Consider the following 57,671-nt stretch of genomic DNA (forward strand, 5'->3'; position numbering starts at 1 on the left):
AACAAACTACGTCACGGATTCAGGTATATGATCAGCAAATGATCGAAGAAATTACGCCGAGCTTCATCAGTTTGCTGGAAAAAGGGAACCAATGGATTTATAAACGAATGCGGCGGAATGATTATTCAAATAAAGTGATATTGGAAACAAATGTAGAGACATATGTATTCCCGCCCAAGCTTCTATATTCCCTATCTCCGAGCGCACTTTACGTGTTTTGCGGAAATACGGTGGAGATGCTGAGGAAATTAAAAAGGAAGATTGAACACTTCAATCCTGATTTGAACGTCATTTATATTGTGAACAGCCAGTTGGATCTGCCGTTCAAGCATCAATCAATCGATGTTGTCATTGATGTCTTATCTTTCAATGATTTTTCGTTGTTTAATAATGAGCTGCCGCTGGAAAAATTGGCTCCGTATTTTAAGCGGGATACCGAGATTTTCGGCTATACTGCCTTTTACGATGCGCACGGCCAATCTTATAAAAGGCTGCGGGAGCTTTATCCCAATGGACACCCAGAAAATCTTCAATCAAGCTTTCTCAGAAACAATCTTTCAAGCGGCGGATTTACTTTGATTGAAAATGAAATGATCGGATATACGGAAAATCCGGGGGATTATATCGATTATCATTATGAAAATGAAAAGCTGCGTTGTGTAGCGTATGCAGCTGAAAAAATAATAGGCTGAAGTGCAAATAAGGTGTCGATTATGACCAGGAATGATCAAACATAAGTTTATCCCATTATTGTGTCATTAAAATGTAAAAAGAGAAAAAAGGGTTTTTTCATCAATAGATTGAACTTATTAAAAAAAGTATATGGAACAGGGAGGAGTGATGAAAAATCAATGAATAGCATCATTTATGAAAAAAGAACTTATTCAAATGTCAAAAACACACATAGCCATGATTATTTCCAACTGCTATTGCCGCTCCAAGGTTCTATGCATATTGAAACAGAGAAAATGAAAACTATCTTAAAACCAGATCATCTATTTTTCTTAACACCTTCCAGTACACATACTTTTTACGCAGATGACAGGAATGAAATTTTTGTATTAGACATTCCTAAATCAAGAATCCCTGTAAAATTTCAAGGATATGGCCTGCATGACCAATATTTGCCGATAAATAAAAAGTGGGAGTCCATTCGTTTTTTACTGCTGGATGAAATGAAAGATAATGACAGCAGTGATTATAGAGTAGAGAGATTAATACAATATGCGTCAGATTTTCTATTTCCAAAAAGCCATGAATACGACTCCCTAAATTATATACATCAGTATTACTGCGATAAGATTGAACTAACGGAACTTGCTGAGATTGAAAACTTCCATCCATCTTATTATTCCGAGTGGTTCAAGGATAAGTTTGGCATGCTGCCAAGCAAATATATCCAACAGCTTCGACTTGCGAAGGCAAAGACACTGCTTAAGGAGACAGATTTTTCAATTTTGGAAATCGCAGTGGAAGTGGGTTATAATCATGCAAGCTCGCTTAATAGATTATTTATCAATCACTTTAACATGACTCCAAAGGAATATCGGCAAAAGCATAAAAATGGCTAAAAACACCTTGAAAATAGAAAAGAAGCCTCTTTCATTTGCCTCTATACTTAAAAAGTGTAGAGGTCTTTGCTGTATTTACCGCACAGCGGAAAAAACTTATAAAAGACAAGGAGGAATTTTAATGACTGCACCAAAAGCTGTAACTTTTGACTGCTTCGGAACTTTAATTGATTGGGAGGGTGAAATTCAGAAAGTATTTAAAAGTATTTTATTAAAGAACGGTATAAACAATGCGGATGTAGTTGCCCTCCAGCGGCATTGGGAAAACATTCAATTTGAGTATATTCAGGAAAAATACCGGCCTTATAAAGAGGTTCTTAGAAATACTTTACCAATGGCGTTCAGAGATTATGGGTATCCTTTCAGTACGGAAGATGTAATAAACTTTTCAGAGTCAATGGGGAGCTGGAAACCATTCCCGGATACTGTAGAGGCTTTAAAAGAATTAAAGAAATATACAAAGATTGCACTCATTACAAATACGGATGACGCCATTATCGATGAAACAGTCAAGCATCTGGGTGTTGAATTCGACGCAATCGTTACTGCCGAACAGGCAGGTGCCTATAAACCAAATCATGACGGTTTTCATTTAGCCCTTGAAAAACTGGGTCTTGATAAATCAGAAATCCTGCATGCAGGTTTCGGTTTTAAATATGATGTGATTCCTGCTTCCGAGCTCGGCATTAAATCTTGTTGGATTAATCGGTATGGAGAAGTACGTCCTGCCAATGTGAAAGAAACTTACTTGGTAGGAGATATGGCAACCTTTGCTCTGCTGGTAAAAGGATTGGTCCACTCCTATGCGAATGTATGATTGTAATTTTCCTAAACACTATGTGCCCTTTTAGGGGCGCTTTTTTTTACCCTTGGAGCGGCCCCTCAATCGTCCATATCAACATGGTCGATTTTGCCTCTATATATCTATTCAACTTAGTTTTCAATTCAAATGGCCCCCCCTGCGTGGTTCACTCTGATCGCCGGGGGGATTGTCATATACCGACAGAATCACCCTATTTTTTGCCGCTTTCGCCATGCTGGCCAATCTAGTATTATAGACTAGTAAATGGGTAATTTTATAGAAAAGGGGAGTGGGGAAAATAGGAAAAAGATATTTCAAAATTTCTTTTTTGTTTATCCTTTTTTTGTTGATACAAGGGACATCCGTATACTCTCCCGCGGCATTTGCCGATAAAAAAACCTATAAAATTGCCGGAGAATGGGCGCTTCCTCCTTTTTCCTATATGAAAGAAGACAGGGCATTGGCCGGAATGAGCATTGATATAATGGAAAAAATATCGGAAGAGAATGGGCTGGAGTTTGAATATATCCCGATGAGTATAGAAGATGCAAAAAAAGCCCTGAAGGATGGAAAAATCGATGCAATCGCCGGGATTTCTTATAATGCGGAAAATGAAAGCTGGTTTGATTTTTCTGACCCATATTTTATGATGTCATATTCCCTGATCATTCCAAAAGAGAAGAAAGAAAGCATCAAAAAAATCTCTGATATTCGTGATTCCCATATCGTAATTGAGAATAATTCGCCGGTGCTCGCCACTCTGCAAAACATGCGAAACACAGATCTGACAATTGTGACAAACCAATATGCCGGTCTCCTTACTCTCGTCAATGAAAAAGCAGATGTTTTCATCGGTAATAAATGGACGGCCAGTTTTTATCTGAAGCATATTGAACAGGAAGACGGTTTTGTTATCCTTGATGAAGTTATTGAACCTGCCGACTATTCTATTGCTGTAAAAAAAGGCAATGAAGATCTGCTTCGGCAAATAAATCAGACACTCACGACCTTAAAAGCGAGAGATGAATTGAACCCGTTGGTCGATGGATGGTTAAGGCCGAAATCTGAAGCGGAAATTATCAGGTTAAAGCAATTTGTTTTTTTTCTTTCCATCGTACTATCAGTAGTGGCCCTTGTCCTTCTGATTATCTATATATGGAACCAGAGGCTGAAAAAAGCTGTCAGTAAACAGACCCATGCACTTAGGCTATTAAATGAGAATCTGAAAAAACAGCGGCAAGAAATTGCCGATAGCAATGTTTTTAAAGATCAGATATTAAATAATATTGATACAGGTATTGTTACATTCGGGCTTGATTTTACGATTAAAAGTTGGAACTCTAGGGCTTTGGACATCCTTAGCCAAGCTGATGGTGAATTGAATGATATTCAGCATTCTTCCTCGCTTTTAAACAAACTTCTCCGGGTATATGATGTAAAAGATACGCTGCAGGAAGAGACAGCTGAAACGATTGAAGTTGAAACAGGAAGAAACGGCCAAAAGAAGGTCATTTACTACCGCATACTGCGGATGTATGATTCCCAAATGAAACTGACTGGTTATATTCTCGCAATGAATGATGAAACGGAGAAAATGAAGCTTCAGCAAAAGCTGATTACACAAGAAAAGCTGCATGCCCTTGGACAGTTGGTTGCCGGTGTGGCCCATGAAATCCGAAATCCGCTCACATCCATAAAAACGTTTATAGATATGCTGCCAAAGAAATATGATCGGCCGGAATTCAGGGATTTGATTGTTGAGCATCTTCCGGCGGAAGTGAACAGGCTCAATACGATTGTAACCGATCTGGTCGAATATGCACGTCCGCGACCCTCTAATAAACAGCGTTATACAGCACCCGAACTGGCCTCATTGATAAAGTTTCTTCAGGTCACAGTGGATAAAAAGGGGATTATTCTTGAAAAGTCGATTGACGAAAAACTTGTATTTTATATTGACCCTCAACAAATTCGCCAGGTGATACTCAACCTGATATTAAATGCAATCGATGCGGTAGAGGAGTCTACTGAAAAAAGGATCGTCATTGGGATGGAAATGGAAGATGCGAATTACGGGAAGATCACTATCAGTGATACAGGAAAAGGAATCAATGAGGAAGATTTGACGCGGATTTTCGAGCCTTTCTATACAAGCAAGGAAAAAGGAGTAGGCTTGGGACTCACCTTATCCTATAACCTTATAAAAGAGAATAATGGAGATATTCATGTAGAAAGCCAGCCTTCTCAGGGAACGGTGTTTACGATCTTATTACCATTGTACGAAACCGGAGGAGATAAAAGTTGAAACCGCATGTTTTGGTTATTGATGATGAGCAGGCGATTTGCGCGTCCTTAACCTTTGCACTCGAGGATGATTATCGCATTACAACGACTACGGATCCCGAAAAAGGCCTTCAAATCGTTAAGAAGGAGCCAATAGATATCGTCTTGCTCGATATGCGCATTGGAAGTGTAAATGGGTTGGACGTTTTATTGAACATAAAAAAAGAAGCTCCTTCGCTTACAGTCATCATGATGACTGCGTATGCCTCGATAGAATCTTCCATTGAGGCAATCAAGAGGGGGGCGTATTACTATATTGAAAAGCCGATCAATATGGATGAGCTTTATCTTCTATTGATGAGAGCGGTTGAATTTACAAAAATGTCTTCCAAGCTGGAGACGCTTCATAAAGAATTGGAACAGAGAATCGGCTTTGAGAATTTTATTGGCAAGAGCAAAGCGATGAGTCATGTCTTCTCCATGATTAAACGCATAAAAAATATAGATTCAAATGTTCTTATTTTAGGTGAAAGCGGAACAGGAAAAGAGTTAGTGGCCAGAAGTATCCATAATTCCGGAAAAAGGAAAAATGGCCCGCTGCAAATTGTAAACTGTGCAGCAATACCGGAAACGTTACTGGAGTCGGAGCTGTTCGGATACGAAAAAGGAGCTTTTACGGGGGCAACAGAGAGAAAGGAAGGAAAATGGGTAGCAGCTAATGGCGGGACACTGTTTTTGGATGAAGTGAGTGAAATGCCGCTATCCCTCCAGGCGAAATTGCTGCGCGTTTTACAGGAGCGCGAGGTTACCCCGCTGGGATCGAATACAAAAATATCACTCGATGTGCGTATTGTTTGTGCTACAAATAAAAAATTGGAACAGATGGTGAAGGAAGGGAAGTTCAGGGAAGATTTGTACTTCAGGCTGAATGTCATACCTATTGTCATGCCGGCATTAAGGGACAGGAAAGAAGATTTGCCGCTTTTGATCAACCATTTTATCGAAAAATACTGTCAGGAAATGAGCCTGGAAAAGAAATCGTTATCTGCATCTGCCCGCCGCATCCTTCAAGAGTACAGCTACCCTGGAAATGTGCGTGAACTTGAAAACATTATTGAGTATGCAGTTGCGTTATCTTCCGGAGACGTGATTAATGATACGGATTTACCAAGGAACGTACAGGAACAGCAGCCAATCCTATCTTCATCTGAAATGGATGGCAACGGAAATTTTCTGAAAGTACCTGTAGGCGTTCCAATGTCGGAAGTGGAAAAGAAAGTCATTGCAGCAACACTCGATCATTTTGGATGGCATCGCCAAAAAACAGCTCAGGCTCTAAAGATTTCTGAGAGAAGTCTGAGGGATAAAATAAAATCATTCGGTATAGAAAAAGATAAAGTGGAAGTATGAAAATTTTTTATAGAATGAAAAGACTAATGAATCGACCTTTTAATGGACAAAATCTCCGAAAAGGCTTTAAAAAACAACAAAGCGGCAAAAATAGCCGGTCTACCGGCGAATTTTGCCGCTTTATTTATCGAAAAAAATAAAAATATGCTGTAAGTGCTTACATTTAGCTGTTGGCATACAAATTGCATTAATTTTTTGCAAGGAAGGAGACTTACAATGGAAAAACGACTACTCTTCACAGGATTCCTGTTTATATTCTTGATATTAGCAGGATGCACAGCTGTGGAAGAGAAGCAGGAAATTCCTTCTCCTGCTCTGGTCCATCCGCTCTCGGAATATCCATCCAACCAAGGTAAGGATGTTCTGGTCATAGCTACAGGAGATATGTCAGGAGTCTACTATTCGCTTGGGCAGGCAATCGCCGCTATTTATGAAAAACACGATGGGGTGGCTACGGCCGCACAGGTGACAAATGCTTCTTTCCAAAATATAGAGCTGATTAGTAAGAAAGAGGCTGATCTTGGTTTTGCTACTGTGGATGTACTCAGTGAAATGGAAGAAGATGATTCTATTCAAAACCTAAAGGTGCTAACTGAACTTTATTCTAATTATATCCATATCGTTACCCTGAAGCACAGTGGTATCACTTCATTTAAAGATCTCGAAGGCAAGCGGATCAGTGTAGGTCCGGATGGAAGCGGAACAAAACTCACTGCAGAGCGGACCCTTTCCATTTTTGGGTTGGACGGCAATAAAGTGGAAAAACAATTTCTCACGTTTACGCAATCGGCAGACGCACTAAGGAATGGGACAATTGATGCTGCATTCTTTTCTTCAGGCTTACCCAATCCGGAGATTACCACGCTTGCTTCGCAGATGCCGATATCGCTTATTCCGATTCCTGAGGCCATGGTGTCCAACCTAAATAAGGAGTTTGGCATTTATACAATCAAAGAGATACCATTGGGCACGTATGAAGGCATGGACGAAAGTATACAAACGATTTCTGTCAAAAATGTTCTTTTGACACATAAAGATTTGTCGGAGAAACAGGCCTATCAACTTGTAAGCAGTCTGGATACTCATTTGCCTGAATTGCAAAAAACTCACTCGGCTGCTCAAGACATCCCAGTGGCAGAGGCGAAAGTGGAATTTCCGGTTGATTATCATCCTGGCGCCAAAAAGTATTTTCAGAAAAAAGAAACTACTGAAAGTGAAAGTAAACAAGGAGGCCAATAAAAAATGAGAAAGCTATTTACTGTATTTATTGTATTGATGTTAGTCGCACTTGCAGGCTGCGCTTCCGCACCTACTCCACAAAAACCGGGAGAAGGGGCGAAGTCGAAGGGCAAAGGTGGAGCTAAAGAATTAACAGTTGCGGGAAATGGGGGCGTAATTGAACGAACTGTACGTGATGTCATTGCCCCTAAATATGAAAAAGAAACTGGCATTAAAATTAATTATGTTGCAGGACTTTCTGGTGAGATTTTGTCAAAAGTAGAATTACAGAAAGATGCTCCCCAAATTGACATAGCCATCTATGTGCCGGTCGATGTTCAGCGGGCATTGGATAAAGGACTGTCAGAGACTATTGATGAGTCAAATGTACCTAATATGAAAAATATTAATCCCGATTTCATTGCAGTGGATAAAGCAGCAGCTCCTGTCTTTGGACTTGTAATTACTCCGGCTTATAATACCGAGACTTTTGAAAAAAACGGGCTGGAACCGATTGAATCATGGAACGATCTAATTCGTCCTGAGTATAAAGGGAAAACTGCATTTTCTGATATCAATAATGACTGGGGATTCAATACTCTTAACGCGTTGGCCATGGCAAATGGAGGCAGTACGGACAATATGGAACCAGGATTGGAAAAAGCCAAAGAACTTGCGGGCTATTCCAGCACATTCTATAAAAACTCCACTCAAATGATGCCGGCAATCCAGCAGGGGGCGGCTGATGTAACGGTTATGGGAAGTTATGCTGTGGGAGAACTGGCCCTATCCGGTGTTCCGATTAAAATAGCAGTGCCGAAAGAAGGAGTGCCGCTTCAAGCCTTTAGTGCCTCTTTAGTAAAAAACACTCCTCGTGAGAAGGAGGCAATTGATTTTATCAATTATTTAATTAGTGAGGAATCACAAGAATTAATTTCCGACAAAGGATTCTATCCGGTAGTCAATGGCATGAAACTTCCTGAAAAATATGAGGAATCCATAGGCCTTAAAGAAACAGATAAAACGTTCAAGCCTGATTTTGCGAAATTTGCCGAAATTCGCGCTGAATGGACGGATAGATGGTCAAAAGAAGTAACTCCTGAACTTGGAAAACTTCTTAAATAAACATCGTAAGAAGGGAGTCTCAGCTGATGCAAACTAAAAATGACGTAGAGATTAAAGGTGCTGTTAAGAGATTTGGTTCTAATACTGTACTGGATAATATTAATCTTGAAGTGAAAAAAGGGGAATTGCTCACACTGCTTGGGCCTTCCGGCTGCGGAAAGTCAACCACCTTAAATCTTATCGCCGGCTTTCTGGATGCAGATGAAGGCGATGTCTATATAAAAGGTAAAAAAGTCACAAATGTACCGCCATACAAGCGTGATTTGGGCATGGTGTTCCAAACCTATTCATTGTTTCCTCATATGACAGTCTATGACAATCTTGATTTCGGTCTAAAACTGCGCAAAGTTGAAAAATCAAAAAAGAAAGAGAAAATTTCGCAAGCCCTTGAACTTGTAAAAATGTCTGGCCTCGAAGACCGTTACCCCCGGGAATTATCCGGGGGGCAGCGCCAGCGCGTTGCCATTGCCCGCGCACTTGTAGTAGAGCCCGAACTTCTCTTGCTGGATGAGCCCCTTTCCAACTTGGATGCAAAATTGCGCCATGAACTGCGTGCCGAGATCAAACGCTTGCAAAATGAAATCGGAGTTACGACTATTTTCGTAACACATGATCAGGAAGAAGCTCTTTCAATGTCAGACAGAGTGGTAGTCATGAATGCAGGGAAAATTGAACAAATCAGTTCACCGACATCCATCTATAATCATCCGAAAACGGAATTTGTCTTCCGGTTCATTGGGAAATCCAATAGTTTTGATGGAAAGGTAGTTTCGATAGACAATCAAAAAATCACAGTAAAAATGGGAGAACAAATAACAAAGGTTGATGTCGATAATATCATGGGCGATGACAAGACTTGCAAGCCTGGCGATGAGGTAAGGCTCTATATCCGGCCGGAAAAAATCCAAGTCGGGTCGTCACAAGATTCTTTTGATCCTTCCCTTAATGTCCATAAAGCGGAAATAACCCAAATAAACTATCTGGGTACAACATGGGAATTAGATGTATCGCTAATGGGCAAGCCATTGCAAATTAATACGGCTGCCTTTGATTCTGCTTGGCAGGCAGGAAGTGAGGTGTTTGTCGGATGGAGCCCAGCAAACTTGATGTTAATCAAGAAATAGAACAGCGCCCTTCTGGTCAGTCGAAACAGCAAAAAGAGCCCAAAAGAAAAAAAAGAAAAAGTTGGACACCGGGAGTTCTCCTCCTTTTGCCAATCCTTTTGTTTATTTTTGGTTTTTTTGTCGTACCTATGCTGTATATTCTTTATTTGAGCTTTATCACCACAGACAGTATAGGAGGAGAAGGTGCCGCCTTCAGTCTGCAGAACTATATACAATTCTTTACGGACAGTTACTATATGTCATCTCTTTGGCTGACGGTAAAAGTAAGCCTGTATACTGTTATAGTATCCTTGCTTTTGGGATATCCGGTTGCATTGATGATGGCGAAAAGCTCGCCGAAAGTCCGCGGGTTCATCGCTTTGCTCGTTGTCTCGCCGCTATTGGTCAGTATAGTGGTCCGGAACTTTGGCTGGTATCTCCTATTATTGCCCAACGGTACAATCAATGAAATGCTGATGACTTTAGGAATTATTAAAGCACCGCTTAAACTCCTGTTTTCAGAACTGGGAGTTGTGATAGGGCTTTCTAATGCCTACTTGCCCTTTATGATTTTATCGATTGCGACAAGCCTTTATAATATTGATCCTTCATTGGAAAAAGCAGGCTCTATCCTGGGAGCAAGTCCGCTTCGCAGCTTTTTTTCCATCACTTTGCCGCTGAGTCTTCCGGGGATTGTGTCCGGATGCGTACTTGTATTCAGTCTATCCATGAGCGCATATGTAACGCCGGCTTTGATGGGCGGCGCGAATGTACCTGTAATGCCGGTGGTGGCGTATGACCAGATCAATAATTTGCTTCGCTGGACGTTTGGTTCCGCCATATCTTATGTTCTTTTGGCAACGACCCTAATTACAGTTACGTTATTTTCACGTGGTTTTGAAGTCAGCAAGTTCAGGGAGGTGTTCCGGTAATGAATATGATCGGAAAACTTCGCACGGGAGTGGCAATATTGGCGATTATCTATATACTGATCCCGTTAATTGTTGTGATACCCGCTTCCTTTACGAGCGCCAGTTATCCAAGCTTTCCGCCGGAGGGATTTTCTTTCCAGTGGTATACAAAGATTTGGGAAAGGCCTGAGTTTATTGAAGCGATGGCAAACAGTTTTCAGTTTGCCCTGTTGGCTGCCTTTTTTTCAGTCCTGTTCGGTACGCTCGGCGCACTTGCCATTGCCAAGTACGAGATACCCGGAAAGGCTTTTATCACAGCACTTCTGACTGCGCCATTAAGTGTGCCTCAGCTTGTACTCGGGATTGCACTGCTTATTTATTTTACTCCGATGATGCTGGCGGGGACACCGACAGGGTTTTTGATATCCCATATCATCATTTGTATCCCTTATGTCATCAGGCTTGTGCTGACGGGGCTAAGTGGATTCGAATACAATCTCGAGCGGGCTGCGGCCATTTTGGGGGCAAATCCCTTTACTGTTTTCTGGAAAATCACCTTGCCGCTTATCCGCCCTGCGATTATTTCAGGAGGATTATTTGCATTCCTGACATCTTTTGATAACGTAACCGTATCTTTATTTATGGTTTCACCAGACATGCGAACTTTGCCAATCGAGATTTTTTCACACATGCAGGATGCATACAATCCAATCGTAGCGTCTGTTTCCAGTGTAGTTATTTTCATCTCAGTGATTCTGATATTGATCATTGAAAAAATACATGGAGTTGGAAAAGTTTTCGGCGGCACTCATTCATAAGGTGAAGAGAGACTTAGGTTCTTCCTTTCAACGGAAGAACCGTTCTTTATATAAACGTGAAAGGAGTTTTCTTCAATGGACCTCGGATTAAAGGGAAAGGTCGCGTTAATAACGGGAGGAAGCAAAGGCATAGGATTGGAAACAGCATTGCAGTTAGCATACGAAGGGGTGAAGGTTTCCATTTGTGCAAGAAATGAGAAACATTTGGAAGCATCTGCAAATTTTATCAGAAAGGAAACGGGGACCGAAGTGCTGCCTATCCAAGCGGATGTTACAAAACAAGAAGATTGTAAGCGGATAGTGAAACAAACAGTCAAACATTTTGGTAAGTTGGATATTTTGGTGAATAATGCCGGTACTTCCTCTGCTGCACCGTTCGAACACGTGGAGCCTAAGAGTTGGCAGCAGGATCTTGATTTAAAGCTGTTTGGCGCAATCCACTGTTCACGGCAAGCCGTCCCTTATATGAAAAAAAGCGGAGGGTCCATCATTAATGTGACGGCAGCCATTGGAAAAACGCCGCCTGAATCTTCTTTGCCAACCAGCGTGAGCCGGGCTGCAGGCCTGGCACTTACGAAAGCTATGAGCAAAGACCTTGGAGAAGATAACATACGGGTAAACACGGTATGTATTGGATTGATCAGAAGTCATCAAATTGAGAAAAGGTGGAAAAGGGAAGCACCGGAACTTAACTGGGAACAATATGAAAAAGACCCGCGTCACCAAATCCCACTCGGAAGAATAGGGAAAGCGGAGGAAGCTGCAAAGGTCATAACATTTTTAGTTTCAGAAGCGGCTTCTTATGTAACGGGAACGGCTGTTAATATCGATGGCGGAAAATCGGGCGTTTTATAGGAAAGATGATTAGGTTAAGTACTAATTCTATATTCAAAAGGGGGCTGTCCGAAAAGTGGAAATCCCCTAATACTTTAAAAATGCTGATATATCAAGGTTTTAGAACATGAAAGGGGGTGTCCAAAAGTCAAAAAAATGACTTTCTGGACAGCCCCTTCAGACCGTTCTTATACTTTTTTATAAAACGAACCGTCCGATTAACCCTGCAATAACTCCTACTACAGCAACGCTGGCAGCAAGAAAAGCAATAACACGCCAAGTTAAGCTGCGTCCGACCATCAGCATGGAAGGAAGGCTGATCACAGGCAGAGTTATCAGTAGCGCGGCTGCCGGGCCGCCGCCAAGACCAAAAGACATCATGGTTTGAATAATCGGTATTTCCGCCGCTGTGGGGATGACAAATAATGTTCCAACTATTGCAAAGCCGATAATCACCAATAGGCTGTTGCCCCACTGGTCGCCAATGGCGGGAAACAACCAGGCCCGAAAAGCGCCAAGAGTCAAAACGGTTAAAATGTATGCAGGGATCAAGCTAACAGACATTGTTCCCAGGCTTTTCACCCAACGTGTCCATAAGCTACCTTCCTGAACGGGAAGTGGTTCCACGACATTTTTGTCGAATGCCGCCGCATTTGCATTTTCCTTGACAAAACGATTGGCTAGATAGCTAACGCCAAACACCAAAATAATTCCGAACAATAGACGCAAGACGGTAAACTTCCACCCCAGAACAAAAAACATAAAAATCAGTACGGCAGGATTTAATGCTGTATTACCGAACCAAAACGCGACAGCAGCACCGACCGAACTAGACTGGTTGCGAAGTCCAACTACCACTGGAGCGGCACAACATGTACACATCATGCCTGGAAGGGAGGATAAGCCCGCTATTAGTGTACTGCCGTAAGAAGTTTTGCCCAATACACGCCGAATCCAGTCGCGGGGCACCAAAACTTGTACCAGCGAAGCCAAAATAATGCCTACGATGAAGGCTTTCCAAATCGCTTTAAAATAAACGAGGCAATATTCCCATGCAGTATGCCATGAAGGGGCGGCTGCTGTTGCCGCTTCCCCGGAAATAATCGAGGCACCGATACTGTGCTCGTTTGCGGCGGTAAATGCCTTGTGATAATAAGGGTTCCATTTGGACCAGTACAAACCAATCGCCGCTACAACGAAAAAAACAACAACGCCCCATAACAACCGGGAATGGTTGACTGTGGCTGATTTGTTTAACATCGTCTGTCCTTCCACAGGAATCGCCTCTTTTCTACAAATGATATTACATATTCTTATCAATTGTATAACCAATTCTAATAATTTGCAACATGTTAATTGGCCGTATTGTAACTATTAACAAATTAATGAGACCCCCCAAAACTTTCTAAGTCGCTTGCGCTTTTCTTAAATTTAAAGTTTAATAACTAAAGTAAAATTTCTGAATATTTTATTGAAGTGTGAATATACTTTTGATATACTATATTCTAATAAAACTTTCTATAACTCAAGATAGTTAACATTCAAACTATAAAAGTACATAAATTATCTTTTTTATGAATAACTTGAAAGCGGTATCAATTGATTGGAAATATATAAAGTTGTTTGAAGGGGGAATATGGATGTTTATACGAAAAAAGTTTGCCTTCATGGCGGTCTTATTTTTGTTCGCTTCTGTGCTCGCGGCATGCAGCGGCGGAACAAGCGGAGATGGCGGCGGTGGCAGTGGAGGAAAGAAAAAAATAGCAATCGGCCCGCCGGCGAGTGAAACGAATTCAGTTTCAAAGCTGATCTTGGATGCTTACGGTATTGAAGAAGGGGATTATGAGGACTATCAGGAAGGTTTTGGAGATGCCGCTGACGGTGTCCAAGATGGGAATATTGAAGTTTCTATAGGGGTACTTGGCTTGCCGGCCGGAAGCATTGAGAGCTTACAGGCTTCTGCGGGCGATGTGAAAATGCTAGGGCTTTCAGATGAAGCTATTAAGCATATCGAAGAAAACAGTGGATATAAACGCTATACGATCCCGCAAGATACGTATGATTTTCTTGATTCCGACGTCGAGACAGTCACCGCGTACGCTGTTTTGATGGGGAACACGGATACAATCGATGAAGAACTTGGATATGAACTTGCCAAGATCATGATTGAAAATGCGAGCGAAAACACGCATGACCAAGCAAAACAAATGACACTTGAAAATGCATTGAATGGAGCGGAAGGGCTTCCTATCCATCCAGGTGCTAAAAAATATTATGAAGAGCAGGGCCTTACTGTCGATAATCCCGTAGCAGAACTTAAGGCTGATAAGAAAGATCGAAAAAGTGAGTTGATCCTTGGTACGGGAAGCCAGGGCGGAACTTATTATCCGCTTGGGGGAGAAATGGCCAATATTTGGAATAAGCATATTGACGGCGTTAACGTAACGAACACAGAAACCGGGGCTTCCATTGAAAACCTTGCAAGTATCCGGGATGGCAACATGGACCTCGGAATGTCCGTTCACGTGCCGGCGCTTGCTGCTCTTAATGGCGAAGGGGATTTTGAAGGTGCTGAAGTAAAGAATGCGGCATTTATCGGTCACATATACCCGGAAGTAATCCAAATCGTTACGCGTGAAAAAACAGGAATCAAGAGTTTGGATGACCTGAAATAAAAATGATGGAGAAAGGGATGATTGTACAGGCCGTCATCCCTTTCTCCTCTTTAAACGGAAGACTCGAAGAGAGGTGTCTATATGAAGGAGAAAGAACATCTGGATGCACAGGAAATACTTGAGAAGTATGACAGAGAGAATCAGTTCAGGACTTCAATCGGAAAATGGGCATGGGTCGTTACGCTTTTAGGAGTCTCCTTGACGGTATTCCATTTATATACGGGTTATTTTGGAACATTGCCCTCTCAAAAGCAGGGGGCGATCCATCTCGGCACAGCTTTAGGAATTATTTTTTTGCTTTTTCCGGCGAAAAAAGGATGGTATAAAATCCAAAAGAAAGTTCCCTGGTATGATGTCGTACTGGCCTTCACCGCGATGTACGTAACCTACCATAAAATTTTCTTCTTTGACTCGATCCTTAAAAGCAGGATCACTGGATATAGCACGATTGATATCATCATATCCATCGTAGGGATCCTGCTCGTTTTAGAAGCGACCCGCAGAACAGTAGGGGTTCCGATTGTTGTTGTGGCGAGCATCACGATCGTATACGCCATTTTTGGAAAGCATATCCCAACGACTATCTTGTCGCATCCCGGTTTTTCTGTTGACAGGATCGCTCCGAACCTCTGGTATCAGGAAAGTGGCGTCTTCGGCACGCCAGTCCAGATTTCCGCTAAATTTATATTTCTGTTCCTGTTTTTTGGTGTCATGCTTGTTCACACGAAAATTGGACAGTTTTTCAATGACTTGGCCTTTTCACTCACTGGGCGTTTTACTGGAGGTACGGCAAAGACGGCAGTTGTTGCGAGCGCGTTGCAAGGCATGGTTTCGGGAAGTTCCGTAGGAAATACGGTCGCTTCAGGGTCGTTCACCATTCCGATGATGAAAAAGTCCGGATTCAGGCCGGAATTTGCGGGAGCCACAGAAGCCTCCGCTTCAACAGGTGGCCAAATTATGCCGCCGATCATGGGAGCAGCCGCTTTTATTATGATGGAATATTTAGGGGTGCCATACTCTACTATCATGTTGGCTGCCGCTATCCCTGCTGTTTTATATTTTACGGGAATCTTTATCGGCACCCATTATGAAGCAAAAAGGCTGGGAATTTTCGGCCTGCCCAAAGCCCAGCTTCCTGTTTTCAAGGACCTGATGCTGAAGAACGGCTTCATGCTTCTTCCTGTCGTCATAATGATTGGTACAATCCTTTCAGGGTTCACTCCACAGCGTGCTGCGCTATTGGGGATTGTTTCGGTATTTATTGTAAGCCTGGTCAGAAAGGACACCCGTTTGTCCTTTAGGCAACTTATCGATGTGTTGGAGCAAGGGGCAAGAGTGGCACTTCCTGTTATCGCCGCGGTAGCCACTGCCGGGATCATCGCCGGGGTTGTCAGTATTACAGGGCTGGGGGCGAAGTTTGCTTCCGGGATTATCGCTTTGTCCGGCGGCTACCTGATATTGGCACTTATTTTTACAATGATCGCCTGTCTCATCCTTGGAATGGGTCTGCCGACTACGGCGAACTATGTGGTAACAGCAACAGTTGCAGCCCCTGCGCTTATCAATGAGTTTGGCCTGGCGCCGATTGCAGTTCATATGTTTGTTTTCTATTTTGGAATTGTAGCGGATATCACTCCGCCTGTTTGCTTGGCAGCTTATGCGGGGGCGGGAATTGCCCGGGCCAATCCGTTCAAGACAGGTGTTATCGCAGTAAAACTTGCCATAGCGGCTTTCATCGTTCCGTACATTTTTATTTACAATCCAATTTTGGTTCTGGTGGATGTAACGCCTTTGGCTCTTATTTTTGCGATCGTAACCTCCCTGATCGGCATGGCAGGTGTCAGCAGTGCAGTCGTTGGGTTTTACGCCCGAAATTCATTCATGTGGGAGCGGATTGCCCTTTTTGCCGGCGGGCTCATGATGATTTTCCCCGAAACGATAAGCGACTTTGTCGGCGCGGCTATCCTGGTTGGCATTTGGTTTATCCAAAAACAGCGTAAAGAAGACAGCGGCCATATGAATACACAAGTAACGATGTGATCGTTCCAACTTGATTGAAATCCTCCTCCAACTATTATTGGTGGAGGATTTTTCAATTAAAGTGTATTGGGCAACTGCCTGCTATTGGAAGGTAACACCTTGAATTATATCGGGGCTTCATACATTCTGGTCAAGAGTTATATGGACACCTCTTAGTTAAGTCTTTACAATCAAATTTAGAAGGTGATGTGTCCGATGGGAGATAAAATAATCCATTTAATCGTATCCATAATTGCATTTGGTGTGTTGTCCTCATGCACGGCGTCAATCGTAGATGATTATCGGGACAGCTATAGTGTATTTGATGCGAACAAAGCCAAGGGAATCATTGTTTCAAAACGTGCTGAGAAAGGACTTTATTCATCCCCTGCATATTTTGCAGAAGTGCTCATGTATGAAGGAAAATCGAATCCAGAAGCGACAACGACTGAGGCGCGTGTAACGAACAGGCAGATGAAAAAGATTGATCTTGGTGAGGAAATTTCCGGATATACAGTTAATGGAAGACAATTCCATACTGTCCTCGATATGCTCCACGATGGCTTCTTTTATCTATTATTTACAGTACTCGGCATATTTTTTATGGTTGGTATTATTTTATGGTGGCTCTGTCATATAAAATCTTTACGAACATTTATTTCGATGTTAATTGATAAATTTTTTGAACTGCCTATTTTTAAACATGAAGCAATTAGTTTCAGTAAACTTATTATTATAACCCTGGGACTGGCATACCTAGTTTTCGCATCCTCTTATACGCTGAATTTATATCATAAGGTAAAACCATTTGGGAAAGTGGCAACTGAAGCTGAGATCACGGATCAGTCAGTTGATTATCGCATTTCGCATGATTATCTTGATGATTCACGATATTACCTGACACTGGCCTATTTTGATGAAAATAAGGAGTATATTGAAGTTACAAAGGAAGTGTCGCTTCGAACATTCAACAAATATAAGTATGACGATCCCATCTCTGTTTCATATTTAAAACAAAATCCATATCAAGTATTTATCCAACGACTGTCATTTCTTGAAATAATCAGCAGCGCCACAACAATTCGGTCAATTTTTTATGGATTTCCAATCCTCATTATTGTTTTTATTCTTTATTTGGAATGGAGGAAAAGGCGAAAAAATAAAATGAAAGCAAACGGCTCTGTTTTGTAATAATACAATACCAGGTAATATTTCAATCCAAACCCTAGTGTGGCAAGGGGTTAACGTATTCTTTTATATCGAAACTTGAGTAAATAAGTAAGACTCTCCTAAAACAACGACATTATCATGTTTTAGGGGAGTCCTTTGTTATTTTTTCCATGGAATATGGTATGTTATTATATCCGCCAAATAGAGGGCAGGGTAATCCCGTCAACTTTCCGGCATTTTACGCGGGCATTATCACTCACGAACCAAATAATGAAAAGCATCCATTATTCAAAAGAATAAACCATGAAACTAGTCCTGTACGTTATCAGCCTGCAATTAAGATGATGACAAAACAGATGACCATAAAAATCAATCCGATCGGAAAAGCGAACCGTGCATATTCCAAGCTGGTAATTTTTAGTTTGCCAGCTGCGATGATATTCGGAATATTACCCGGAATCAGCATTCCTCCGCTTATCAGCAAACCAAGCAGTAAGTCGCGAATCGTTTCCTCTTGCATGAGCGGACTTACTTCCGCGGCGGCCAGTGTTGCGTTATCTAGAACGGCAGAGAGCATATTGATCCAATATAGTATAAGTGGATTCAGGTCAAGCAAGAATCTCTCGATGAAAGGCTGGAACCCGGCACCAAGGAATGTCAATGCCATTACGAACAGGTAGATTTTAAAACTGCGGAAAATGATTTCTCCATACGATTCCGTTTCCGCGACCTTGAAAGGTTGATCATTTTCTCCATTGCCATTGTCAGCTGTTACGGCGGAAAAATCATCATGTTTTTTCGGTTTGATTGCCAAAGCAGACAGAATGCCAAATATGATGACTCCCGGGATCACATATATGCCCAACAGACGCAGTAAGTAGAAAAAGTCTTCATTCAGCTTGCTGACAACAATCGTCGACAGCGGTTCGCCAATCGGAGTCAAAGCCGCCCCAAGACCAATTGCATAGCTTGCCAATACAACCAGGCGGATTTCCGATTTGCGGTCCATCTGCAGCACACTGATCACAGCCACAAGAATGATGGCAGCGATGATAGCCGTAATCACACTGGAAACGAGACCAAGAATGATGACAAATAATGCAATGAACAACTGATATGGCATAGCTTTGCTGATACCGAGGATTACTTTTTCCAACGGAGCTTGAAGCCAGCGGAATAATAAACCTGCAAACAAGACAGCCAATGTAATGTTTATCGGATGCACCAGTGCTTCTTTTAATAAATCCGCACTCCATACCTGGCTGACAAACACTGCCAGCAGTCCCATGATGAACAGAAATATTTCCAGGTTCTTTTCCACCGGTTTAGTAAACGGTAAAAATAAAACAAGCAGTAAAATGATCGTTAAACCTATAATCATAGACATTTCCTCCTTATTTTCATTTTTTCAATTGCCAATTTTCCGTGAGATGAAAATGCGAACAAGCTTCATTCCCACAAATGCCCAGCCCAGTGCAAACGAAAAAGGAGCCTGTTACCTCAGGACACACTTGTCCCTTGGTGACAGACTCCTCCAATAGCAAATTGATTATTCGATTTTCATCATCAGCATTACTATAGCATGGGCGATTGGATATTTGCAATGTTTTTTTGATTTCAGTAATCAATAACATAAAGCCATCCAATTTTAATAGGGTTAGAGTTTTTTGCAATGGAGATATAGTTTTCCATGACTTTCTATCATATGGGATCACTTTTTCAATCTCGGGCCTTTTTTATAGCTTACGACATGTCCGTGACACTCAATGCCGGCTCATCCATGGAAAAGAGCTTCAATATGTACAGCGCATTTTCCAGGGATGTTCTTTTTTGTTCACCTGACATGACACTCACCTTTTAAATCCTGCTCCCTATTTATTTTTATGTCTTAATTTTCGTATCCACCTTTATTGCATCGTTGTATTAAAACAAAACAAAACAAAACAAATTCCCGCAAAAACGAATGATGAGCAAAGTGATTTCCTGAAGTATTCCTTATCGCATTAACTTTATGTTAGTTGCCAATATGCGGATTCTTATTTTTGCACATTTGAAAAGTTATTTGCAATCATGCAAAATAGAAAGGACACAAATTATATTTGAAAATATGAAAACGTTGTCTTTTTGTGGGGAAATGATGATTTATGGGATTGGCATGCATCTTGCAATATTGAAAAGATATAAAGCATGCCGTCAGAATTGAAAGAATGCGAGAATCGGAGGAACACACATGCACTGGGATTGGAAAGGTGTACTGCAACCTATCAGGCTTTTCGTTAATTCTGATATGACGGTGAAAGAGGTTTTTGCACTTCTGAAAGAAAAGGAGGCAGAAATAGGTTTTGTTCAGGAAGACGAAGGGATTGTCGGCTATGTTACCGCTTCATCCCTTTTGGATCAATTAATGGGTGAAGGAGGCGCTCCAAACAGCGAGATTGTTGTGGAAAGGGACTTTTTGTTCGTCCACGAGGAAGATGTTGCCAAGTATATTCATAACTGTGCAGTGGTTATCGGAGCGGATTCATCAAACAGGCCGACAGGCTACATGTTTATGGAGAGGTTGAACCGGTATTTGAGCGAGGTTCAATTAAAAAGCTTTAATGACGCTCTTAACAATGCTGAAATGGGCATCGTCGCGATGGACCCGTCCTTTCATGTCATCTTCATGAATGAAAAGGCGGAGCAGATTTTAGGGATGAAAAAGTCGATCATCCAGGGGCGGGATTATCGGAAGTTGATCCGGATCGAGGCGTCGCTCGATGAAGTGCTCAGGGGCCAAAAATGGTTCGGGATAGAAAACACTTTCAATTTCAAAGTCATATCCGGACAATTTTCCCCCATTTATGAAAACGGCAAAATAACCGGTATCATCCATAACTTTTATTTGAAGGATCAACTGGAAGAGGCTGTGCATGAAATAGATTTCGTACGGGAGATGAATGAGGATCTCCAAGCGATTTATTCATTGTCCAATGAGCAGATTTTAGTTGCGGATTCAAATGGGACGATCACCAGGATTGCAGGGGCATTCTTCAGCAATTTTTGGGGCGGTATCGAACGCGAGGAGCTGATTGGGAGAAATGCAGCCGAACTGGAAAGAAGCGGCATTTTCACTCCAAACATCATTTCAGCCTGCATAGAGAAGAACGGCAGGGTCATGCTGTCCCAAGAGGGTAGAAATGGAACAGTGCTTTCCACGGCAACCCCTGTCATGGAAGAAGGAAAGATTAAAAGAATCATCGTATTGTCCAAGGATGTGTCAACAGAAAAAAAATCTTTCATCACATCTGAAGCCGCTGAAGTTCATAATGAAGCGGTCATTTACAGGTCTTCCGAAATGGCCGCCCTCATGGAAGAGGTGGAATCGGTTGCACCGCTTGATTCAACCGTTTTAATCACAGGCGAATCTGGTGTGGGAAAAGAAGTGATTGCCCGCAGGATCCATCAATTGAGCAATCGTGCTTCCGGCTCATTTGTAGCCATCAATTGTGGAGCCATTCCGGAACATTTGATTGAAAGCGAATTGTTCGGACATGAAAAAGGAGCATTTACAGGGGCAGATTCGAAAAGGGTCGGGCTTTTTGAGCAGGGGCATGATGGAACAGTCTTTCTGGATGAAGTGTCCGAACTTCCCTATGCACTGCAGGTAAAGCTTCTCCGCGTCCTTCAGGAGAGAGAAGTCATCCGCGTCGGGTCCACCGTGCCGGTAAAAATCAATGTAAGAGTCATTGCGGCAACAAATAAAAACTTGCGGCAAATGGTTCAGCGAAAAGAATTCCGTGAAGATTTGTATTACCGCCTTCATGTCGTGCCGATCCAAATTCCGGCTCTGCGCAACAGAAAAGATGACATTTCACCATTAGCAGTAAACTTCCTGGAAGAACTGAATGAGCGTAACGGTTATGAGAAAAAAATTTCGACCAATGCGCTGAATCTGCTTGAAAGCTATCAGTGGCCGGGCAATATAAGAGAATTGAAAAATGTCATTGAAAGATTGATAGTCGTTTCCAGGGGAGAGGAAATTTCGGAAAAGGATGTCTACCGGGTGTTATGGGAGACCGATTCAATGGAACAGGGCTTTTTGACGATCAAAGGGATCATTCCATTGAAGAAGGCGGTCGAAGAGACGGAAAAGCAGCTGATCGAGCTGGCCGTGGAAAAATACGGCACTGCAACGGAGGCTGCAAAAGCGCTCGAAGTCAGTATTTCAACCGTCAGCAGACGGATGAAAAGATTCAATGATGGCCTTGGTTCGGGAGGTGCTGCTCATGATCTTCTTTTCTGAGACAAAGTTCGATTTTTGTGGAGATGAGTATATTTTTGGCGAAATTTCCCGGGAAATGAAGATTGAAAGCACGTTAAAAGCCTTATCGATCACAAAAGAATTAAGCAGAAGAAACATTCCGGGTATCATCGAGATTTATCCGAACAATACATCTTATCTAGTGAGATATGACCCGAACGTAATATCGCCCCATCATTTATTGGATTATTTACGTAATGTCGACAGGATGAAAAACGAGGAAGAAAGCTTGAATGTGGACGCGAAAATTATCGAAATCCCTGTCCTTTACGATGATGAGGAAACAAGGAAAATTTCTTTGCAATACTCCAAACATCATGGGGGAAGCAAGGAATCCAATTTTGACTACGTCATGAAGCTTGGCGGGTTTAAAAGCAGGGAAGAAGTCATCCGGCGCCATTCCGATCCTCTGTATTTGGTGACAGCTATTGGATTTAAGCCAGGGACAGCCTGGTGTTTTCCGTTGACTGGTTCGGAGGCCGACATGATTGAAGTGCCAAAATATAAGAGTCCCAGGCCGTTCACACCTGAAAGGGCGGTCAGTCTCGGAGGCGTCTTTACCGTCGTATATCCGTCAGACTCTCCCGGAAGCTACCAGCTGATAGGGATGTCTGCGGTTCCTGTGTATGATGTCTATCAAAGGTTCGCTCCATTCAAAGAGAGCTACGTCCTTGCCAAGCCGGGAGATCTCTGGAAATATAAGCCCGTTTCAAAAGCGGAATATCAAAACATCCGCGAACAGGTCATCAACGGGACGTACGAATACAAAGTGAAGCCTGTATCCTTTTCGGCCGCGGAATATGACGAGCAGGGAGCAGGGTATATAAAGAAACTGAAAGAGGAGTTCGACCGATGATTGAGCTTATAGAACCAGGCATCCGCACAACGATTCAGGATATGGGAAGGACGGGCTATTACCATCAGGGAGTTCCGCCGGCTGGGGCAGCGGATAAATTCTCTTTCATGTTCGGGAATCTCCTTCTCGGGAATCCGCGTCATGCAGCTGCACTCGAAATGATGGTAAAGGGTGCAAAAATTGAATTTCATAAAAAAACGACTGCCGTCATCACTGGAGCACCTGTACAGTTTTTTTTAAATGGCAAGCAGCAGCCGATGTGGACGGTGTTTGAAGTTCAAAAAGGCGACCTGTTGGAAATCGATTACATTAAAAAGGGGCTGTTCAGCTACTTGTGTGTGTCCGGCGGCCTCGATGTTCCGGAAGTGTTGGGAAGCAAATCGACATGCCTTGCCAGTGTCTTCCCTGGAATAACCGGAAGAATTCTGCTGGCGGGCGATAGAATTCCTCTTTCTGAGCCGCTTCCCGGAGCCGCTCAGCACATTGGAAAGGAACTGATCCGGGAAGCAATCCCTGAATTTGGAAAAACTGAAACAGCACATGTTGTACTGGGAATCACATGTGATTTGATCAGGGATGAAGGGCTTGTGTCTTTCTTGAACAGCCATTGGATCATTGAGCCCCAATCGAATCGGACGGCGTGCAGGATGAAAGGCGGCCATATCGGTTATGCAGATATTGAACCGACATTCGGATCGGGAGGAACCCCCGGAAATATCGTCGATATTCCGTACCCTATCGGTGCAGTCATTGTTCCAAATGAGGAAGAAGTGATCATTTTGCTGAACGACGGCACAGGGGGCGGAGGTTTCGTAACAATAGGAACCATCATATGGTCAGATATCAGCAAGCTGTCGCAAATGAGGCCGCTGTCAAAGGTCAGATTTCAGGCGATTACAGTGGACCAGGCTATTTCGATCAGACGTGAGAAAGAGAGATTGATAGAAAAAGTGGCAGCGAGTATATGAAACTTCATGGCTTAAAGGTGGTGATGCCCTCACAAGGGATAAAGCAGCCATTGGAAAATGAAATAATTTAAACCGATTAAAACGGAGGCGAAAATATGAGCAAGATGACGAAAACAGGCTACCATGTTGCAGTTGACGTTGGCGGAACTTTTACCGATGTGTTTGTTTATGACGAAAATACAGGAGAGATGTTGGTAACGAAAACCTCTTCCACACCGTCTAATCCTGAAAAAGGGATTTTGAACGGTATTCTAAAAGCTGAATTGACAGGCGATAAAATCAAAATGTTCTCACATGGAACAACCGTGGGAACGAACGCATTGATTGAACGCAAACTTCCAAAAGCAGCCCTTGTGACCACAAAAGGTTTCCGTGATGTACCGGAAATCCGCCGCGGAACAAAGCTTGATTTATGGGATGCATACAATGATGTGGCAGAGCCGTATATCAAACGGAGAGACCGCTTTGAACTTGATGAACGTGTAGGGTTTGACGGAACCATGTTGAAAGAGGTCAGTGAAGATGAAATCCGCGAGCTTGCGAGAATTTTAAAACGCCGTGAAGTGGAAGCAATTGCCATCTGTTTCATGAATGCCTATGTAAACGCCGAAAATGAAAGAATCACAAAGGAAATTTTACAGGAAGAGCTGCCTGAGGCATACATATGCACGTCTTCTGATACACTTCCTGAAATCTTTGAACATGAGCGTATGAGTACAACAATTGTAAACGCTGTACTTGGACCGACAGTAAGCAAGTATATCAATACACTGGAAGGGAATATGAAGGAATTGGGATATGATGGCGATATTATCGTCCTTCATTCCGGAGGCGGAGTCATGACATCGCAAACGGTCCCGAAATATGCAGCAAGACTTGCAAGCTCAGGGATTGCCGCAGGAGCGATTGCCAGCAAGCACATTGCCAATCTTTGCGGATTTAAAAATGCGATAGGTCTTGATATGGGTGGTACAAGTACGGATATTTCGTTAATGTATGACAACGAACTTCGGATTACGAAAGACTGGTATATCGAATACGGTTATCCGATTGGGTTTCCAAGCATTGAAATTTTGACGATCGGAGCCGGAGGAGGAAGTATCTCCTGGATTGATGATGGTGGCTCTTTGCGTAACGGGCCTCAAAGTGCAGGGGCAGATCCGGGGCCGGCGTGCTATGGACAAGGCGGAGCGGAGCCGACAAACACGGACGCCAACCTGGTTCTTGGCCGTTTGAACACTAAGCTGATTGACGGGCAAATGGAATTGGACAAGGACCTGTCAGTAAAAGCGATTGAAGAACGTGTGGGCAAACCATTGGGATACGATATCCATGGTGCTGCGAACGCGATGATACAAGTGGCAAACGCAAACATGTGCGATGCGCTTAACCTGATTTCCGTCCGCCGCGGTTATGACCCGCGTGACTTTGCCCTGGTTGCGTTCGGCGGGGCAGGAGCACTTCATGGAGCAGATCTTGCGAGGGAAATGGAAATCCCGACAGTCATCGTTCCGGCACATCCTGGCGTTGCGGCTGCAATGGGCTGCCTGCTTGTTGACGTGAGGCACGATATTTCCAAGACCTATTTTGCGAATGCCGCGGAAGTGACAAAAGAAGAGCTGGAAGCTGAATTTATAGAAATGGAAAAAGAAGCGACAGAACTATTGGCTGAAGAAGGTATTGAAGAGAAGCGGATGCACCTCATCCGTTACATTGATATGCGTTATGTCGGGCAATGGAGAACACTTTCCGTCACAATCGACCGCCCGATCATGTCATTGGATGAAGCGATTGAAAGGTTCCACCTTGAGCACGAGCGTGAATATGCCTTTGCCGACAGGGAAAAAGGAATTGAAATTTACGGAATGCGTGTAGAAGCGATCGGTGCTGTCAATAAGCCGGTCTTTGCCAAAGAAGAACCGAAAGGGAATCTTGAAGATGCGGTCAAAGAAACTCGTGATGTGTATTTTGAAGAAGCCGGCGGAATGGTCGAGTCGAGGATTTACGACCGTACGAAAATCCCTGTGCTGTCAGAATTCAGCGGTCCGGCTGTTATCGAACAGCTTGATTCAACCATCGTTGTACCGCCTGACTATTCAGTCAAAATTGATGAATACCGCAATATCATCATGAGCCGCAAATAAGAAAGCAAACGAATAGTTTTAACAAAGCTGCGAAAAGGGGAGATATGATGTTTAATGTCGATACGAAACTCGATCCGGTTACATTTGAAGTATTGAAGAACGGATTTGTGAATCTGGTTGACCAAATGTCGGAGCAAGTATTGCGTACATGTTATTCATTCGTTATTTATAACCGTGACTTCAGTTCGGCGCTATGTGATGCTGAAGGGAACACGATCATGCAAGGAACTCAAGATATTTCCGTTCATGTCGGGACGCTTCATTTGACGGCGAAGGCGGTCATTGAAGATTTTGGCGACGATATCCATCCTGGAGACGTCTTTATCGTTAACGACCCGTACCGCGGAGGAACTCACTTTAATGATACGCGGATCATCCGGCCTGTATTTTACGATGGAAAATTGATATCCTTTATGCAGGTGAACGGGCACTGGGCGGATATGGGAGGCTCCACTCCGGGTTCGTTTGATGTAAACGCCAAGACTCACTATGGGGAAGGAGTAAGGATTCCTCCGCTCCGCATTTGGAGCAAAGGGGAATATCTGGAAGATGTGGCCACCCTCCTTGTTTCTAACATGCGTGTTCCTGAAGAGCGGCTAGGGGACCTCCGTTCACAGGCAGAGGCAACAAAAACTGGTGAGCGGCAACTGATCACGTTCATTGAAAAATATGGGCTTGATACGGTGCTGACCGCTTTTGAGGAAGTGCAAAACTATGTTGAACGCCTTACCCGCGCGAGGGTAAAAGAGCTCCCGGACGGTGTATGGGAAACGACCGACTACATCGATATGGATCCGGAAGTGGGCGACGGACTGATCCCGATCAAAGTAAAGATGACCATCAAAGATGATGAGATTTCCTATGATCTGTCCGGATCCCACGAATATATCGGCTGTTTCTTGAATTCCGCTTTCGGTTCATCTTTGTCTGCTGCTTATGCCGGAACAAAAACGTTCTTCCCGGATATTCCGTTAAACTCCGGATTCTACCGGGTTGTCCACGTGGATCTTCCGGACGACTCGGTCGTAAATGCTCCATGCCCGGTAGCTGTGACAGGTTTCTGTTCAGGGGCCTATGAAAAAATCATGAATGCCTGCTTTGAGCTCTGGTCCGGCATCATGCCGGAACGCGCTTTGGCCTGCTCTTTCAACCTTGAGTACCTTCTCATCGGAGGAGATGACAAGCGCGAAGGCTACAATAGCTACTTCATGTGGTACGATTGGATGGCGGGCGGTCATGGGGGCCGCAGTATAAAAGACGGAGCAAACGCAACTTCACCTGTATTTGGAGTCGGGCTGAGCATCCAGCCTTGTGAAGGACAGGAGCGGCTATCGCCTGTTGTTACGACGAAGCATGAAATAGTCACTGATTCGGGCGGTCCTGGACAATTCCGTGGAGGCTGCGGTGTTGAAAAAGGCGGAATCCTTACGGAAGCGCATAATGCGGTCATGTCATATTGCTGTGACAGATCCCGTTCGGTCACATGGGGTATTTTTGGAGGGCTGCCTTCCACTCCGCATGGTGTTAAATTGCAAAGAAAAGGAGAGGAAACAGAATTCCTCGGAACGATCTTCTCCAATGTGAAAGTGGGAAAGGACGATTACTTCACACGACCATCTGCCGGTGGAGGCGGACTGGGAGATCCGCTTGAAAGGGATCCGAAAGCTGTTCTGGAAGACGTCATTGATGAGTACGTATCCATTGAACGTGCCGAAAAGGACTACGGTGTCGTCATCAAAGAGATAGATCGTGAGATCGACCTTTTTGAAATTGACGAGGAAGCAACAAAGAATGCCCGTGAATGGATCCGTCTGAATCGCGAAAAATGGATTGAGGAAGATCCGGAAGCTGTCATGGAAAGATTCCGGAACGGGGAAGTGGACCTTCTTGACCTGATTCGGAGATATGGAATCATCATTGACCAGCAAACAGGGGAATACCTCCCGAAAACAACGGCGCAAAACCGTGAGGCAATGAGAAAGCGTTCATTGGCTTACTGGAAATAATGAAATAATAATGAAAGGGGCTGTCCTGAGGACAGCCCCTTTAAGTTTTCAATTAAAGTGATTTTTGAACTTCCAAGACAGCTTCTTTCAAGATGCTTGCAAATTCGTTTACATCCTCTTCAGTCATGCAAAGTGGTGGAGAGTAAACAATTGTGTCTTTCTCCCAGTAAACGACGTTACGAAGGATCAAGCCGCGCTCTCTTGCAGCAGCCACAATTTTTGGAGTGACTTTTTCTGCGAAACGCTCTCCAGTTTCCTGGTTTTTGACGATTTCAACTGCACCAAGCAAACCGAGGTGGCGAACTTCACCAACAATATCAGTTTCTTTTTGAAGCTCAGTCAATTTTTCAGCGAGAAGGTCTCCCATTACTCTGGAGTTCTCAACCATGTTTTCATTTTCCATGATTTCAATGTTTTTCAAACCGACCGCACATGCAGTTGGATGTCCGCTGTAAGTGAATCCATGCATCAATACGCCAGGAGAAAGTTCAATCAGCTCTTTGTGGAGTTTTTCGCGCAATACGACTGCTCCCAATTGAACGTATCCGCTGGAGATACCTTTTGCAAGAAGCAATACATCAGGAACGATATCATAGTGTTCGCAAGCGAACATTTTTCCTGTACGGCCGAATCCGTTGATAACTTCATCAGCGATGAAAAGAATGTCATTTTCATCACAGATTTTGCGGATTTCTTGGAGGTAGCCTTCCTTAGGCAAGTTGACTCCGCCCGCACCTTGGATAGGCTCAGTCAAGAATGCAGCAATTGTGTCTGCGCCTTCTTCTTCGATCAACTTTCTGAAAGCTTCAGGAGAATCCGGATCAACATGGACGAATCCTGGTGCTAAAGAAGTTGTGAAGTCATGGAAAGATTCGATTCCTGTAGCACTTGTGGAACCGGAAGCGACTCCATGGTAAGCTCTTTTACGAGCAACGATTTTTGTTTTTTCAGGCTTGCCTTTCACTTTCCAATAGTGACGGACAAGTTTGTATGCGGAATCATTGGATTCAGATCCGCCGGAAGTGAAGAAAACACCGTTCAAGTCGCCAGGTGTCATTTCAGCAACTTTAGCAGCAAGGCGGATTGCAGGTTCGTTAGAGAATCCTGTAAAGCTGGAAACGTATCCACATTTTTCAAGTTGCTCTTTTGCAACTTCAGCAAGTTCTTTTCTTCCATATCCGATGTTTACGTTCCAAAGGGAAGCCATACCTTCAAGGTATTTCTTGCCGTTCAGATCCCAAACGTGCACTCCCTCGGCTTTGTCAAATATGATAGCAGGACCGTTTGCTTGCTGGTCTTGCAGAGAAGATGTTGGATGGATAAAATATTTTTTGTCCAATTCAACCAATTCTTGTCTTAATGCTTCATTGCTCACTAGAATCGCTCCTTTTCAAAGTTGTGAAAATATTGCTATGAAATTGCTCTGCACAGTTATATATTATATCCCTTTGTTTTTGTAAAAGAAAGGGGAGAGCACACTTTTTTTGGAGAATTTCAGTAAATTCCCTAAAAACTTCTTAAAAACTGATGTTTTTCTTTACTCACAAGTAAAATAATCCCGATACAGGCCGAAAACTCCTGTTTTCGTAAAATTTCAATCTCCTATTCAGCCGTTTCCAATTTCAGCTCAGGCGGACGCTGTTTAAAACCTTTCGTCAAGAAGAACAGATAGACGAGGCCGAGCGAGAACCAAATGCTTCCCAATACTTTTGAATGTATGTCCAAGTTAAGGAGCAGCCAAAAATCGAGTACTGCGCCGATGCCGGGCAGGATCAAATATAGGATGGTCCCTTTCACCGAACGCTCTTTCTTGCGGACGAAATAGTAAACAATGACTCCCACGTTGACGCTTATAAAGGCAATAAACGCTCCGAAATTAATAAATGAAGCAACGAGTGTCAGGCTCAAAACGAGTGAAAGAAGAGACACCGCACTGATTAAAAGAATATTGTTTATCGGTGTTTGGTATTTATGATGGAGCTTTCCGAAGAATTTCGGAAGCTGGCCATCGCGGCCCATCGCAAACAAAACACGGGATGCGCTAGCTTGGGATGACATTGCGGATCCGAAACAAGTGCAAAAATAAACTGCCAGGAAAATGGAGGCCAATGTTTTTCCGCCAACAAAAGTGATGATTTCATGGGCAGCTGAATCCGGATCAGTGAAAGTAGTAAAGTCCGGCCAAATATTATGCGCGAAATATGAGACAGACATGAAAATGACTCCACCTACAAGGGTAATGATAATGACGGCTTTAGGAATCGTCTTTTTCGGGTTGATCGTTTCCTCCGCAAAAGCAGTGGCGGAATCAAAACCAAGAAAAGAGAAGCACAGTAGGGCCGCTCCGGCAACAATATAAGAGAAAGACTGTTCAGGATTATAAAAAGGCTCAAAATTAAAAATGGTTCCGGTTCCTGCTCCACCCATTATATCTTTGGCAGATAATCCGATAAAAATGAGTATGAACAATATAGAGGCTATACTGATAAAGGCGTTTGCCATTGTCGCCAGCCTGATCCCTTTTACATTGACAAATGTTACAAGCGCAAGCAATCCTAAAATCCAAACATAACTTGGGACGGCTGGGAAGGCTGCTGAGAAAAAGATGCCGAACAGCAGGTAGTTGACCATCGGAATAAAGAGATAGTCCATGAGAATGGCCCATCCGACCATGAAGCCGACGTGCGGACTGATCGATTTTTGTGTATAAGCGTAAGCCGAACCTGCAGACGGCACAGCTTTCGCCATTTGTCCGTAGCTGTATGCAGTAAAGAGCATAACGATTAATGCCAATAAATAAGATCCGGTTACCATTCCATGTGAGATTTGCGCTGCAACACCATACGTGCTGAACACGGTTGCAAGCGCCATGAAGGAAAAGCCAAAAAGGACAACCGGGAGAAGGGTGAGTGATCGATTCATTTTTTGTTCCATAAAAATACTCCTTTTATTATGAAAGTTTGGAGCCCCGCTTTCGCGAAGGCTTCCGCTTAGATGATTATAGAGCTGCTGCTTGTGCTGGTTTTTCGTAAACGACTTTACCATCAACAATCGTCAGCTCAGCTTTGGTGTCTAAAATTTCTTTTTCAGGTACGTCGAACAAGTTTCTATCAAGAATGACGATGTCTGCAAGTTTTCCTTCTTCGAGCGTTCCGATTTCACTTTCACGGAAAACACTATAGGCAGAGCCATATGTGTAAGCTTTGAGTGCCTGCGAAAGGGAGATTTTCTCCTGTTCATTCCAAGTGTCTTCCAGTGTATAATCTTTTCGGGTAACGGCATGGTAAAGGCCGAGCATCGGATTCAACGGTATGATTGGATAGTCGCTGCTGTAAGGCATGACATTACCTTCGTTGAAGAAGGTGGCGTTCGGATAAAGGTATGGGAACTTTTCCTCATCCACCCGCTCTGTATGGCTTTCCCTCGGCATTAATGCCATATGGTACGGCTGAACCGACGGCATGACACCCAACTCTTTGAATCTTGGGATATCCTGGGGAGAAACGATCTCAATATGCTCCAGCGTATGGCGGGAATCACGTTTTCCATTGGCCTTTTGGGCATTTTTATATAGGTCCAGCCCAAGCCTTACCGCTCCGTCTCCAATCGTATGGAACTTGATTTGGTAGCCTTCCTTATCCGCAGCGGTCACCCATTCCTGAAGCTGTTCTTCAGGGAATCCGATTTCCCCGCGTGTTTCCGGTTTGTCTTTATAAGGATCGAGCATATAAGCCGTATATCCTGTTACTACTCCGTCGATGAATTGCTTAAGGCCGGCCATTTTCAGTTTCGGGGAAGTAAATGTCTCTTTGAATTCTTTCGCTTTTTCCAAGTCCCCGTTCAATGGAGGATACAGATGAATTCTGACATTCAGTTCGTCTTTTTCATCAAATTCCTTGAACACTGAATACCCTTCCAATTGTTCATGTGCACGGCTTAAATAAAGGTCATTCACGGAAGTTACGCCAAGGCTCGCCGCATGATCAAGAAACAGCTGGACCATGTCCCTTCTTTGTTCCTCGGAAAAATCATAGGCGTATTTTCCGACAAGGGACATGGCGGACTCAATCAGGATACCTGTCGGCTCTCCGTTTTCATCCTTATAGACGATTCCGTAGTCCGGGTTTTCGGTATCTTTCGTAATCCCTGCTGTTTCGATGGCTTTTGAATTGACCCATCCATAATGGCCTTCCGCCTGAATCAGGAATACAGGGCGATCCGGTACAAACCGGTCAAGCACGTACCTGTCCGGGAAATCTTTGTCCCCCCAGGCGGTGTGGTCCCAGCCGACGCCGACGATCCAAGGGGCATCCGGATGCTCATTCGCATACGCTTTCACCTTTTCGCCGGCATCTTCCGCGGAAACCGCTTCACTTAAAGGAACTGCATAAAAGTTAAACAGGCTGCCGGCCATGATATGGATATGGGAATCAAAGAAGCCTGGCATGACCAGTTTGTCTCCGGCATCTATTATGCGTGTGCCGTCTCCGGCATGCTTTTTCATTGTTTCCGGTGTGTCAATATTAATGATCTTGTTTTCTTTAATCGCTATGGCCAATCGTTCCGGCTGATCTTTCAATCCGGTAAAGACCGCATCGCTTTGGATAATGATATCCGCTTTCACTTTTGCCCCCTCCTGAAATGTAAACGCTTTGTAATAATACTACACTAGCAAAATCTGTGCCAACTTTTTTTGCTGGAAAATGAACACAAGGTATGAAAACCCCCTTTTCAGGTAGTTATTTTTGCATAAGCTTAATCAAAATTGGAAGAGGGAATTCAAAACCGGTTCGATTTACGTGCGATTGATTCGAAAGAGACTCAATCTTTTCTTTGACTTTTTACTTTTGATTCGAAAACGAATCAATATAACGTTCCTTCTGCCTGGATGGGGAGAAATTACCGTGAAGAGCGTTGATATGACCGTATTTAATTTAATCAAGTTCTTCGAAATAAAGTAAAGGTGGGAGGGCTAGCTTTTGTATTGCCTTCTACCTAATGTGTTTTCATAAAAAAAGAAAGGGTATATTACCCCTTCCTTTTTCAAGTTGAATCTTTTTTTGCAGCATAGTATCTTAAAGCGCAGCTTTTTCCAGCTGACCTTTTGCATTTTTGGATTGTGTCATCAGTGAAATGGCAACTGTCAAAATGATGGAGATAGGCAGTCCCAAGAATACCGGGTGAATACCGAAAGGATGTCCTGTTAGTTGCCAGCCTACGGCAACGAATAACCCAACCCACATTCCTACAGTACCGCCAATTTTTGTCGTACCTTTCCAAAATAGGCCGAAAGTGACCGGTGCAACCAAAGCTGAAACGAGCATCGCTGTTCCTGTTACCCACAAATCAACAAGATTCGGGATATAAAGAGCCAGTACCAAAGCTAAAAGCGAAACAAGAATTACGGACAACCTGCTGTATTTTAAAAGCTTTCGGTCATCTTGTACTTCCATGCGCGGTCTGATGACATCGTTTACAATCGATGAAGCTCCTGCCATGAAGAATGAGTCAGCTGTAGAGATGACTGTAGCCAATAACGCAATAATCATGACGATAACCATTGGGAAATTGAATACATGTTCTGAAATAGCATAATATGCGAGTGTTGGATTGATTTCTCCCATGTCTAAGCCATATTTTCCTGCAACGCCAATCATAATGACGAAAATTCCAGTTACTAGTGCAAGAATAATGGAAATCCAATAACCGATTGAAGCTGTTTTCACATCTTTTGCTGCCCAGAATCTTTGCCATAGGTCTTGTCTGACAAATTGATATCCTCCAATCGTCAGCAAATAGACCAATACTTCTGTCGTAGAGATGCTAAAAACGCTTAAATTGGCTCCTTCACCTAATGCTGCTGCATTTTCGGAGATTTGACTCCAGCCGCCCGATGCAATAATGACAACAATAAATAAAATGAAAATACCGACTGTTTGAATGGTTCCATGAAAAGCATCTTGCCAGATAACGGATTTCATACCGCCATAGTATGTTTTAATTGATAACATGATCCAGCTTACAATAATACCGGCCGTTATACTAATACCAACAGTCAAGTTTAAAATAGTGGCAATCGCAATGAATTGCATACCAGTAATGGCACAATAGGCAATTAAAATACTGATGACTGTAGGGAAGCGGGCGCCTTCGCCAAACCGCAATGTAGTATAGTCAGCGATTGTAACCATATCGTACTTTTCCCCGTATGCACGAATCTTCTTGAGGAAGAAGAACATCATGAAGACACCTGTAATAAAGATACTGAAATTCAGCCAGTGCTGCCCCATACCGAAGTTATATCCGTTTGTCATAAACCCAAGGAGCGTAGAACCGCCGATTGCCGTTCCAAGGAAAGTCAGTATTAATGGAAACATGGATACGGATCTGCCTGCTACGTTATAGTCATCATACGTTTTAATACTCTTTTTGTTGATATAAAAAGAAATAGCGAAGAGAAATAGGAAGTAAAAGATGACGATTCCACCTAGAATCGATTGTTCTTGCGAGCTAAACATGGTGTTTCCCCCTTATTGTATCATTTTTTTAATTAAGCTTTATTAAGCACAGGCTCAACTTCAAACACTATATCTCCTTCGACCACCGTCTGAATGACCTTCAAATCCTTGATGGTATCCGGGTCTGATTGGAACGGATCTTGGTCCAAAACGATGAAATCAGCATACTTTCCAATAGACAGCGAACCGATTTTGTCTTCGTCGAAGCCGGAATAGGCTGCGTCAAAAGTGTACGCCTTGACGGCATCTTCTATGGAAATCGATTCAGCGGTGCCAATCTGCTGCCCGCCAATTGTTTTGCGTGTAACAGCCGAATAAATACCGTATAGCGGATTTCCATCACATACTGGCAAATCGGAATTTCCAGGAGCAATAATTCCATATTTTTTAAAAGAGGCATGCGGGAAGACATGTTCTGCCCGTTCCGGTCCCAAGTTCGCCAAATAGCTATCTCCAATTGAATATATAAAACCGATAGAAGAGGCTGCGATTATGCCATAGTCTGCAATTTTCTTTAATTGCTCGTCGGTAGGCAGCGCACAATGTTCAATCCTATTACGCATTTTTTTATTTTCTTCCGGGGTTGCCGCTTGTGTCATTGCCTCGAGTGCCATATCTATCGCCCGTTCTCCGATACCGTGTATGGAGACTCGCAAATTATTTTTTACAGCCTGTAATACCAGCTCATTTAAGTGATCTTGTTTCATATATAAAATGCCGCGGGTATTTTCGTTGCCTTCAAAAGGTTCATATAGAGCAGCCGTTTTTCCGCCAACACTTCCGTCCAGCATGTATTTTAATCCTTGTATGTTCAGCCGGTCATTTCCAAACCCGCTTTCTATACCGAGGGAAAGAACTTCTTCTTGAACGCCGGTCCATCCCATCAAATCAATAGCCCATAACCACAAACGTGTTTTCAAGCGGAAGTTTTCCTCTTTTTGAAGCTGTTGGTACACGGTCATTTCTTTTGGCGTCACGGCCATGTCGTGGATAGTGGTAATCCCCCAGCGAAAAAATTGCTCCTGCGCCTGCATCATCGCATCCATCATCTGTTTTGTGGTAAATGGAGGGACTGCAAACTCTTGCATTGCGTTTTCCTGAATCAATCCGCTGGGCTTTCCAGTATCTGGATTGATGTGGAAGTGTCCCCCTTGGGGGTCTTCTGGAATTTCCGGGAGACCGCTTACATCGAAGGCCTTTCGATTGACGACCGCATTGTGCACACAGGTTCTTTTTAAAAATACGGGATGGTCGGGTGCCGCTTCGCTTAATTCTTCTATAGTAGGGAAGCGTTTTTCTTTCATCTTGCTGTCATCCCACCCCATGCCTAAGATCCATTCACCTTTGGGAGTCACTTTTGCCTTCTCTCTTACCGCATGAAGTATGCTTTCGATATCTGGCGTGATTTCTGCCCTCAAGTCAAGTTGAAGCAGGTTTGCCGCGTAATGAAGCGGATGTGCATGACTCTCTATGAATCCCGGTAAAACCGTTTTATTATGCAAGTTTACCAGTTTAGTTGAAGGGCCTTTCAATTGTTGGGCCTGTTGATCAAAAGCGATGACTTTTCCGTCCTTCACAGCCAGTCTTTCAGCCTTAGGATATCGTTCATCCATTGTATAAATATCGGCATTTGTAATGATTAAATCTGCGAACATATTAAAACTCCTCTTCTTGTTGCTTTTTTATTGCTCTTAGTTGGATGCTCCGGCCAATTTGCAAATGGTATGCAGTAATACATTTGCGCCTTTGTCTATTGCAGCTGTGCTCGTAAATTCCTCCTGGCAATGGCTTTTGCCGTCGGCACTTGGAACAAATATCATGGCTGTAGGAGTGATCTCGTTCATATATTTGGAATCATGACCTGCACCACTAATCATCCTTTGGTTACTGTATCCAAGTTCTTCGGCAGTTTCGGAAATAATGTCAATCAGCTCAGCGGAAAAATGACTGGCAGAGGTTTCCCAAATTTTCTTTGTTTCTATCATGACTTGTTCGGCGGCTGCTAAAATACTTAGTTTTTCGATAATCAATTGGGTTAAAAGCTCTTTAACTGCGTTGTCCGAATGTCTGATATCTACTGAAAAGATAACTTCCCCAGGTACGCAATTGATTGAATTCGGTTTAATGGCCATTCTCCCTACAGTTGCTGTTGCCTCGCTGTTTTGGCTTGTAATGGTATCTCTGATAATCTGGATAAGTTTAGCAGCGACATAAAGTGCATCCTTTCTCATGCTCATTGGAGTTGGTCCTGCGTGATCAGATTGTCCAGTAATTTTAACTTCCAGCCAATCCATTCCCTGGATACCTGTCACTGCTCCAATGTCTATTCCTTTATGCTCCAATACGGGTCCCTGCTCAATGTGAAGTTCAATATAACTGTGGCTGTTTTGAACCCGATTGCTCTCCTCTCCCAAATATCCGATTCTTTTAAGTTCTTCTAAAAAGGTTTTTCCATCCCTGTCTTTACGGCTATAAATAAACTCTTTATCAAAATGTCCCGAAACACCGCCTGCGCCTAAAATCGGAGGTTCAAATCTAGATCCTTCTTCGTTAGTGAAATTGACAATCTCAATGGGCTTTTCTGTTTGAACATTGAATTCGTTCAATGTACAGATAACCTCAAGGCCCGCCAGTACTCCCAATATACCGTCAAAGCGTCCGCCTTCCGGCTGTGTATCCAAGTGGGATCCAATCAATACCGGGGAAGCTTCCGGGTTTTGTCCTTCTCTTCGCCCGTAAATGTTTCCAAAATCGTCTACTCTCACCTTGAGTCCACTATTCTTCAACCATTGAATAAAGGTGTCCCTCATTTTTTTATCTTCGTCAGTGAGTGCAAGACGGCATATTCCGCCACCGGAAAGTCTTCCTATACCGGCGCTTTCTTCGATGGTCTTCATAAGACGATTGATATTAATCCGTAATTTTTGTTGAATCATTCGCCAAATCCTCCTTGGTTTTGTATTCCAGTGACTTGTCTATATAATTGCAATTTATATGCCAAACATTTTGAGGGTAAGACGTTCCATTTGTTGAATTTTGTCATCTTTTTGGATCCGTTTACATGATTGTGTTACAAAAACGATTCAAGATTTAGATGGTTTGAGTTGAAATTAACTCAAAATATGCCATTAAAATATTGTAAGGCCTTTTTTTGAATCAATTTTAACTCAAAAGTAATGATATAATATAAACATCGATAATTAGAAAGGAAGAAAAAATTGAAAAAAGTCCAAGAAATTTTGGAACATCCTGTTTTTATAAAGATACTGAATGCTTTATCTGATGGGGTACTGGTTGCTGACGGCAAAGGAATAGTCTTATGGCTTAACCAAGCTTGTGCAAATTTCACAGGAAACCCTATATCTTTTTTTATAGGGAAAGACGTATATTTGCTGGAAGAAATGGGAGTTTTCAATCCATCTGTAACGAAAATGGTCATTGAAAAGCAAGCGGCTGTAAGCACAGTGCAAACAACGACGGGTAAAGACAGCAGGTTCATTGTTTCGGGATATCCTATTAAGAATGAAGCTGGAGAAATAGACTGTATTATCGCCCAAACGAAGGATATTACTGAAATAGTGAAGACAACAAATGAGCTGGAAGAAACACAGTCATTGTTGAAACGTTACAGTGAACAAATTATGCGTATGAACTATGAAAAACAAATAGGTTCATATTATTTTTCCGGACAAAGCCCAGCTTATCTTTCCCTATTGCAAACAATTGATAAAATTGCTCTGGCAGAGTCAACCGTTTTACTGACAGGGGAAACAGGTGTCGGTAAAAATGTTATTGCCCAACGTATACATGATTTAAGTGAAAGAAACCATGGTTCGTTTGTGGAGATCAACTGCGGAGCCATACCAGAGTCCTTAATCGAATCCGAATTATTCGGTTATGCGAAAGGAGCTTTTACTGGTGCCAATAAAACAGGCAAAGCCGGATTGATAAAAACGGCGGACGGCGGTACTTTATTTCTTGATGAGATAGGAGAACTGCCTGTTCACCTGCAAGCCAAGCTCCTACAATTCTTACAGCAAAAGATGTTCCTGCCTGTAGGCTCCACAGAGTATCAAACAGCAAATGTCAGGGTTATTGCAGCAACAAATCTGGACTTGCAGGAGGAAGTAAAAAAGGGCAATTTTCGTTCGGATTTATTTTACAGGCTGAACGTATTGCCGGTTCATGTTCCTTCACTTCGAGAAAGAAAGGAAGATATTGTTGGCTTGGTGTATTTTAACTTGGAAAAATATAATAACAAGCACCAAAGGCAATGTCGGATTTCAGCAGATGCCGTGGAACGTCTTCAAGAGTATGACTGGCCGGGAAATATTAGGGAACTGGAAAATTTAATCGAGCGGCTCGTCATCATTGCCCCTGAAAATGAGATACAGGTTAAAGATCTTCCGTTAAATATGAGGGATCCAGAAGACCCGGTTTTAAATATTGCAGATATTAATGAAGGGGAATCACTAACAGAAATTTTGGAATCAGTTGAAAAGAATATTATCGCCAAGGCATATGCCCGATACAAAACAACAAGGAAAGCGGCGGAGGAGTTGGGTATCACCCAATCATTATTGATGAGACGGTTGAAGAAATACAATTTGACTAGATAAATACAAAGAGAGGGTCTAGGAGGATCAGAATGGACCTTTCTTTTATCCCGCATTAACGGGCAGTAATACTCCCACCTCGAGCCTTTAGATGAATCGGAGTAGTTTAGGCGGGAGATCAACTGCCCGTAAAAGCCTGATTCGTTCAACTAACAATCAGTGGGGGATGAAGAAAACCCCCACTGATTGAAGCTTCACATTATCCCAATATCCGGGCATGATTGTATTTAATTCATAGCCGAAACTCCATGAGGTGAAACTTATTTTCGTAAAAATTTGGAGAAGCGACCTTCCTATATTTCGATCTGAACTTGGATTTCCGCTAGAAATTCATCATTGTTATTGGAAATGAATCGGTCAATGATGGTCCGGATCATGAAATCGCCCTTGACTTTGTAATTGTTCTTTTTGATAAAATCGTTCAGGATTTTAAAATAGGGCGGTGCATCACCGTGACCTCCTCTGAAGAAAATAGACGCGTATGTTCCTTCGTCAAGAGTGGTGAAATCCATTCCTTCTATTAATTTACTTTTTTCCACTTCTTCCAAAATAAGAAAGATGGAGCTGTATTCCAGAAAGCTGTCACGCTGAAAATGGTTTTTGGAGATGGTGAGGCCCACTTTTCCTATGAAGATTGATGCCAAGTGCTGGTATTGCTGTTTCAATTTGCGCAATGAGAGCTCAAGTTCAAAAATGGAGGAAATGGTTTCCTTCAGCTGAATGATTTTTCTTTCAGGAATAGTTTTGACAAATGGAACGGCAATGTCTTTGATCTTCTTTGCTTCTTCAAACTCATGTATCCGAGTATCGATCTTCTTCTTGGCTATTTCAAGTTCCTCAATTTTTTGCTCGGTAATTGTCTTGTGTTCCTGCAGCGTATCGATCAGCCCGTTGATATCCCGGTTGGAAATCTGCTTCTTTATTTCTGCGAGGGGGACTCCAAGCATTTTCAAATAATGGATGATGTCCAGCAACTTGAACTGCTCGATGGAATAATAGCGATAGCCGTTTTCGGGATTCACTTCGATCGGCTTGAACAAGCCGATTTCATCATAGTATCTTAACGTTTTAACCGGAATATTGTGAAGCTTGGACATCTGACCGATTGAAAATTTGTTTCTCATCTATTCCACCACCGATTATCCCGCATTAACGGGCAGTAAGGCTCCCACCTCAAACCTTTAGATGAATCGGAGTAGTTTAGGTGGGAAACTGCCCGTAAAAGCCCGATTCGTTCAACTAACAATCAGTGGGGGATGAAGAAAACCCCCACTGATTGAAGTTTCACTTTATATTTTATCATAAAAAAATGGCGCATCAGCCCGGGCTGATGCGTTCGAAGTCATATTAGACATGTTCTTTTTTCCTGAACGGGACAATCGGAAGAAGTTCGCCTGTATGGATGTCCTCAACGGGAACAGCTTCTTCGACCCAGCTTTTTGGCGGCATGGCGCCCCAGAATGTTGCGCGCTGAGGGTCGGCGAGATCCCATTTGATCGGCTCCCAGTCCGGATCGTTGGTGAAATAATCTCCGGTGTACAGTTCCATGCGGTTTCCGTCCGGATCCCTTACATAAACGAAGAACGCATTGGATGTCCCGTGTCTTCCGGGGGAACGTTCAATATTTGCATAGTAGCCAAGGGAAGCAAGGTGATCGCAGGCATCGAGGATCGATTTGGCGTCATCCATCCAGAAACCTGTGTGGTGGAAACGAGGGCCTGTCTCGCTGATGAGGGCCAAATCATGCACACTCGGCTTTCTGTGCATCCAGGCAGCCCATATATTTTCCTCATTGTTTTCCTTGTCGACTTTTACTGTGTATTCCGAAGTTCTAAAACCAAGATTTTCGCTGTACCACGCATACAAATCATCGATATTTGTGATGAGGCAGTTGGCGTGGTCAATCCTTTTGATTTTTACATTTCCTTGCAAATGATACTTCTGAAGCATCCTGTCGGCTTTTTCCATTTCATAGAAAAACTCAACGGGGATTCCGCCCGGATCCTGGATTCTTAATGCCCGGCCCTGGCCTTTTTCCTCACCGGCTTCAACCCAGCGCTTTTTTACACCCAGTTCAGTGAACAATTCATCCAGCGCATCAAGATCGCTGTCAGCGCTTACACGATAGGCAATATGCTTCAAACTGGCCTGCTTTCCCTTAGTCAAAACGAGGCAATGGTGATTGGCGTCTTCCAAAGCCCTTAAATAAATTTGATTTTCATCTGACTCGGTTTCAATGAGCCCAAGTCCGTCACAGTAAAAATGGCGGGCGCGATCCAGATCCGTAACCGTTATCTCTGCATGGTGCAGGCGTACAATATCAAACTTTCCATTTGACATTACCATCATCCTCCCGGACATTGTTTGATTTAAGTCTAAAGTCTCCAGTTACAGGAGAGTCAATAGTTATTTTAAATTTACTTAAAAAATATTTTTATCCCGCATTAACGGGCAGTAAGACTCCCACCTCAAAACTTTAGATGAATCGTAGTAGTTCAGGTGGGAGATCAACTGCCCGTAAAAGCCCGATTCGTTCAACTAACAATCAGTGGGGGATGAAGAAAACCCCCGCTGATTGAAGTTTCACTTTATCAGAAAGGAAAACGCTTATAAGAAAAGCGCAAGGCGCGCAGCCTTAGGCGACAAGCACAAGGCGAATTGCGAGGAGGCGGCTCTACAGCCACCACAGCAATTTGACTTGATCCTTTCGCCGATGGCGCCTGGCAGACTTAAAGCGCCACGTCCTATGGCGCCGTCTGCACTAGGACGTCCTGTCCGTCGGAGCTAGACAAGACGCTTATTTTTCAAAAGAAAATTTTAGTCAAATTATATACTTTTCTATATCATAAATAAAAAATACTGTTGACAGCTTCCTGGTAAGTCAGTACTATTGATTATAAGGCGTACAAAATTTACTTTCCGGATTAATGACCTTTTTTCGGTTCAGGTAAAATAGTGCGCAATCCTTTAACAACGTTAATAAGAAGACTGCCGAATCTGTCAGCCAGCGGGTTTAACCGCGGGACAAACGCAGAATAGACCAGTCGCGCATCCAGCTTTTTTCCTTATGGAAGGGGGCCGGTGCGCGGCTGGTTTTTTAACGCCGGTTTTCTGATTCAACGGACAAATGATTCTTAGGAGGAAAAGAAACATGTGTCTCGCTAAATCAGGCTGTAAATTATGCGGCAACTGCAAAGGCTCCAAAGCGGCAAAAAACGAAAAGAAGAAGTAAGAAACAAGGAAAGAGAGCAGGGGAAATGTCCTGCTCTCTTTCCTTATGGGGTCAGACCTCGTTATTTTTTAAGGTTTCTGCCTTTTTCTTATCCTGCTCTATGGCAGCGATCGCAAGCTTATGGATCGTCATGTCGTCCATTGGCGGGTTATGGAGGCCGGCCCGCACGTCACGGTAATAACGCTGCAACGGATTGGAACGCTGGAGGCTTTTTGCCCCCGCGACCCGCATCGTCTTGTCAACAATGGAAATGGCCGAATTGGTAACCGTATGCTTAACGGCTCCGAGCTCGTTTGCGATCAGCGGCCGCCGCTCTTCGTCATCATAAGCTTCGGCTACGCTGTAAATGAAATGTCTTGCTCTCATGAGCTCAAGTTCAATCTCACCCAATAGCCGCTGCACATTCGGCAGTTCGCTGATCGGCCCTTTGATGCTGTTGGGCGAATGTTCGTTGGCAAATCGGATCGCGTAATCTCTCGCAGCTTGTGCGATCCCCAAGTAACAAGCCGGAATGTGCAAAACCCAGCCGTTGATTTTATTCCCTCGCGGCCCTTCGTTGATTTCAACAAGCATGGAATCATCGACCTTGACATTATCCAAGACCAAATCGTGGCTTTCTGTGCCTCTCATCGAAATAACATCCCACGTTTCTTCTATTGAAAGGCCCTCCGTGTCCTTATGCAGAAGGAAAAATCCGATTGCCTGTTTTTCTTCAATCCAAGCGGAAGTAAGGAAGTAGGTCAACGCCGGGGACATCGTTGTAAAATTTTTTCTTCCATTAATGACCCAACGGCCATCTTTCTTCACTGCTGCAGTTCCTGGACGGCCTCCCCTTGTAGGGCTCCCTGTTTGGGCTTCGCTCACAGCGCGGTTGACGAGCGCACCGTCAAGCACCTCTTTGGCGAAAAAATTCAACCGGTCATCGGACCACAGTTTTTTCTCATACAGTTCACCGATGGTGCCAATGTGCCAGCCGATTGAAAGCCCAGTTGCTCCATCAAAGCTGGCGATGGTCTCCTGGAAAAGCACCATATCATATACCCTTAATCCTTCTCCGCCGTATTCCTTTGGCAAAGTCAAAGCGGTGTACCCCATCCGGACAAGCTCCAGGATATTTTCTTTTGGAAATTTTGCCAGCTCATCCGTTTCCTGAGACCCGCTTTTAAAATCTGTTTCTTTCTTATATAACTTATCCAGCCATAGCTTTTGGATATCGTTTTTAATAAATAAGTCTTTCATTTCTTCACCCCTGATATTGTATATGCATACGATGCTTAAAAGTAATAATTCCTATTAGTTTTGTTGGTTTTAATATATCGGAGTTGATTTCAAGCGTCAAGTAATAATTCTTATTATACCTTAGCAGAGAAAAAACTAAATTCCAACTTTACAACTATGAATAGTTATGTTAATCTTTGGTTTAATTACAAGAACAATAAAAAGCAGGGATCAATGTGATTAAGTTAAAGAACATCAATAAAAAGTTTAATAAAAACCATGTGTTAAAAGGGATTGATCTCGATGTGGAAAAGGGGGATGTTTTAGTCATTGTCGGTCCGAGCGGATCGGGAAAAACAACATTGCTCAGGTGCATCAACTATTTGGAGCGCCCTGACGAAGGCTCCATTTCGATCGAAGGCTTTACTGTGGAGGGAAAGTACCCATCAAAACGGGATGTCCTTGAATTAAGAAGAAAGACGGCAATGGTTTTCCAGAACTATAATCTTTTTAAAAATAAGACGGTTTTGGAAAACGTGATGGAAGGCCTCATCGTGGCTAAGAAAATGCCCAAAAAAGAGGCGAGGGAAATAAGCGCTTCTTTACTGGAGAAAGTCGGCCTGGCTGAAAAGGTGGATGAGTTTCCTTCGCAGCTTTCGGGAGGACAGCAGCAGCGGGTAGGAATAGCACGGGCACTGGCCCTGAATCCGTCCGTCATATTATTTGATGAACCGACTTCGGCATTGGATCCGGAAATGGTCGGCGAGGTGCTTGCCATCATTAAACAGATTGCCAACGAAGGAATTACGATGGTTGTCGTCACTCATGAGATCGACTTTGCGCGTGAAGTGGCCAATCGTGTCGTGTTCATGGATGGAGGACATATCATTGAGCAGGGTACACCGGAAGAAGTGTTGATTCATCCGAAACATGAACGGACGCAAAGATTTTTAAAAAGACTGGTCAAAGAACCGGATTATGCGATTTAGGGAGGAACATTGGAATGAAAAAGTTTTGGGCAGGAGCAGCGGCATTATTTGGTCTTATTTTTATTATTTCCGGCTGCTCGCAAGGTGCCGGCAATGAAGCGGACGATGGAAAAAAGGTTATTAAAGTAGCAATCAGCGATGAGGTCAACCCTCCATTTTTATATGCAGATGAAAATAATGAGCCGATCGGGTACGACATGGATTATATGAAGGAAATTGAAAAAAAGCTGCCGGATTACAAGTTTGAATATATTTGGGGAGAGGAAGAATCCAACCTGGTCGGGGTCGATACGGGAAAATATGATTTCGCCATCAACTGGTTTTTCAAAAACCCGGAAAGGCAAGAGAAGTTCCTTTATCCGGAACATGAATTTGGATATTCCCTTACATCATTGGTAACAAAAAAAGACAGGGATGACATTAAAACTTTGGATGACATGGTTGGGAAAAAGTTTCCGCCGGTTTCGCCAAGCGGGGGATTGCGTGCCATTTTAAATGCATACAATGATCAGCATCCGGATAATCCTTTGACATTGGAAAGTATGGATTCCCCGTCCAATGCGGAAAACTTGAAAATGGTAGACAAAGGGAAAGCGGACGCTATGTTCATTAATGTAACGACGTTCAACGAAATCCAAAAGGAATTGGACTTGGATTTGAAGGTTGCTGGAATCATATCAAAAGAACCGATTTATGCAGTATACAGCAAGGAAAATAAAGAGCTTGCACAAAAAATCGATCAGGCCACTGTTGAATTGACAGAAGACGGCACGTTATCAAAGCTTGCAGAAAAGTGGTTTGGAGTGGACTTCTTCCAAGATCTTGATTACATCAATGAGAAAGGATTTAATTTTGAGGAATAGTCCAACTTTCCGTATTGGGTTCCCGGTGTCCCAATACGGATTTTAATTAGGTGGTGAATGAATGATGGCTTCCGGACTTGCCGGCTGGGCGGATCTGTTCATAAAGGTGTTGGATAAACTTCCGCTGACGCTTTTAATGCTGGGTCTTTCTTTATTTTTTTCTATTATACTTGGTGTCTTTGTTGCAATTGTCCGGATTCAGAAGCAGCCCGTTCTTTATCAACTGGCGACTTTTTACCTGTCGTTTACTCGCTGTACGCCGCTGCTGGTGCAGCTTTTCCTTGTTTATTTCGGCCTGCCGCAGCTGCTCTTGGCTTTTAATATAGACATAAACAGCTGGGACCGGCTCGTATTCCTGGTCATTGCCTTTTCTTTCCATACGGCGGCCTACTTATCGGAAGTGTTCAGGTCGGCATACTTGGCTGTCGGCCGGGACCAGCTGGAAGCTGCCTATAGTGTCGGCATGAGTTATCCTCAGGCATTGTTCCGGATCATATTGCCGCAGGCTTTTGTCATTTCTCTGCCGAATCTGGGCAATAACATCATTGAACTATTAAAAGATACATCGCTGGCTTTTACGATTGGAATCATCGATATTATGGGGCAGGTCAGAATCATTCTCGGCAACAACCACGGGATGGGAATGTTCCAGATTTATGTTGTCATATCATTGGTTTACTGGGGGACCTGCATATTGATAGAAAGCGCCATCGGCTTTTTGGAAAATATCTTTAAAAAAGGCCGGGTCAGCATATCCAGGCAGTAGAGGGGAGGGGCGACATTGCTTTTGTCAATCATCAATCTGGAATTTGCGCTGGAACAATTTCCGGAAGTATTGAAAGGTGTGCCTGCAACGCTGGCCATTGCAGTTGTGGCGATGATATTCGGATTGATTTTCGGGATTTTGATCTCGCTTTGCAGAATCTATAAAATTCCAGTTCTGAACCGGTTTTTTATCGTTTATATTTCATTTATCAGGGGCACGCCATTGCTCGTTCAATTATATGTATTTTTCTATGGTGTGCCTGTACTTCTTGATTTTCTGAATGAGCAAATTGGAACAAACTTTGATGCAGCACAAATCTCTCCCTTGATCTATGCCTTTATCGCCTATACGCTGAATACTTCAGCATATCAGGCGGAGATTTTCCGTTCGTCCATCAATGCCGTCAGCGCCGGGCAGATGGAGGCGGCACAATCGGTGGGCATGACCACTGCGCAGGGTCTGAGGCGGATCATTTTGCCGCAGGCATTCGTTGTGGCATTGCCGAACTTGGGAAATACATTCATCGGCCTGATTAAAGCCACTTCCCTCGCATTTGCGGTGAAAGTGGTCGAAATAATGGCGATAGCCAAAATCATTGCGAATGACGGCTACAGGTTCCTGGAAATGTATTTGGTCGCTTCCCTCATTTACTGGGTCATTTCATGGGTGTTTGAACTGTTCTTTGCCTGGGCAGAAAATAAATTGGGGCGGCATGAAGAGCGGATTGAAGGAAACGCGGCATGATTGTTAGAAAAGCGGAAGGCGCCCGTTTAGCGACGTATAAACTGGAGCCCTCCGCAATGAGATAAAGGATAAGGAAGTGCGAGAGTGCCTGCTTATCGGCGACAAGCATAAGACGAGCGCTGAAGAAGGCGTAGTTTGCCTTCAGCAGCGATTGGCTTATGACCTCGAGCCGATGGCACTCGCAGCCAGACAACACGGCGAGGTACGCCGCCTCAGATCGCCACATCCTGTGGCTTCGGTGGCACTAGGACGTCCTGTCCGTCGGAGCCGATGTTGACTTATCGTAGTGGAGGAGGGCGAAGTTTGCTAGTCGCTGGGCGCTGAAGGCAGGCTCAGGTAGCGACGTCCTGTCGCTTCGTCTGCACTAGCACATCCTGTGCGTCGCTGGACAAAGAAAGGATTCATTCGAAGAAAATTTTCGTATCACGTTTTACTTTCTTTACTTGTGAAAAAAAAACAAAGGCAAGCGAAAAAAATTCGTTTGCCTTTGTCTTTTTTAGGGAGGGCAATCAAAAACAGGTGACCGGGCAGCCCCTTTGCCGGTATTCCCCCCAAAGCAAGGCGCAGCCCGCTGAAACGGTCGGGCAACGGCGCCTTCCCCTCCCGAAGCAGCTGTCATCCCGTTGAAACGGTCAGGCAATGGCACTTTCCCTTCCCGAAGCAAGAGTCACCCCGCTGAAACGGTCAGTCAACGGCACTTTCCCTTCCCGAAGCAAGAGTCACCCCGCTGAAACGGTCAGTCAACGGCGCCTTTCCCTCCCGAAGCAGCACAGTCCCCGTTCAAACGGTAAGGCACCCAGCTGTCCTCCGGCTGCTACGCCCTTTCATATCAAGTCGTATATTCCCCGTTTATCTTCACGTAATCGTAGGATAAATCGCAGCCCCAGCCGGTTGCTTTTCCGCTTCCTTTTCCAAGGGAGATGGAAATGACAATCTCATCGCCTTCCAGGTAATTTGTCAGTTCCTCCAGGCTTGATTCCGCAGGTTCCCCATTTTTGAATACAGGAAGGTCGCCGAACGCCACCGAAACCTCTTCGGGGTTGATGGGGTATTCCGCATTTCCGATTGTGGAAATAATTCTTCCCCAGTTGGGGTCCGCACCGAAGATCGCTGTTTTTACCAAAGGTGAATTGATGATCGATTTCATCATCAATTTGGCTTCACGATTGTCTTTGGCACCGTCCACACGGACTTCGACAAGCTTGGTTGCCCCCTCCCCGTCTCTTGCGAGGTCCTTGGCGAGACTGATCAACATGTCAGTAAGCACCGTTTCGAATTTCCCCAGGTCAACAGGGCCGGCGAGCCCGTTCGCCATGGCAGCGACGGTGTCGCTTGTGCTCGTGTCCCCGTCTACTGATACCATATTGAAGGATGCGTTCACCGCTCGTTCCAAGATAGCTTTCAGGTTGTCCGGATCAATCTTGGCGTCTGTCATAATATAGCTCAGCATCGTTGCCATGTCAGGCTCGATCATCCCTGATCCTTTGGCGATGGCGCACAATGTAACGCCGTTTATTTTTTCCGAGCGGTATTTTGCAAATGTATCTGTAGTCATGATGGCTTCTGCAGAATCTTTCAATCCATCTTTCTTCAACTCGCTTTTGATACCAGGAATGCCGTTGACAATTTTTTGTACCGGTAACGGAACGCCGATCACCCCGGTTGAAGAGGGGAGGATGTCCTTCGGCTTGACGTTCAATTCTTCAGCAACAGCTTCAATGATTGTGTGCACATCCTGGATTCCTTGTTTTCCTGTCGCCACGTTCGCGTTTTTGCTGTTCACAACGAAGGCCTGCAGAAAGCCGTCTTTAATATGTTCCTTCCCGACTGTAACAGGTGCACCGCAAAATTGGTTTTTCGTAAACATGGCTGCTGCGGCTGCTGGAGTATCGGAAAAAATGACTGTAAAGTCAGGTGTATGATCCTTTATGCCGAGGTTTTTGGCACAAGAGTAAAAGCCCTTCGGAAGCAATATTTGTTCCATTCGAAAAATTCTCCCATCTCAATAGATTATTCATTAATGAATATTATACAGCGGTCTTTGTAAAAAGAAAGGGATATTTGAATAAATATTAGATAAAATGAATAATTATTTAAAAATATATTGACTTTCCACCCCCAATCGGTATGATTAACAATATAATTTGAACTCAAAGGTGATAAAAATGATCCAAGTCCGTAAGGCAGTCCTTAAGGATATTGATAAGGTGTACGAGTTGGTCAACCAATATGCCGACGAGGAGCTGCTGCTTCCAAGAACTCGTGAATCCCTGATCATTAATATACAATCCATATTCGTTGCGGAAGAAAACGAAGAAGTGCTCGGAGTTGCCTGCCTGGCGGTTCTTGGGCAAGATATGGCGGAAATTCGTTCTCTTGCGGTTGACGAAAATGCACAGGGACGCGGGATTGGAAAAATATTAGTATCGAAAATTGTCGAAGAAACAAAAATATTAGGTATTTCCAAGCTGATATCACTAACCTACCAAGTTGCGTTTTTTAAGAAATGCGGGTTTGAGATTATACAAAAAGAAGAGATGCCCCAAAAGGTTTGGACAGATTGCATTCATTGCCCAAAATTTCCTGCATGTGATGAAGTTGCAATGGCAATCACCTTTTAACAGCTTGATAAAAAATTTGTCGAATTCCTGAAAAATTAGATTGACAGTCTCTTGGCGTTGTTGCTATAGTTATATCGTCATAGATAATTCATGACTGCATAATGATTATAAGCAAGACTGTCAAATCTAACCAGACTTTGTTGAGGAAGCAAAGCATAACGTAGATTTAGAGCCAGTTCTACTCGATAAATGACCGTTCTGTACAGCACCACCGTCAAAGGTACATTTATAGTGAAACTGGCTTTTTCTATTGTTCAGGAAAGCGCAAACAATGGTTGCAAAAAGTGCCTTCCGAATGCTTTGCATTTTTTCCATCGAAAAAGGAGGAGGTTTGTGTGGGGGAGGTTTATTCATCAGGCACTAGGGCAACTGAACTGCAAGCGCGGCGCGAAAAAGCTGTCGCGAGAGGTTTGAACAATGTAACGGGCATTTATGCCGATTCTGCAAGCGGTTCAATTGTAAAAGACGTGGATGGAAACGAGTATATTGACTTCGCGGGAGGTATCGGGATCCAAAATACCGGTCATAACCACCCGAAGGTAGTCAAGGCCATTCAGGAACAGCTTTCAAAACTCATACACCCTTGTTTTCACGTAACGCCGTATGAGGTATATATCAAGCTGGCCGAACGGTTGAACGAGCTTACACCCGGGGATTTTTCAAAAAAGACTATGCTTGCAAACAGCGGTGCGGAAGCGAATGAAAACGCAATAAAAATGGCCCGCAAATATACAGGTAAGCCCGGAATCATTGTTTTTGACCGTGCATTTCATGGGCGGACGCTGCTGACCATGTCCTTAACTGGAAAAGTCATGCCTTATAAAAAGGGATTCGGGCCTTTTCCCGGTGACATCTACCGGCTGCCGTACCCTTACTACTACAGAAGCGATGACGGATTGTCCAGGGATGAAGTAGATGAACTGATGTTAAACAGCCTGCACAACTTCTTTCAGTTTGAAGCCGACAAAGACAATATTGCGGCGCTCCTTATCGAGCCGGTTCAAGGCGAAGGGGGATTTGTCGCTCCGACGGCGACATTCATGAAGGGATTGAAAAAATTCTGCACTGATAATGGAATTGTTTTTATCGCAGACGAAATCCAGACCGGATTTTGCCGTACGGGAAAAATGTTCGCCATGGAGCATTTTGGTGTGGAGCCTGACCTTGTGACCATGTCCAAATCAATAGCGGGCGGCATGCCGCTGAGTGCAGTGACGGGCAGAGCCGGGATTGTCGATGCGCCCGAAGCCGGGCAGCTTGGCGGAACGCTGGGCGGAAGTCCGGTCGCATGTGCTGCAGGGCTTGCTGTATTGGATGTTATTGAGGAAGAACACATTCTGGACAGGAGTGTCCGGCTGGGTGAAAAGATCCAAGGCGCCTTTAAGCGGTGGCAAACCCAATATGAGGCGGTCGGCGACGTACGGGGCCTCGGTCCGATGTGCGCCATAGAACTGGTCAAGGATAAAAAAACAAAAGAACCTGCTAAAGAGCTTACTGCCAATATTGTGAAACGGTCATGGCAGCAGGGCCTTATCGTTTTAAGCTCCGGCCTTTATTCAAATGTCTTGAGGTTCCTTCCGCCTTTGACGATGGATGAGAAAACAATTGACAAAGGATTAACTATTCTAGAAAAAGTCATAAAAGAAGAATCGAAGAAAATAATGGAGTTCCAGGGAGAGTGAATATTGTGGCTAATTATTTGAACTTTATCGGAGGAGAATGGGTCAGTGCTTCTTCTGGAGAAAAACATGAGCATTTCAATCCGGCCAAGCCTTCCGAAAGCATTGGATTCACTGAAGTTTCTACAGCAGAAGACGTGGAAAAAGCGGTCGAAGCGGCAAAAGCCGCTGCGGCAGGATGGAAGGCGACGTCTTCTGTCAATCGCGGCGAAATCCTTCGCAAAGCGGCAGATATCTTGGAAGAACGGGCCGACGATATTGCGAAAGCAGCAACCCGGGAAATGGGCAAAAGATTCATCGAAACAAAAGGGGAAGCACTTAGAGGCGCGTCCATATTAAGATACTATGCTCAAGAAGGCTACCGCCAAAAAGGCGAAGTCCTTCCTTCGGCGTCGGACAGGACCACTTTGCTGGCGGTCCGTGTGCCTGTTGGAGTTGTCGCAGCCATTACACCTTGGAACTTCCCGATTGCCATCCCTATATGGAAAATAGCTCCTGCTCTTGTATTTGGAAATCCGGTCGTTTGGAAACCGGGGCAAGAGACAGGCATTACAGCCGCAAAAGTGGCAAAAGTATTTGAAGATGCAGGGCTGCCATCCGGAGTTCTTAACCTTGTATTGGGCAGAGGTTCCGTAATCGGTGATGTCCTTACAACCCATAAAGATGTAGCGGCGGTCACTTTCACTGGATCCAACGCAGTCGGCCAAAACATTGCAAAACTGGCCACTGAACACGGAAAGAAATTCCAGCTTGAACTTGGCGGTAAAAACCCTGCTGTTGTACTTGAGGATGCAAACCTCGATCTGGCTGCGCGTCTTGTAGTGGAAGGGGCCATGAAACAAACCGGCCAGCGCTGTACTGCAACAAGCCGTGCTTATGTCGAAGCTGGCATTTATGACGAGTTTGTGGAAAAAGCGATCGGGTATGCAAAGCAATGGACAGTAGGCAACGGTCTTGAGGATGGAGTCACAATGGGTCCTGTTGCTTCCAAAAAGCAATTTGACACGGTCACCGGCTATATCCAAAAGGGTAAAGATGAAGGAGCCGAGCTTCTATACGGAGGAAACACATTGGATATCGACGGCGGTTATTACATTGAACCAACCATTTTTGGAAATGCTACACATGACATGACAATCGTGAAGGAAGAGATTTTTGGTCCTGTCGTGGCAATCATGAAAGTGGCCGACTATGATGAAGCGTTGGAAAAGGCCAACGACACCATTTACGGATTAAGTGCTGCCGTCTTCACAGACAGTCTTGAAAAGGCGTTCCATTTCATGGAAAACAGTGAAGTGGGAATGGTGCAAATCAACGGTGAAACCGGCGGTGCCGAACCACAGGCTCCTTTCGGAGGAACGAAAGCTTCCGGCCAAGGCCCGAAAGAGCAAGGCCAGGCTGCTGCCGAGTTCTTTACAACAAATAAAACCGTAACGATCAATCCATTTGCAAAATGATATTTTTCATACATCTGCCTGCCGAAAGTGACAGTCTTTCGGCAGGATCCTTCAAAAGATAGCGCGGGCACCTGTCAATCGATAAAGGCTGGATTAACATTATACAGGGGTAACGGAAATCGGATACAAAAGCTGCCGTTATCAAAGAAGTAATCTGGCAGTTCGAGTGACGCAGTAATTTTTGCAAGAAAGAGCGTAAGCGTATTTCATATTAGTCAACAGTCAAAGCGCTTGTTTGGCCGGCAAGTCCGCTTTGGAGAGAAAGCGCTTTTCATAAGAAGGAAGAATATAACAAAGGAGTAAGATAATGGACAACAATAAGCAAGAGGTTCAAAAGGTATTATCCCGTTGGGACGTCCTGTTTTTGGCTTTCGGAGCCATGATTGGATGGGGATGGGTTGTCATGTCCGGAGAGTGGATTCTCGGGGCTGGTACAATCGGTGCAATGATCGCATTCGTTTTAGGTGGAATACTTGTCATTTTTGTTGGTTTGACATACGCTGAGCTTGCCTCTTCCATGCCTACTACAGGTGGAGCACTTATTTATATTTTTAGGGGTGTCGGGCCCAAATCAGCTTTTATAGCGGCATGGATGCTCGCGCTTGGCTATATCTCGGTAGTGGCATTTGAAGCCGTAGCGCTTCCGACAGTAATCGAGTATATTTTCCCGAATTATAAAGTCGGATACATGTATACAGTCAATGATTATGAAGTATATGCCTCATGGGTATTAGTTGGTGTTGGAGCTTCTATTTTTGTTACCATTGTAAACTATCTCGGTGTGAAGTCTGCTGCCTTCCTGCAAATGGTTTTAACCATTGTGATTGGTATTATCGGTTTATTACTTATTTTTGGCGGCGTATTCAACGGAGAAGCAGCCAATGCAGATCCATTGTTTGTCGGCGGTATTGGCGGTATCATGGTTGTTGCAATTATGACTCCATTCATGTTCGTTGGATTTGATGTTATTCCGCAAACTGCTGAAGAAATGAATGTTCCGGCTAAAGCGATTGGAAAAATCCTGATTTTGTCGGTTGTTTTGGCTATTATTTGGTATGTGGCGGTCATTCTGGCTGTTGCTTTGGGATTGGATAAAGATTATATGGCGGTTTCAACACTTCCGACTGCAGATGCTATGGTTGCTCTTTTTGGAAGTGACATTTGGGGAATTGTCTTGATTCTTGGCGGTATCGCCGGTATCCTTACAAGCTGGAACGCCTTTATTATTGGAGGAAGCCGGATTTTATTTGCGATGGCTGATAAAAAGATGATTCCTGCCTGGTTCGGTAAAATTGATGCAAAACACGGTACGCCTACTAATTCCGTATTATTCATCGGTGTACTGGCAACTGTAGCTCCATTGCTTGGACGGCCTATGCTTGTTTGGCTCGTAGATGCGGGCGGACTTGCCATTGTTATCGGGTATCTCCTTGCAGCTGTTGCTTTCGTACAGCTTCGTAAAAACGAGCCTAATATGGTTCGTCCATTTCAAGCGGGGAAATCCAGCATTGTCGGTTGGATTGCGATCATCTTGAGTATTTTCTTTGTTATCCTTTACATGCCAGGTATGCCAGCGGCTTTAGTATGGCCATATGAGTGGGGTATTTTCGCAGGATGGACCATTCTTGGTATTATTCTCATGATTGCAATGGGTGATAAATTCCCTAAGGGAAAACTGAAATATATCGATAAAGAATAAAAAAAAATCAACTAAATTGAATCCAATCTTTTGAAGATTGGATTCAATTTTTTTATTTTTTTCTATTGAAAGCTATTATTTCGTGTGATAAACTTTAAATTGTATCCAAAGTGAATCGAGGTGGATGTTTTGCCAGATAAATTGGCTCAGCCTAAGGCGACAGTTGTTAAAAATGTCACGAAGCGCCTGAGAGAAGTCATTTTGGACGGGACTTTGAAAAAGGGAGACCGGTTGATTCAGGAAGAATGGGCAGAGAAGCTGGAAGTAAGCAGAATGCCGATTCGAGAAGCACTCACACAACTGCAGATGGAAGGGCTCGTTGAAATCGTCCCTCACAAAGGCGCAGTTGTCACCCCGATTACAAAGGAAAATATAGAGGAAATCTACTATATACGGTCCATGCTCGAAGGCCTGGCAGTGGAAAAGTCACTTCCTTTTCTGACAGAAAGAGACAAAGAGCACTTGCATGAAATTCTGATCCAGATGGAATCGCTGGATCTGACAGGTGAAACGAATGATGAATACATCCGGTTGAATTCGGAATTTCATCAGACGCTCATGAGTGGCTGTCCTTGGCCAAGGCTCCGCAAAATGGTTGAAACTCTTGGAATTTCTCCAATAGCACCGAATCTGCTGATTGATTATTATCAGGAGACACAGCGGGAACACAGGCTCATCTATGAGGCTGCCTTAAGAGGAGATCCCGAAGAACTGAGGGCTGCAGTGGAGTATCATATTTTAAGAACAAAAAATAATTTAATAGATTGTATGGAGAAAATTAAAAAACACGCTTAAACAAATGGAGGCATAAATTATGTATGATTTCGCAATTGTAGGCGGCGGTATTGTCGGTTTATCAACAGGAATGGCCATTTACGACAGATTTCCAAATGCAAAAGTTGTCATTATTGAAAAAGAAGGATCCGTGGCCGAGCATCAAACCGGCCACAACAGTGGTGTCATCCACTCTGGAATCTACTATCAGCCCGGCAGTTTCAAAGCCCGTTTTGCTAGACAAGGCAGCCAGTCGATGAGAGAGTTCGCTGAAAAGAATGGCATTGAGCATGACATTTGCGGTAAAGTCATCGTTGCGACAAAGCAGGAAGAACTCCCGCTTCTGGACAATCTTTATGAAAGAGGTTTGCAAAACGAGCTCGCCATTACTAAAATCAGCAAAGAAGAACTGAACGAAATTGAGCCTCATGTTGCTGGGCTTGCAGCAATCCGTGTTCCGATGGCCGGAATTATCAACTATAAGCAAGTGAGTGAAAGATTCGCCGAGATCATTCAGGAACATGGAGGAGACATCCTTTTAAACACGAAGGTTGAAAAAATCAACGAAGGCTCCGATTCAGTTGTCATCGAAACTACTAATGGAACAGTCAAAGCCGGCTTGGTCATCAACTGTGCAGGTCTTCACAGTGACCGCGTTGCTGCAGCTGCAGGATATAAAACAGATATGAAAATTCTGCCTTTCCGCGGGGAATACTATAAGTTGAAGCCGGAAAAACGCTATCTTGTAAAACATTTGATTTACCCTGTTCCTAATCCTAAGTTCCCGTTCCTTGGCGTTCATTTTACACGCATGATCAGCGGGGAAGTTGATGCAGGTCCAAACGCTGTGTTGGCTTTTAAACGTGAGGGTTACAGAAAGCTCGACTTCAGTGCGAAGGATTTAGCGGAAAGCCTCGCATTTAAAGGATTATGGAAAATGGCTGGCAAGTTCGCAAAAGAAGGAATGGAGGAATATATCCGTTCATTCAGCAAAGCTCAATTTACAAAGAGCCTTCAGGCTTTGATCCCTGAAATCCAGGAGGACGATTTGATTCCTGCTCCTGCAGGTGTCCGCGCCCAAGCACTTAAAGATGACGGTTCCATGGTCGATGATTTCAACATCATCATGGGCGACAGATCCATCCATGTATGCAATGCGCCATCACCAGCTGCCACTGCATCCATAGAAATAGGAAAAGAAGTGGTTAGACGAATTCCTAAACAAGCACATCTTAAAGAAGCAGCTGTAACATTATAATTCTTGAAAGAGGAGATTTAATCAATGGAGTTCAATGCCAAAACAATGTTTATAGCTGGCCATGCACGCCTGCCGCAGGGAATGGCTGCCAAAAGTGTGTATGAAACCTTGACGATTACAGCTGAAGTAGATGTTAAGTACGGAGTTATTTTAAAAGCTTCCGCTACACTTGCAACTGAACATGGCAGTGATTTTATCGGGCGCCTTTTAAGGGGGACTAGTCTGAAGGATGGGATCGACGAACAGATTGAAGCCATCCAGACGTATTACCGCGGAAAAGCGACCAATGCACTCATCGCAGCAATGAAGGACCTTGATCTCCATTATAAGCAAATCAAGGCGGCTGAAAAATAATATTTGTTTGGTCATGATAGAACGGAAAGGGACACTTCGCCATTGGAAGTGTCCCTTTTAGTCAGATTTGTAATCAAAAAAATGAATGTGGAAAATACAAGAAAAAAATATGTCAATATTGTTGACAGATCTTAAACAGGGTGGTATTCTTAAATCAAGCATTAATAAAAACATATTCACCTTTTGAAAAATGCCTTTTCAAAATCCGTGAATAGTATAGATTTTTGGAGACCGGAAAATAAAATATGCAGACTGCAATATTCACTGTGACTCTACAGCCATAGAGCGGTGAAGTGAATATAAGCCAGTTGCCGATATGAAACCTTTTCGAAACGGGATGGGTATATCGACAGCTGGCTTTTTATGTTTTCTGTTTCTCCACGATTAAAATTATACTTTTCATTAAACAGGAGGAATCTGTAATGGGCGTTACAAAGGAAAAAAAGTTTCTGAAAACAGGAAAAGCATATGAAGTGAAGTCTCATCCGCAATCCGACCGTTTATATCACATTGAAATCGACAAAGAAGCCATTGCCAAATTCCTGGCAGCTGTCGAAGAAAAAAATATCAGCGTTCAAGTCCTTGAATACACACCATACCAACGTCAAATCGTTGCTTCACTTCTTCAAGATTTTGTCGGTGAAGATCTTGGTGAGATACTAAGAGG

General features: G+C 43.6%; 44 protein-coding genes (1 of these 44 running past the window's edge). 32 read left to right on the top strand and 12 right to left on the bottom strand.

The genetic code is table 11. The features are described from left to right. The 11 genes from D4N35_RS18110 to D4N35_RS10065 all read left to right on the top strand — a co-directional run. The coding region (locus D4N35_RS18110; protein ID WP_164876336.1) for a class I SAM-dependent methyltransferase at nucleotides 1-692 on the top strand (692 nt) is incomplete at its 5' end. 159 nt (nucleotides 693-851) lie between these two features. Beyond that, complete coding sequence (locus D4N35_RS10020) at nucleotides 852-1,571, top strand: AraC family transcriptional regulator (protein WP_120073078.1); 720 nt, start codon at nucleotides 852-854, stop codon at nucleotides 1,569-1,571. 121 nt (nucleotides 1,572-1,692) lie between these two features. Beyond that, nucleotides 1,693-2,388 carry a haloacid dehalogenase type II gene (locus D4N35_RS10025; RefSeq protein ID WP_164876337.1) on the top strand — a complete coding sequence of 232 codons (696 nt, stop codon included), beginning with the start codon at nucleotides 1,693-1,695 and terminating at the stop codon, nucleotides 2,386-2,388. Nucleotides 2,389-2,662: 274 nt separating this feature from the next. Then, the gene (locus D4N35_RS10030) at nucleotides 2,663-4,678 is read left to right on the top strand and encodes a transporter substrate-binding domain-containing protein (protein ID WP_120073083.1); all 2,016 of its coding nucleotides are present in this window, start codon (nucleotides 2,663-2,665) and stop codon (nucleotides 4,676-4,678) included. Then, the gene (locus D4N35_RS10035) at nucleotides 4,675-6,066 is read left to right on the top strand and encodes a sigma-54-dependent transcriptional regulator (protein WP_120073085.1); all 1,392 of its coding nucleotides are present in this window, start codon (nucleotides 4,675-4,677) and stop codon (nucleotides 6,064-6,066) included. Before D4N35_RS10030 ends, D4N35_RS10035 begins: the two co-directional genes overlap by 4 nt. A gap of 216 nt (nucleotides 6,067-6,282) precedes the next feature. After that, entirely contained in the window at nucleotides 6,283-7,305 is a 1,023-nt protein-coding gene (locus D4N35_RS10040) for a TAXI family TRAP transporter solute-binding subunit (protein ID WP_120073087.1), read from the top strand. A gap of 3 nt (nucleotides 7,306-7,308) precedes the next feature. Then, nucleotides 7,309-8,409: an ABC transporter substrate-binding protein gene (locus D4N35_RS10045; protein WP_120073089.1), complete on the top strand. Its 1,101-nt coding sequence runs from the start codon at nucleotides 7,309-7,311 to the stop codon at nucleotides 8,407-8,409. Nucleotides 8,410-8,435: 26 nt separating this feature from the next. Then, the gene (locus D4N35_RS10050) at nucleotides 8,436-9,533 is read left to right on the top strand and encodes an ABC transporter ATP-binding protein (protein WP_120073091.1); all 1,098 of its coding nucleotides are present in this window, start codon (nucleotides 8,436-8,438) and stop codon (nucleotides 9,531-9,533) included. Next, complete coding sequence (locus D4N35_RS10055) at nucleotides 9,497-10,444, top strand: ABC transporter permease (protein WP_120073093.1); 948 nt, start codon at nucleotides 9,497-9,499, stop codon at nucleotides 10,442-10,444. The genes D4N35_RS10050 and D4N35_RS10055 overlap by 37 nt, the downstream gene beginning before the upstream one ends. After that, a complete protein-coding gene (locus tag D4N35_RS10060; protein ID WP_208646293.1) occupies nucleotides 10,444-11,241 on the top strand; it encodes an ABC transporter permease in 798 nt (265 codons plus the stop codon). The genes D4N35_RS10055 and D4N35_RS10060 overlap by 1 nt, the downstream gene beginning before the upstream one ends. 75 nt (nucleotides 11,242-11,316) lie before the next feature. Next, nucleotides 11,317-12,096, top strand: coding sequence for an SDR family NAD(P)-dependent oxidoreductase (locus tag D4N35_RS10065; protein ID WP_120073095.1), 780 nt, complete (start codon nucleotides 11,317-11,319; stop codon nucleotides 12,094-12,096). A gap of 177 nt (nucleotides 12,097-12,273) precedes the next feature. Here the strand turns inward: D4N35_RS10065 and D4N35_RS10070 are convergent, their stop codons facing one another. Then, nucleotides 12,274-13,335 (bottom strand): permease, encoded by a 1,062-nt coding sequence (locus D4N35_RS10070; RefSeq protein WP_120073188.1) that lies wholly within the window; start codon nucleotides 13,333-13,335, stop codon nucleotides 12,274-12,276. Between the two features lie 380 nt (nucleotides 13,336-13,715). Here D4N35_RS10070 and D4N35_RS10075 point away from each other — a divergent pair, with 380 nt between their 5' ends. The 3 genes from D4N35_RS10075 (at nucleotide 13,716) to D4N35_RS10085 (ending at nucleotide 17,960) form a co-directional block, all read left to right on the top strand. Continuing rightward, nucleotides 13,716-14,750, top strand: coding sequence for a TAXI family TRAP transporter solute-binding subunit (locus D4N35_RS10075; protein WP_120073097.1), 1,035 nt, complete (start codon nucleotides 13,716-13,718; stop codon nucleotides 14,748-14,750). An 81-nt stretch (nucleotides 14,751-14,831) separates the two neighbouring features. After that, complete coding sequence (locus tag D4N35_RS10080; RefSeq protein ID WP_120073099.1) at nucleotides 14,832-16,790, top strand: TRAP transporter permease; 1,959 nt, start codon at nucleotides 14,832-14,834, stop codon at nucleotides 16,788-16,790. Nucleotides 16,791-16,985: 195 nt separating this feature from the next. Beyond that, a complete protein-coding gene (locus D4N35_RS10085) occupies nucleotides 16,986-17,960 on the top strand; it encodes a hypothetical protein (RefSeq protein WP_120073101.1) in 975 nt (324 codons plus the stop codon). A 304-nt stretch (nucleotides 17,961-18,264) separates the two neighbouring features. On the opposite strand, the gene D4N35_RS10090 is transcribed toward D4N35_RS10085, so the two are convergent. Further along, on the bottom strand, nucleotides 18,265-19,320 hold the full coding sequence (locus D4N35_RS10090) for a DUF1646 family protein (RefSeq protein ID WP_120073104.1): 1,056 nt from the start codon (nucleotides 19,318-19,320) through the stop codon (nucleotides 18,265-18,267). An 849-nt stretch (nucleotides 19,321-20,169) separates the two neighbouring features. Here D4N35_RS10090 and D4N35_RS10095 point away from each other — a divergent pair. From D4N35_RS10095 to D4N35_RS10115, 5 genes are all read left to right on the top strand, one after another. Continuing rightward, on the top strand, nucleotides 20,170-22,224 hold the full coding sequence (locus D4N35_RS10095; protein ID WP_120073108.1) for a sigma 54-interacting transcriptional regulator: 2,055 nt from the start codon (nucleotides 20,170-20,172) through the stop codon (nucleotides 22,222-22,224). Beyond that, a complete protein-coding gene (locus tag D4N35_RS10100) occupies nucleotides 22,208-23,098 on the top strand; it encodes a 5-oxoprolinase subunit B family protein (protein ID WP_120073110.1) in 891 nt (296 codons plus the stop codon). Before D4N35_RS10095 ends, D4N35_RS10100 begins: the two co-directional genes overlap by 17 nt. After that, a complete protein-coding gene (locus D4N35_RS10105) occupies nucleotides 23,095-24,066 on the top strand; it encodes a 5-oxoprolinase subunit C family protein (protein WP_120073112.1) in 972 nt (323 codons plus the stop codon). Before D4N35_RS10100 ends, D4N35_RS10105 begins: the two co-directional genes overlap by 4 nt. 95 nt (nucleotides 24,067-24,161) lie before the next feature. Continuing rightward, nucleotides 24,162-26,210, top strand: a complete 2,049-nt coding sequence (locus tag D4N35_RS10110) for a hydantoinase/oxoprolinase family protein (RefSeq protein ID WP_208646294.1) — start codon at nucleotides 24,162-24,164, stop codon at nucleotides 26,208-26,210. Nucleotides 26,211-26,257: 47 nt separating this feature from the next. Next, a complete protein-coding gene (locus tag D4N35_RS10115) occupies nucleotides 26,258-28,216 on the top strand; it encodes a hydantoinase B/oxoprolinase family protein (protein ID WP_120073114.1) in 1,959 nt (652 codons plus the stop codon). A gap of 52 nt (nucleotides 28,217-28,268) precedes the next feature. On the opposite strand, the gene D4N35_RS10120 is transcribed toward D4N35_RS10115, so the two are convergent. The 6 genes from D4N35_RS10120 to D4N35_RS10145 all read right to left on the bottom strand — a co-directional run bounded on the left by D4N35_RS10120 (nucleotide 28,269) and on the right by D4N35_RS10145 (nucleotide 37,670). After that, the gene (locus tag D4N35_RS10120; protein ID WP_120073116.1) at nucleotides 28,269-29,591 is read right to left on the bottom strand and encodes an aminotransferase family protein; all 1,323 of its coding nucleotides are present in this window, start codon (nucleotides 29,589-29,591) and stop codon (nucleotides 28,269-28,271) included. Nucleotides 29,592-29,818: 227 nt separating this feature from the next. Continuing rightward, nucleotides 29,819-31,150: an APC family permease gene (locus D4N35_RS10125; protein WP_120073119.1), complete on the bottom strand. Its 1,332-nt coding sequence runs from the start codon at nucleotides 31,148-31,150 to the stop codon at nucleotides 29,819-29,821. A gap of 64 nt (nucleotides 31,151-31,214) precedes the next feature. Continuing rightward, on the bottom strand, nucleotides 31,215-32,840 hold the full coding sequence (locus D4N35_RS10130) for an amidohydrolase (protein WP_120073121.1): 1,626 nt from the start codon (nucleotides 32,838-32,840) through the stop codon (nucleotides 31,215-31,217). A 451-nt stretch (nucleotides 32,841-33,291) separates the two neighbouring features. Further along, complete coding sequence (locus D4N35_RS10135; RefSeq protein ID WP_120073125.1) at nucleotides 33,292-34,734, bottom strand: sodium:solute symporter family protein; 1,443 nt, start codon at nucleotides 34,732-34,734, stop codon at nucleotides 33,292-33,294. A gap of 32 nt (nucleotides 34,735-34,766) precedes the next feature. Next, nucleotides 34,767-36,389, bottom strand: coding sequence for an amidohydrolase (locus D4N35_RS10140; RefSeq protein WP_120073128.1), 1,623 nt, complete (start codon nucleotides 36,387-36,389; stop codon nucleotides 34,767-34,769). A 36-nt stretch (nucleotides 36,390-36,425) separates the two neighbouring features. After that, entirely contained in the window at nucleotides 36,426-37,670 is a 1,245-nt protein-coding gene (locus tag D4N35_RS10145; protein WP_120073130.1) for a Zn-dependent hydrolase, read from the bottom strand. 282 nt (nucleotides 37,671-37,952) lie between these two features. On the opposite strand from D4N35_RS10145, the gene D4N35_RS10150 reads away from it, so the two are divergent. Beyond that, nucleotides 37,953-39,353, top strand: coding sequence for a sigma-54 interaction domain-containing protein (locus D4N35_RS10150; protein ID WP_120073132.1), 1,401 nt, complete (start codon nucleotides 37,953-37,955; stop codon nucleotides 39,351-39,353). A 290-nt stretch (nucleotides 39,354-39,643) separates the two neighbouring features. Here the strand turns inward: D4N35_RS10150 and D4N35_RS10155 are convergent, their stop codons facing one another. The 3 genes from D4N35_RS10155 to D4N35_RS10165 form a co-directional block, all read right to left on the bottom strand. Continuing rightward, the gene (locus D4N35_RS10155; RefSeq protein ID WP_120073134.1) at nucleotides 39,644-40,474 is read right to left on the bottom strand and encodes a MerR family transcriptional regulator; all 831 of its coding nucleotides are present in this window, start codon (nucleotides 40,472-40,474) and stop codon (nucleotides 39,644-39,646) included. A gap of 223 nt (nucleotides 40,475-40,697) precedes the next feature. Beyond that, a complete protein-coding gene (hpaD, locus tag D4N35_RS10160; protein WP_120073136.1) occupies nucleotides 40,698-41,690 on the bottom strand; it encodes a 3,4-dihydroxyphenylacetate 2,3-dioxygenase in 993 nt (330 codons plus the stop codon). A 943-nt stretch (nucleotides 41,691-42,633) separates the two neighbouring features. Then, nucleotides 42,634-43,821 (bottom strand): acyl-CoA dehydrogenase family protein, encoded by a 1,188-nt coding sequence (locus D4N35_RS10165; RefSeq protein WP_120073140.1) that lies wholly within the window; start codon nucleotides 43,819-43,821, stop codon nucleotides 42,634-42,636. Nucleotides 43,822-44,036: 215 nt separating this feature from the next. On the opposite strand from D4N35_RS10165, the gene D4N35_RS10170 reads away from it, so the two are divergent. From D4N35_RS10170 to D4N35_RS10185, 4 genes are all read left to right on the top strand, one after another. After that, a complete protein-coding gene (locus D4N35_RS10170) occupies nucleotides 44,037-44,789 on the top strand; it encodes an amino acid ABC transporter ATP-binding protein (RefSeq protein ID WP_120073142.1) in 753 nt (250 codons plus the stop codon). Between the two features lie 14 nt (nucleotides 44,790-44,803). After that, entirely contained in the window at nucleotides 44,804-45,652 is an 849-nt protein-coding gene (locus D4N35_RS10175) for a transporter substrate-binding domain-containing protein (RefSeq protein ID WP_120073145.1), read from the top strand. Nucleotides 45,653-45,716: 64 nt separating this feature from the next. Beyond that, nucleotides 45,717-46,418 carry an amino acid ABC transporter permease gene (locus tag D4N35_RS10180; RefSeq protein ID WP_120073192.1) on the top strand — a complete coding sequence of 234 codons (702 nt, stop codon included), beginning with the start codon at nucleotides 45,717-45,719 and terminating at the stop codon, nucleotides 46,416-46,418. Nucleotides 46,419-46,433: 15 nt separating this feature from the next. Further along, entirely contained in the window at nucleotides 46,434-47,162 is a 729-nt protein-coding gene (locus D4N35_RS10185) for an amino acid ABC transporter permease (protein ID WP_235870354.1), read from the top strand. A gap of 829 nt (nucleotides 47,163-47,991) precedes the next feature. Here D4N35_RS10185 and argJ read toward each other — a convergent pair. Then, complete coding sequence (gene argJ / locus D4N35_RS10190; protein WP_120073147.1) at nucleotides 47,992-49,146, bottom strand: bifunctional glutamate N-acetyltransferase/amino-acid acetyltransferase ArgJ; 1,155 nt, start codon at nucleotides 49,144-49,146, stop codon at nucleotides 47,992-47,994. 181 nt (nucleotides 49,147-49,327) lie between these two features. Between argJ and D4N35_RS10195 the strand changes: the two genes are divergently transcribed. The 8 genes from D4N35_RS10195 to glaH form a co-directional block, all read left to right on the top strand. Next, nucleotides 49,328-49,783: an N-acetyltransferase gene (locus D4N35_RS10195; protein ID WP_120073149.1), complete on the top strand. Its 456-nt coding sequence runs from the start codon at nucleotides 49,328-49,330 to the stop codon at nucleotides 49,781-49,783. Nucleotides 49,784-50,118: 335 nt separating this feature from the next. Then, a complete protein-coding gene (gene gabT, locus D4N35_RS10200; protein ID WP_208646295.1) occupies nucleotides 50,119-51,465 on the top strand; it encodes a 4-aminobutyrate--2-oxoglutarate transaminase in 1,347 nt (448 codons plus the stop codon). Then, the gene (locus D4N35_RS10205; RefSeq protein WP_120073151.1) at nucleotides 51,462-52,919 is read left to right on the top strand and encodes an aldehyde dehydrogenase family protein; all 1,458 of its coding nucleotides are present in this window, start codon (nucleotides 51,462-51,464) and stop codon (nucleotides 52,917-52,919) included. Before gabT ends, D4N35_RS10205 begins: the two co-directional genes overlap by 4 nt. 307 nt (nucleotides 52,920-53,226) lie before the next feature. After that, nucleotides 53,227-54,618, top strand: a complete 1,392-nt coding sequence (locus D4N35_RS10210) for an APC family permease (protein ID WP_120073154.1) — start codon at nucleotides 53,227-53,229, stop codon at nucleotides 54,616-54,618. Between the two features lie 129 nt (nucleotides 54,619-54,747). Then, complete coding sequence (locus D4N35_RS10215) at nucleotides 54,748-55,413, top strand: GntR family transcriptional regulator (protein WP_120073157.1); 666 nt, start codon at nucleotides 54,748-54,750, stop codon at nucleotides 55,411-55,413. A 19-nt stretch (nucleotides 55,414-55,432) separates the two neighbouring features. Continuing rightward, a complete protein-coding gene (gene lhgD, locus D4N35_RS10220) occupies nucleotides 55,433-56,650 on the top strand; it encodes an L-2-hydroxyglutarate dehydrogenase (RefSeq protein WP_120073159.1) in 1,218 nt (405 codons plus the stop codon). Nucleotides 56,651-56,674: 24 nt separating this feature from the next. Further along, on the top strand, nucleotides 56,675-57,004 hold the full coding sequence (locus D4N35_RS10225; RefSeq protein WP_120073161.1) for a DUF3870 domain-containing protein: 330 nt from the start codon (nucleotides 56,675-56,677) through the stop codon (nucleotides 57,002-57,004). 422 nt (nucleotides 57,005-57,426) lie between these two features. Further along, nucleotides 57,427-57,671 carry the start of a glutarate dioxygenase GlaH gene (gene glaH / locus D4N35_RS10230; RefSeq protein ID WP_120073163.1) on the top strand. It continues 688 nt past the right edge of the window, so the window shows 245 of its 933 coding nt (coding positions 1-245); it begins with the start codon at nucleotides 57,427-57,429; its stop codon lies off the right edge, out of view.

The organism is Siminovitchia fortis (assembly GCF_003605365.2).
GTDB classification, from domain to species: Bacteria; Bacillota; Bacilli; order Bacillales; family Bacillaceae_C; genus Siminovitchia; species Siminovitchia fortis.

Bases quoted from the DNA above. Each gene is read 5' to 3' on its own strand.
- D4N35_RS10195 (WP_120073149.1), top strand. From the start codon at position 49,328: ATGATCCAAGTCCGTAAGGCAGTCCTTAAGGATATTGATAAGGTGTAC.
- argJ (WP_120073147.1), bottom strand. From the start codon at position 49,146: ATGGAACAAATATTGCTTCCGAAGGGCTTTTACTCTTGTGCCAAAAAC.
- D4N35_RS10135 (WP_120073125.1), bottom strand. From the start codon at position 34,734: ATGTTTAGCTCGCAAGAACAATCGATTCTAGGTGGAATCGTCATCTTT.
- D4N35_RS10020 (WP_120073078.1), top strand. From the start codon at position 852: ATGAATAGCATCATTTATGAAAAAAGAACTTATTCAAATGTCAAAAAC.
- D4N35_RS10155 (WP_120073134.1), bottom strand. From the start codon at position 40,474: ATGAGAAACAAATTTTCAATCGGTCAGATGTCCAAGCTTCACAATATT.
- D4N35_RS10040 (WP_120073087.1), top strand. From the start codon at position 6,283: ATGGAAAAACGACTACTCTTCACAGGATTCCTGTTTATATTCTTGATA.
- D4N35_RS10110 (WP_208646294.1), top strand. From the start codon at position 24,162: ATGAGCAAGATGACGAAAACAGGCTACCATGTTGCAGTTGACGTTGGC.
- D4N35_RS10140 (WP_120073128.1), bottom strand. From the start codon at position 36,389: ATGTTCGCAGATTTAATCATTACAAATGCCGATATTTATACAATGGAT.
- D4N35_RS10165 (WP_120073140.1), bottom strand. From the start codon at position 43,821: ATGAAAGACTTATTTATTAAAAACGATATCCAAAAGCTATGGCTGGAT.
- D4N35_RS10045 (WP_120073089.1), top strand. From the start codon at position 7,309: ATGAGAAAGCTATTTACTGTATTTATTGTATTGATGTTAGTCGCACTT.
- D4N35_RS10050 (WP_120073091.1), top strand. From the start codon at position 8,436: ATGCAAACTAAAAATGACGTAGAGATTAAAGGTGCTGTTAAGAGATTT.
- D4N35_RS10080 (WP_120073099.1), top strand. From the start codon at position 14,832: ATGAAGGAGAAAGAACATCTGGATGCACAGGAAATACTTGAGAAGTAT.
- D4N35_RS10125 (WP_120073119.1), bottom strand. From the start codon at position 31,150: ATGGAACAAAAAATGAATCGATCACTCACCCTTCTCCCGGTTGTCCTT.
- D4N35_RS10115 (WP_120073114.1), top strand. From the start codon at position 26,258: ATGTTTAATGTCGATACGAAACTCGATCCGGTTACATTTGAAGTATTG.
- D4N35_RS10175 (WP_120073145.1), top strand. From the start codon at position 44,804: ATGAAAAAGTTTTGGGCAGGAGCAGCGGCATTATTTGGTCTTATTTTT.
- D4N35_RS10105 (WP_120073112.1), top strand. From the start codon at position 23,095: ATGATTGAGCTTATAGAACCAGGCATCCGCACAACGATTCAGGATATG.
- D4N35_RS10210 (WP_120073154.1), top strand. From the start codon at position 53,227: ATGGACAACAATAAGCAAGAGGTTCAAAAGGTATTATCCCGTTGGGAC.
- D4N35_RS10025 (WP_164876337.1), top strand. From the start codon at position 1,693: ATGACTGCACCAAAAGCTGTAACTTTTGACTGCTTCGGAACTTTAATT.
- D4N35_RS10060 (WP_208646293.1), top strand. From the start codon at position 10,444: ATGAATATGATCGGAAAACTTCGCACGGGAGTGGCAATATTGGCGATT.
- D4N35_RS10075 (WP_120073097.1), top strand. From the start codon at position 13,716: ATGTTTATACGAAAAAAGTTTGCCTTCATGGCGGTCTTATTTTTGTTC.
- D4N35_RS10085 (WP_120073101.1), top strand. From the start codon at position 16,986: ATGGGAGATAAAATAATCCATTTAATCGTATCCATAATTGCATTTGGT.
- D4N35_RS10180 (WP_120073192.1), top strand. From the start codon at position 45,717: ATGGCTTCCGGACTTGCCGGCTGGGCGGATCTGTTCATAAAGGTGTTG.
- D4N35_RS10070 (WP_120073188.1), bottom strand. From the start codon at position 13,335: ATGTTAAACAAATCAGCCACAGTCAACCATTCCCGGTTGTTATGGGGC.
- D4N35_RS10090 (WP_120073104.1), bottom strand. From the start codon at position 19,320: ATGATTATAGGTTTAACGATCATTTTACTGCTTGTTTTATTTTTACCG.
- D4N35_RS10065 (WP_120073095.1), top strand. From the start codon at position 11,317: ATGGACCTCGGATTAAAGGGAAAGGTCGCGTTAATAACGGGAGGAAGC.
- hpaD (WP_120073136.1), bottom strand. From the start codon at position 41,690: ATGTCAAATGGAAAGTTTGATATTGTACGCCTGCACCATGCAGAGATA.
- D4N35_RS10145 (WP_120073130.1), bottom strand. From the start codon at position 37,670: ATGATTCAACAAAAATTACGGATTAATATCAATCGTCTTATGAAGACC.
- D4N35_RS10100 (WP_120073110.1), top strand. From the start codon at position 22,208: ATGATCTTCTTTTCTGAGACAAAGTTCGATTTTTGTGGAGATGAGTAT.
- D4N35_RS10225 (WP_120073161.1), top strand. From the start codon at position 56,675: ATGGAGTTCAATGCCAAAACAATGTTTATAGCTGGCCATGCACGCCTG.
- lhgD (WP_120073159.1), top strand. From the start codon at position 55,433: ATGTATGATTTCGCAATTGTAGGCGGCGGTATTGTCGGTTTATCAACA.
- D4N35_RS10095 (WP_120073108.1), top strand. From the start codon at position 20,170: ATGCACTGGGATTGGAAAGGTGTACTGCAACCTATCAGGCTTTTCGTT.
- D4N35_RS10055 (WP_120073093.1), top strand. From the start codon at position 9,497: ATGGAGCCCAGCAAACTTGATGTTAATCAAGAAATAGAACAGCGCCCT.